The 57,671-nt window shown below is 28.6% G+C and carries 57 protein-coding genes and 1 riboswitch (1 of these 58 only partly in view); of the genes, 50 read left to right on the top strand and 7 right to left on the bottom strand.

Annotated elements, in window-relative coordinates:
* Nucleotides 1-335 precede the first annotated feature (335 nt).
* The 13 genes from carA to OXH55_RS03240 all read left to right on the top strand — a co-directional run bounded on the left by carA (nt 336) and on the right by OXH55_RS03240 (nt 16,393).
* On the top strand, nt 336-1,421 hold the full coding sequence (gene carA, locus OXH55_RS03300) for a glutamine-hydrolyzing carbamoyl-phosphate synthase small subunit (protein ID WP_268048045.1): 1,086 nt from the start codon (nt 336-338) through the stop codon (nt 1,419-1,421).
* A 24-nt stretch (nt 1,422-1,445) separates the two neighbouring features.
* The gene (carB, locus tag OXH55_RS03295) at nt 1,446-4,640 is read left to right on the top strand and encodes a carbamoyl-phosphate synthase (glutamine-hydrolyzing) large subunit (RefSeq protein ID WP_268048044.1); all 3,195 of its coding nucleotides are present in this window, start codon (nt 1,446-1,448) and stop codon (nt 4,638-4,640) included.
* 190 nt (nt 4,641-4,830) lie between these two features.
* Nucleotides 4,831-5,673: a hypothetical protein gene (locus OXH55_RS03290; protein WP_268048043.1), complete on the top strand. Its 843-nt coding sequence runs from the start codon at nt 4,831-4,833 to the stop codon at nt 5,671-5,673.
* Between the two features lie 31 nt (nt 5,674-5,704).
* On the top strand, nt 5,705-6,487 hold the full coding sequence (locus tag OXH55_RS03285; protein ID WP_268049013.1) for a sugar phosphate isomerase/epimerase family protein: 783 nt from the start codon (nt 5,705-5,707) through the stop codon (nt 6,485-6,487).
* Between the two features lie 156 nt (nt 6,488-6,643).
* Nucleotides 6,644-7,936: a trigger factor gene (gene tig, locus OXH55_RS03280; protein WP_268048042.1), complete on the top strand. Its 1,293-nt coding sequence runs from the start codon at nt 6,644-6,646 to the stop codon at nt 7,934-7,936.
* A 141-nt stretch (nt 7,937-8,077) separates the two neighbouring features.
* Nucleotides 8,078-8,662: an ATP-dependent Clp endopeptidase proteolytic subunit ClpP gene (gene clpP, locus OXH55_RS03275; protein WP_268048041.1), complete on the top strand. Its 585-nt coding sequence runs from the start codon at nt 8,078-8,080 to the stop codon at nt 8,660-8,662.
* Nucleotides 8,663-8,681: 19 nt separating this feature from the next.
* Nucleotides 8,682-9,974: an ATP-dependent Clp protease ATP-binding subunit ClpX gene (gene clpX / locus OXH55_RS03270; RefSeq protein ID WP_268048040.1), complete on the top strand. Its 1,293-nt coding sequence runs from the start codon at nt 8,682-8,684 to the stop codon at nt 9,972-9,974.
* Between the two features lie 184 nt (nt 9,975-10,158).
* Nucleotides 10,159-11,838: an ATP-dependent protease LonB gene (lonB, locus tag OXH55_RS03265; RefSeq protein ID WP_268048039.1), complete on the top strand. Its 1,680-nt coding sequence runs from the start codon at nt 10,159-10,161 to the stop codon at nt 11,836-11,838.
* 155 nt (nt 11,839-11,993) lie between these two features.
* Nucleotides 11,994-14,327 carry an endopeptidase La gene (gene lon / locus OXH55_RS03260; protein ID WP_268048038.1) on the top strand — a complete coding sequence of 778 codons (2,334 nt, stop codon included), beginning with the start codon at nt 11,994-11,996 and terminating at the stop codon, nt 14,325-14,327.
* Nucleotides 14,317-14,910 (top strand): ribosome biogenesis GTP-binding protein YihA/YsxC, encoded by a 594-nt coding sequence (gene yihA, locus OXH55_RS03255; RefSeq protein ID WP_268048037.1) that lies wholly within the window; start codon nt 14,317-14,319, stop codon nt 14,908-14,910. Before lon ends, yihA begins: the two co-directional genes overlap by 11 nt.
* 284 nt (nt 14,911-15,194) lie before the next feature.
* Nucleotides 15,195-15,551: a hypothetical protein gene (locus OXH55_RS03250; protein ID WP_268048036.1), complete on the top strand. Its 357-nt coding sequence runs from the start codon at nt 15,195-15,197 to the stop codon at nt 15,549-15,551.
* Between the two features lie 40 nt (nt 15,552-15,591).
* Nucleotides 15,592-15,849 carry a hypothetical protein gene (locus OXH55_RS03245; protein WP_268048035.1) on the top strand — a complete coding sequence of 86 codons (258 nt, stop codon included), beginning with the start codon at nt 15,592-15,594 and terminating at the stop codon, nt 15,847-15,849.
* A gap of 49 nt (nt 15,850-15,898) precedes the next feature.
* Complete coding sequence (locus OXH55_RS03240; protein ID WP_268048034.1) at nt 15,899-16,393, top strand: hypothetical protein; 495 nt, start codon at nt 15,899-15,901, stop codon at nt 16,391-16,393.
* A 35-nt stretch (nt 16,394-16,428) separates the two neighbouring features.
* Here OXH55_RS03240 and OXH55_RS03235 read toward each other — a convergent pair whose 3' ends face one another.
* Nucleotides 16,429-16,785, bottom strand: coding sequence for a bactofilin family protein (locus OXH55_RS03235; protein WP_268048033.1), 357 nt, complete (start codon nt 16,783-16,785; stop codon nt 16,429-16,431).
* Nucleotides 16,786-17,161: 376 nt separating this feature from the next.
* On the opposite strand from OXH55_RS03235, the gene OXH55_RS03230 reads away from it, so the two are divergent.
* Complete coding sequence (locus tag OXH55_RS03230; protein WP_268048032.1) at nt 17,162-18,157, top strand: helix-turn-helix transcriptional regulator; 996 nt, start codon at nt 17,162-17,164, stop codon at nt 18,155-18,157.
* Between the two features lie 253 nt (nt 18,158-18,410).
* Here the strand turns inward: OXH55_RS03230 and OXH55_RS03225 are convergent, their stop codons facing one another.
* A complete protein-coding gene (locus tag OXH55_RS03225; RefSeq protein ID WP_268048031.1) occupies nt 18,411-19,358 on the bottom strand; it encodes an FG-GAP repeat domain-containing protein in 948 nt (315 codons plus the stop codon).
* Nucleotides 19,359-19,434: 76 nt separating this feature from the next.
* Entirely contained in the window at nt 19,435-19,854 is a 420-nt protein-coding gene (gene perR, locus OXH55_RS03220) for a transcriptional regulator PerR (RefSeq protein WP_268048030.1), read from the bottom strand.
* A 157-nt stretch (nt 19,855-20,011) separates the two neighbouring features.
* On the opposite strand from perR, the gene OXH55_RS03215 reads away from it, so the two are divergent.
* The 29 genes from OXH55_RS03215 to OXH55_RS03075 all read left to right on the top strand — a co-directional run bounded on the left by OXH55_RS03215 (nt 20,012) and on the right by OXH55_RS03075 (nt 50,444).
* Complete coding sequence (locus OXH55_RS03215; RefSeq protein WP_268048029.1) at nt 20,012-21,388, top strand: PhoH family protein; 1,377 nt, start codon at nt 20,012-20,014, stop codon at nt 21,386-21,388.
* Between the two features lie 170 nt (nt 21,389-21,558).
* On the top strand, nt 21,559-22,560 hold the full coding sequence (locus tag OXH55_RS03210) for a phosphodiester glycosidase family protein (RefSeq protein WP_268048028.1): 1,002 nt from the start codon (nt 21,559-21,561) through the stop codon (nt 22,558-22,560).
* Between the two features lie 14 nt (nt 22,561-22,574).
* Nucleotides 22,575-23,645, top strand: coding sequence for a hypothetical protein (locus OXH55_RS03205; RefSeq protein ID WP_268048027.1), 1,071 nt, complete (start codon nt 22,575-22,577; stop codon nt 23,643-23,645).
* A 156-nt stretch (nt 23,646-23,801) separates the two neighbouring features.
* On the top strand, nt 23,802-24,440 hold the full coding sequence (locus OXH55_RS03200) for a site-2 protease family protein (protein ID WP_268048026.1): 639 nt from the start codon (nt 23,802-23,804) through the stop codon (nt 24,438-24,440).
* A 21-nt stretch (nt 24,441-24,461) separates the two neighbouring features.
* Nucleotides 24,462-25,565, top strand: a complete 1,104-nt coding sequence (locus tag OXH55_RS03195) for a sensor histidine kinase (RefSeq protein WP_268048025.1) — start codon at nt 24,462-24,464, stop codon at nt 25,563-25,565.
* A 15-nt stretch (nt 25,566-25,580) separates the two neighbouring features.
* Entirely contained in the window at nt 25,581-26,210 is a 630-nt protein-coding gene (locus tag OXH55_RS03190) for a response regulator transcription factor (RefSeq protein ID WP_268048024.1), read from the top strand.
* A 156-nt stretch (nt 26,211-26,366) separates the two neighbouring features.
* A complete protein-coding gene (locus tag OXH55_RS03185; protein ID WP_268048023.1) occupies nt 26,367-27,302 on the top strand; it encodes an ABC transporter ATP-binding protein in 936 nt (311 codons plus the stop codon).
* Nucleotides 27,303-27,312: 10 nt separating this feature from the next.
* Nucleotides 27,313-28,437: an ABC transporter permease gene (locus OXH55_RS03180; RefSeq protein ID WP_268048022.1), complete on the top strand. Its 1,125-nt coding sequence runs from the start codon at nt 27,313-27,315 to the stop codon at nt 28,435-28,437.
* Between the two features lies 1 nt (nt 28,438).
* Nucleotides 28,439-29,584 (top strand): ABC transporter permease, encoded by a 1,146-nt coding sequence (locus OXH55_RS03175; RefSeq protein ID WP_268048021.1) that lies wholly within the window; start codon nt 28,439-28,441, stop codon nt 29,582-29,584.
* 94 nt (nt 29,585-29,678) lie between these two features.
* The gene (locus tag OXH55_RS03170; protein ID WP_268048020.1) at nt 29,679-29,969 is read left to right on the top strand and encodes a 2TM domain-containing protein; all 291 of its coding nucleotides are present in this window, start codon (nt 29,679-29,681) and stop codon (nt 29,967-29,969) included.
* A 281-nt stretch (nt 29,970-30,250) separates the two neighbouring features.
* Nucleotides 30,251-30,432, top strand: a riboswitch (cobalamin riboswitch).
* Between the two features lie 99 nt (nt 30,433-30,531).
* Nucleotides 30,532-31,488 carry an ABC transporter substrate-binding protein gene (locus tag OXH55_RS03165; RefSeq protein WP_268048019.1) on the top strand — a complete coding sequence of 319 codons (957 nt, stop codon included), beginning with the start codon at nt 30,532-30,534 and terminating at the stop codon, nt 31,486-31,488.
* Nucleotides 31,489-31,517: 29 nt separating this feature from the next.
* A complete protein-coding gene (locus OXH55_RS03160) occupies nt 31,518-32,570 on the top strand; it encodes a FecCD family ABC transporter permease (RefSeq protein WP_268048018.1) in 1,053 nt (350 codons plus the stop codon).
* Between the two features lie 5 nt (nt 32,571-32,575).
* Entirely contained in the window at nt 32,576-33,376 is an 801-nt protein-coding gene (locus OXH55_RS03155) for an ABC transporter ATP-binding protein (protein WP_268048017.1), read from the top strand.
* Nucleotides 33,377-33,451: 75 nt separating this feature from the next.
* Nucleotides 33,452-34,000, top strand: a complete 549-nt coding sequence (gene cobU, locus OXH55_RS03150) for a bifunctional adenosylcobinamide kinase/adenosylcobinamide-phosphate guanylyltransferase (RefSeq protein WP_268048016.1) — start codon at nt 33,452-33,454, stop codon at nt 33,998-34,000.
* Between the two features lie 60 nt (nt 34,001-34,060).
* Nucleotides 34,061-34,576 (top strand): cob(I)yrinic acid a,c-diamide adenosyltransferase, encoded by a 516-nt coding sequence (gene cobO, locus OXH55_RS03145; protein ID WP_268048015.1) that lies wholly within the window; start codon nt 34,061-34,063, stop codon nt 34,574-34,576.
* A 102-nt stretch (nt 34,577-34,678) separates the two neighbouring features.
* The gene (trmB, locus tag OXH55_RS03140; protein ID WP_268048014.1) at nt 34,679-35,323 is read left to right on the top strand and encodes a tRNA (guanosine(46)-N7)-methyltransferase TrmB; all 645 of its coding nucleotides are present in this window, start codon (nt 34,679-34,681) and stop codon (nt 35,321-35,323) included.
* 464 nt (nt 35,324-35,787) lie between these two features.
* Entirely contained in the window at nt 35,788-36,042 is a 255-nt protein-coding gene (locus OXH55_RS03135) for a DUF3892 domain-containing protein (protein ID WP_268048013.1), read from the top strand.
* A 306-nt stretch (nt 36,043-36,348) separates the two neighbouring features.
* Complete coding sequence (locus tag OXH55_RS03130) at nt 36,349-37,047, top strand: ABC transporter ATP-binding protein (protein WP_336296754.1); 699 nt, start codon at nt 36,349-36,351, stop codon at nt 37,045-37,047.
* Nucleotides 37,048-37,068: 21 nt separating this feature from the next.
* Complete coding sequence (locus tag OXH55_RS03125; RefSeq protein WP_268048012.1) at nt 37,069-39,408, top strand: CARDB domain-containing protein; 2,340 nt, start codon at nt 37,069-37,071, stop codon at nt 39,406-39,408.
* On the top strand, nt 39,401-40,771 hold the full coding sequence (locus tag OXH55_RS03120; RefSeq protein ID WP_268048011.1) for an ABC transporter permease: 1,371 nt from the start codon (nt 39,401-39,403) through the stop codon (nt 40,769-40,771). The genes OXH55_RS03125 and OXH55_RS03120 overlap by 8 nt, the downstream gene beginning before the upstream one ends.
* A gap of 327 nt (nt 40,772-41,098) precedes the next feature.
* Nucleotides 41,099-42,166, top strand: coding sequence for an HD-GYP domain-containing protein (locus tag OXH55_RS03115; RefSeq protein ID WP_268048010.1), 1,068 nt, complete (start codon nt 41,099-41,101; stop codon nt 42,164-42,166).
* Between the two features lie 41 nt (nt 42,167-42,207).
* Complete coding sequence (locus OXH55_RS03110) at nt 42,208-42,780, top strand: DJ-1 family glyoxalase III (RefSeq protein WP_268048009.1); 573 nt, start codon at nt 42,208-42,210, stop codon at nt 42,778-42,780.
* Nucleotides 42,781-42,930: 150 nt separating this feature from the next.
* Nucleotides 42,931-43,302, top strand: coding sequence for an ArsR/SmtB family transcription factor (locus tag OXH55_RS03105; RefSeq protein WP_268048008.1), 372 nt, complete (start codon nt 42,931-42,933; stop codon nt 43,300-43,302).
* Between the two features lie 37 nt (nt 43,303-43,339).
* A complete protein-coding gene (locus OXH55_RS03100) occupies nt 43,340-45,799 on the top strand; it encodes a heavy metal translocating P-type ATPase (RefSeq protein WP_268048007.1) in 2,460 nt (819 codons plus the stop codon).
* A 257-nt stretch (nt 45,800-46,056) separates the two neighbouring features.
* Nucleotides 46,057-46,764 carry a response regulator transcription factor gene (locus OXH55_RS03095; protein WP_268048006.1) on the top strand — a complete coding sequence of 236 codons (708 nt, stop codon included), beginning with the start codon at nt 46,057-46,059 and terminating at the stop codon, nt 46,762-46,764.
* A complete protein-coding gene (locus OXH55_RS03090; RefSeq protein ID WP_268048005.1) occupies nt 46,757-47,701 on the top strand; it encodes a sensor histidine kinase in 945 nt (314 codons plus the stop codon). Before OXH55_RS03095 ends, OXH55_RS03090 begins: the two co-directional genes overlap by 8 nt.
* 302 nt (nt 47,702-48,003) lie before the next feature.
* Complete coding sequence (locus OXH55_RS03085; protein ID WP_268048004.1) at nt 48,004-48,741, top strand: ABC transporter permease; 738 nt, start codon at nt 48,004-48,006, stop codon at nt 48,739-48,741.
* Nucleotides 48,742-48,781: 40 nt separating this feature from the next.
* Nucleotides 48,782-49,705 carry an ABC transporter ATP-binding protein gene (locus OXH55_RS03080; protein ID WP_268048003.1) on the top strand — a complete coding sequence of 308 codons (924 nt, stop codon included), beginning with the start codon at nt 48,782-48,784 and terminating at the stop codon, nt 49,703-49,705.
* Nucleotides 49,698-50,444 (top strand): ABC transporter permease, encoded by a 747-nt coding sequence (locus tag OXH55_RS03075; RefSeq protein WP_268048002.1) that lies wholly within the window; start codon nt 49,698-49,700, stop codon nt 50,442-50,444. The genes OXH55_RS03080 and OXH55_RS03075 overlap by 8 nt, the downstream gene beginning before the upstream one ends.
* Before the next feature lie 64 nt (nt 50,445-50,508).
* On the opposite strand, the gene OXH55_RS03070 is transcribed toward OXH55_RS03075, so the two are convergent.
* Genes OXH55_RS03070 through trxB form a run of 3 tightly spaced genes read right to left on the bottom strand, consistent with a single transcriptional unit; the run spans nt 50,509 to nt 52,257 of the window.
* Nucleotides 50,509-51,045 (bottom strand): peroxiredoxin, encoded by a 537-nt coding sequence (locus OXH55_RS03070; RefSeq protein WP_268048001.1) that lies wholly within the window; start codon nt 51,043-51,045, stop codon nt 50,509-50,511.
* 30 nt (nt 51,046-51,075) lie between these two features.
* Nucleotides 51,076-51,318 carry a glutaredoxin domain-containing protein gene (locus OXH55_RS03065; RefSeq protein WP_268048000.1) on the bottom strand — a complete coding sequence of 81 codons (243 nt, stop codon included), beginning with the start codon at nt 51,316-51,318 and terminating at the stop codon, nt 51,076-51,078.
* A 3-nt stretch (nt 51,319-51,321) separates the two neighbouring features.
* Nucleotides 51,322-52,257, bottom strand: coding sequence for a thioredoxin-disulfide reductase (gene trxB / locus OXH55_RS03060; RefSeq protein ID WP_268047999.1), 936 nt, complete (start codon nt 52,255-52,257; stop codon nt 51,322-51,324).
* 182 nt (nt 52,258-52,439) lie between these two features.
* On the opposite strand from trxB, the gene OXH55_RS03055 reads away from it, so the two are divergent.
* From OXH55_RS03055 to OXH55_RS03035, 5 genes are all read left to right on the top strand, one after another.
* Nucleotides 52,440-52,877, top strand: coding sequence for a Fur family transcriptional regulator (locus OXH55_RS03055; RefSeq protein ID WP_268047998.1), 438 nt, complete (start codon nt 52,440-52,442; stop codon nt 52,875-52,877).
* A gap of 188 nt (nt 52,878-53,065) precedes the next feature.
* Nucleotides 53,066-53,236, top strand: a complete 171-nt coding sequence (locus OXH55_RS03050; protein WP_268047997.1) for a DUF362 domain-containing protein — start codon at nt 53,066-53,068, stop codon at nt 53,234-53,236.
* Nucleotides 53,237-53,422: 186 nt separating this feature from the next.
* Complete coding sequence (locus tag OXH55_RS03045) at nt 53,423-54,712, top strand: methyl-accepting chemotaxis protein (RefSeq protein WP_268047996.1); 1,290 nt, start codon at nt 53,423-53,425, stop codon at nt 54,710-54,712.
* Between the two features lie 45 nt (nt 54,713-54,757).
* Nucleotides 54,758-55,954 (top strand): HD-GYP domain-containing protein, encoded by a 1,197-nt coding sequence (locus tag OXH55_RS03040; protein ID WP_268047995.1) that lies wholly within the window; start codon nt 54,758-54,760, stop codon nt 55,952-55,954.
* 93 nt (nt 55,955-56,047) lie between these two features.
* Entirely contained in the window at nt 56,048-56,314 is a 267-nt protein-coding gene (locus OXH55_RS03035; RefSeq protein WP_268047994.1) for a hypothetical protein, read from the top strand.
* A gap of 69 nt (nt 56,315-56,383) precedes the next feature.
* Here the strand turns inward: OXH55_RS03035 and OXH55_RS03030 are convergent, their stop codons facing one another.
* Nucleotides 56,384-56,557 (bottom strand): 4Fe-4S binding protein, encoded by a 174-nt coding sequence (locus OXH55_RS03030; protein ID WP_268047993.1) that lies wholly within the window; start codon nt 56,555-56,557, stop codon nt 56,384-56,386.
* A gap of 183 nt (nt 56,558-56,740) precedes the next feature.
* On the opposite strand from OXH55_RS03030, the gene OXH55_RS03025 reads away from it, so the two are divergent.
* Nucleotides 56,741-57,352 carry a DUF3793 family protein gene (locus OXH55_RS03025; RefSeq protein ID WP_268047992.1) on the top strand — a complete coding sequence of 204 codons (612 nt, stop codon included), beginning with the start codon at nt 56,741-56,743 and terminating at the stop codon, nt 57,350-57,352.
* Nucleotides 57,353-57,452: 100 nt separating this feature from the next.
* A protein-coding gene (locus OXH55_RS03020; RefSeq protein WP_268047991.1) for a flavodoxin crosses the window boundary here: on the top strand, nt 57,453-57,671 show its 5' portion. The gene runs 213 nt beyond the window's last position; the window shows 219 of its 432 coding nt (coding positions 1-219); it begins with the start codon at nt 57,453-57,455; the stop codon falls past the right edge of the window.

Genomic DNA, 57,671 nt, shown 5'->3' with positions numbered 1-57,671 from the left:
AATATAATATATTTATACCTTTAATTTAGTCCAGAGAGATTGAAAAGGTGGTGAAACAGTGGTGTAAAACAAGTGAAACCTTCTGCTCTCTAGCAGAAGGTTTTTTTGTGTATATATGCTATTGACATTAAAATTTCAAAATGATAACCTATGTATAAATATTAATAAAAAATGTATAAAAATTAAAAAAGAATGAATACTATATGATGAAAGATATAATATGACAAGGATTATTGTCGGGTGAATGCATGAAAGTTAAGAAAAATATATATAGATGAATGCATAAAATTACAGGATAAAAGAATGTGTTTACAATTACGAGGAGGTAATAAAAGGTGAATGCAATATTATATTTAGAAGATGGAACGGTTTTTAGAGGAAAAGGGTTTGGAAAAAAAGGAACAACTGTAGGAGAACTTGTTTTTAACACTTCAATGACAGGATATCAAGAAATAGTTACAGATCCTTCATATGCTGGACAAATTATAAATATGACTTATCCTCTTATAGGTAATTATGGAGTGAATAAGAAAGAAAATGAATCAAAAAAAATATATGCAAGAGGTCTTATAGTTAAATCAATATGTGAAAATCCATCAAACTATATGAATGAAGAAACTTTAAGCAGTATGTTAGAGAGAATGAATATAGTTGGAATATCGGGTTTGGATACAAGAAGTATAACTAAGCTAATAAGAAATAGTGGGACTATGAAATGTGTAATAACTAATGAAGACAAGACAGTTGCAGAATTAGAAGAATACATAAAAAAATCTGACAGTAAAATAAATTTTGTTGAAGAAGTAAGTACAAAGGAAATATATCATATCGAAGGTAAGGGACATAAAGTAGTTTTAATGGATTTTGGAGCAAAGGCAAATATTATAGAAAATTTAAAGAATAGAGATTGTGATATAACAGTAGTGCCATACAATACGAGTTTTGAAAAAATAATGGAAATAAACCCTGAAGGTGTAATGTTAAGTAACGGACCAGGAGATCCAAAAGATGTTCCAGAAACGGTAGAGACTGTGAAAAAAATTGTTAAGGCTAAACCTACTTTTGGAATTTGTTTAGGACACCAAATACTTTGCCTTACTTTTGGAGGAGATACTTATAAAATGAAATTTGGTCATCGTGGTGGAAATCATGGAGTATACGATATAGAAAGAGATAAAGCATATATTACATCACAAAACCATGGATATGCAGTTAGAGAAGAAAGTATTAAAGATAAAGAATTGATAGTTACACATATAAATTTAAATGATAATACAGTAGAAGGAATTAGACATAAAGTTTTACCAGTATTTTCGGTGCAATTTCATCCAGAAGGATCACCAGGACCTATAGATTCAGCCTATTTATTTGATAAATTTATTGACAGTATGAACAACGTCGTAGAAAAAAAAGCAATATAACACATCTGAAGGAGGCAAAAAAATATGGCATTAGATAAAAATTTAAAAAAAGTTATAATTTTAGGTTCAGGTCCTATAATAATTGGACAGGCGGCAGAATTTGATTATTCAGGTACACAAGCTTGTAAAGCTATAAAAGAAGAAGGTATAAAAACAATTTTAGTAAATAGTAATCCGGCTACAATAATGACGGATATGAATATGGCAGATAAAGTTTATATTGAACCTTTAAAAGTAGAAGTTATTGAAAAAATAATCGAAAAAGAAAGACCAGATGGTATACTTGCAGGGTTTGGGGGACAAACGGCTTTAAATATAGCTATGGAACTGCAAGAAAAAGGTGTGTTAAATAAATATAATGTTAAACTTTTAGGAATAAATAGTGAGGCTATAAAAAAGGCTGAAGACAGAGAAGAATTTAAAAAGTTAATGCTTGAAATAGATGAGCCTATTCCAGTGAGCACAATAGCAGTTAACATTGACCAGTGCAAAGAATTTGTAGAGAAAAATGGACTTCCTATTATAATAAGACCTGCATATACTCTTGGAGGAACTGGTGGCGGAATAGCTGAAAATATGGAAGAATATTTAGAAATATGTGATAGAGGGATAAAAATGAGTCCTATAAATCAAATTTTATTAGAACAAAGTGTAGCTGGATGGAAAGAACTTGAGTATGAGGTTATTAGAGATAAGAAGGATAACTGCATAATAGTATGTAATATGGAAAACATAGACCCAGTTGGGGTTCACACAGGTGATAGTGTTGTAGTAGCACCTTCTCAAACATTAAGAGATAGTGAATATCATATGTTGAGACGTTCAGCACTTAAAATAATAAGAAATCTAAAAATAGAAGGTGGATGCAATATACAATTTGCATTAGACCCTAAAAGCAGCAACTATATAGTTATAGAAGTAAATCCAAGAGTTAGTCGTTCAAGTGCTTTAGCATCTAAAGCAGCGGGATATCCAATTGCTAAAATTGGATCAAAGATAGCTATAGGTTACAGCTTAGATGAATTAAAGAATTATGTAACTAAAAATTCTAGTGCTTGTTTTGAACCAGCCTTAGATTATGTGGTAGTAAAAATGCCTAAATGGCCTTTTGATAAGTTTAATACAGCGGAAAGAAATTTGGGAACTCAAATGAAAGCTACTGGAGAAATTATGGCTATTGACAGAAACTTTGAAAGTGCGTTTTTAAAAGCTGTAACTTGTTTAGAAAGCAAATTAGTAGGAATTAAATTAGAAAACGGAGAAAATTTATCTAATGAGCAATTAGAAGATAAAATAAAGAAACAGGATGATGAGAGAATTTTTGCTATAGCAGAAGCACTAAGACGTGGATATTCAATGGAATGTATTCATAATATGACTAAAATTGATATGTGGTTTTTAAATGGAATAAACAATATAGTTAATGTAGAAAAAAAATTAGAAAGTAAGGTTGTAGATGATGAGTTAATCTGTAAAGCAAGCACAATGGGCTTTACAGATGAACAAATAAGTAAACTTTCTAATATTGATGTAGAACGTATAGATAGAGTTAAAAAAATAAAAAATATTTATCCAGTTTATAAAATGGTTGATACTTGTAGTGGAGAATTTGAGGCACAAACACCTTATTATTATTCATGCTATGAAAGAGAGGAAGAAAATGTAGTATCTCCACAAGAAAAGATTATGGTTATAGGTTCAGGTCCAATTAGAATAGGTCAAGGAATTGAATTTGATTATTGCTGTGTACATGGGGCGTGGGCTATTAAAAATGCAGGATATGAATCGATTATGATAAACAATAATCCTGAAACAGTAAGTACAGATTTTGATACTTCAGATAAATTATATTTTGAATCATTGTATATAGATGATGTAATGAATGTAATAAGAAAAGAAAAACCAAAAGGAGTTATACTTCAATTCGGAGGACAAACTTCTATTAATCTAGCAGAAAAACTTAATAAAAAAGGAGTTAACATATTAGGTACAAGTTTTAAATCTATAGATTTAGCAGAGGATAGAGATAAGTTTAGAAACTTGTTAGAAGATATTAATATAAAAACTCCAACAGGTCATGCAGTTACAAACATGGAGGAAGCTTATAGAGTTGTTGAAAAATTAGGATATCCTGTTATAGTAAGACCGTCCTATGTAATAGGGGGAAGAGCTATGCAGGTAGTATACGACAAGGAAGCTTTAGAAAAGTATATGAATGAAGCAGTAAACTTATCTAATGAACATACTATACTTATAGATAAATATGTTAAAGGAACTGAAATAGAAGTAGATGCTATATGTGACGGAGAGGATATACTGATACCAGGAATAATGGAACATGTTGAGAGAACAGGAGTGCATTCAGGTGATAGTATAACTGTTTATCCAACTATGACTCTTTCTAAAGAAACGATAAATAAGTTAGTGGAAAATACTAAAAAAATAGCTAAAGAATTAAATGTAATAGGACTTGTAAATATTCAATATGTATTTGATGGAAAAGATATTTATGTAATAGAAGTAAATCCAAGAGCTTCAAGAACTGTACCTATATTAAGTAAGGTTACAGGAGTGCCTATGGTTAATATTGCGGTACAGACTATGTTAGGTGTGAAATTAAAGGATTCACAATATGGAACAGGTATTTTAAAAGAAAGTGGAATGCAAGCAGTAAAAATACCAGTATTCTCAAATGAAAAGCTTGCAGATGTAGATATATATTTAGGACCTGAAATGAAATCAACAGGAGAAGTTTTAGGAATAGACTATGACTTAGATAAAGCTATATACAAAGGATTTATTGCTTCAGGAATAAAGGTTCAAACTAGTGGAGCATTATACGTATCACTTAAAGATGTAGATAAAGAAGAAGGAATAAATACAATAAAAGAATACTATGATTTAGGATTTAAAATATATAGTTCAAAGGGAACTAATGATATTTTAGAGAAAAATGATATTAATTGTGAGGAGATAGAAAAGGATGAACTATTTAAATTAATATCGAATGGTGAAATAAATTTAATAATAAATACTCCTACAAAAGGAAATAATGTTAATACTGAAGGATTTAAAATTAGAAGAAAAGCTGCTGAGTATAAAATACCTGCATTTACATGTATAGATACAGCTAAAATTTTCTTAAGAGCAATAAAGGTTCTTAATAATAATGAAAGTTTAGAGTATAGAGATTTGAATCAATATTTTTTATCTAAATAAATACACAAAAATAAATGTATATAAAAAGACCTGAAGATTTTGAATCCTTAGGTCTTTTTTTGTATAATAATATTTATAGAAAAGCAGAAAATAATAGTATATTGTTAAATGAGCAGATATGATTATTAAATATATCTACATTATATGATATGTTTTAATTTTTGTTCAATTTATAGTAGGAGGTGATAAAATGGGAAAACCAAGTATATTTAGTAAAGATTATGACGAAAAAATGAAAAAAAGAAAAAGGATAATAAAAATACTTACAATATTTGCAATATTGACTGTTATAGGCGGAGTAGTTTTGGCGAGAGGAAATGTTGCAAAGGAAATCAAGACAGGAATTGTTAAAGTTGTGAGTAAAATAAGGAATATAAATATTAATAGTGTATTTGATAATTCCAAAGACAAAGATAAGACAAAGAGTAAAACCGTGCCTCAAGAAAGCGCAACTAAGCAGCAAAAGGCTAAAATTCAAAAGAAAAAACAAGAAATAAAGAAAAATGAAATAAAGAAGGAAACACAAGTAATAAAGCTTTCAAATGGAGAAGAAATTAAACTTGTATATACTTTAAGTAATAACCAAAAACAATATATAGATTTCTTTCCCAAAACAATACAATGTAGTATAAGTCCTTCTAAAAAAAGTGTAGTTTTAATAGAAAACAATACTCAAAATATGATATTCATAGATGAAAAAGGCAACAAAAAAGATATTACAAAGGGAGAATACGTTTCAAGCAAAGGAACGGTATTTAGTAAGGCAAGCATTTTAAAAAGCAATCCAGCATACATATGGAATAGTTTACCCAAGCTTTTAGATGATGATAATATAATATATGTATCTCAGTTACCTTGGTTTAATAGAGGTAATGACAAGTTTGTTTGGAAATATACTATAAGTACTAATACTCATAAATATATAGTAGGAACAACAGGTGATGAAGTTGGAGGCAAAGAAATTCAATATGGAAAACTTTCAAAAGAGGGATTAGAAGTAATAATAGATGGAAATGTGAATATAGTTAAATAATATATAGTTTGGTAAGGGTGTGTTTAGTAAAGTGGAAATAGGTATTTCTTCGGCATGTTTTTATCCTCATGTATGCTTAGAAGATTCTATAAAGTTAATGAAAGGTTTAGGGTTTGAAAGAGGAGAGGTTTTTTTTAATTGCCCTAGTGAATTTGAAGAGGAATTTGTAAATAAGCTTATATATGAGAAGGAAAAATATGATTTTACAATAAATTCTGTTCATGCATTTTCTTCATTTTTTGAACCATATTTATTTGATAGTTATAAAAGAAGAAGGAATGATATGTTAAAATATTTTAAACAAGTGTGTATAGCAGGAAAAAGATTAGGGGCTAAATCTTATACTTTTCATGGTATGAGAAAGATTGATACTAGATTTTTTCATCCTAGTCATGTTGTAGATATATATAATGAACTTTTATATATATCTTCAGAAATAGGTATTAAGCTTGCTCAGGAAAATGTGTCTTGGTGTATGTCTTCGGATATAGATTACTTGAAGATGCTTAAAGAACAATGTAAATATCCCTTGAATTTTACATTGGATATAAAACAGGCGTATAAAGCTCTATTTTCTATCGAAGAATATATAAAGGTTATGAATGAGGATATAGTAAATCTTCATATAAATGATAGAGATTCAGAGAATCCTTGTCTTTTACCAGGAAAAGGAGAGGTGGATTATAGAAAGCTTCATTCAAGTTTAAAGGATGTGAATTATAAAGGGGCGGCTATAATAGAAGTATATAGTGATAATTATGTTAATTATGAGGAAGTTGTTAAAAGTAGAAATTTTTTGAAAAAAATTCTATAAATTCTTTTTTTTATAAAATTATATTGTAATATTAATTTTTTAGTATATAATTATAATTATGAAAAAATACTCATATATGTTTGTAAAATTTTAATAATGTATGTTATAATATATGAAGTCAAAATAAGTATTTACGGTGATTGGGAGGAAAAGTTAATGAACACTAAATTTGAAAAAATAGAAACTAATATTGTTAAACTAGAAATAACTGTAGAAAAAGAAAAGTTTAATGAAGCTTTACAAAAAGCATATAAGAAAAATGTAAAAAGATTTAATATTCCTGGATTTAGAAAAGGAAAAGCACCTATGAACGTAATTAAAAGATATTATGGAGAAGGTGTATTCTTTGAAGATGCTATAAACTATTGTTGTGAAGATACATATCCAAAAGCTGTTGAAGAACATAATTTAGCACCTGTAGATTATCCAAAAATAGACATAGTACAAATAGAATCAGGAAAAGAATTCATATACACTGCAGAAGTAACAGTTAGACCAGAAGTAACTCTTAATGAATATAAAGGATTAGAAGTTAAAAAGCCTTCATATTCTGTAAGTGATGAAGATGTTGAAAAACAATTAAAGGCTATGCAAGAAAAAAATGCAAGAATAATGAGCAAAGAAGATGGAACAGTAGAAAAAAGTGATATAGCTATAATTGATTTTGAAGGATTTATAGATGGAGCAGCTTTTGAAGGTGGAAAAGGAGAAGATTATTCACTAGAAATAGGTTCAGGTACATTTATAGATAACTTTGAAGAGCAATTAGTAGGATCAAAAGTAGGAGAAGAAAAAGAAATTAATGTAACTTTCCCAGAAAAGTATGGAAGAGATGAATTAAATGGAAAACCTGCTACTTTCAAAGTTGCTATTAAAGAAATAAAATCAAAAGAATTACCTGAATTAGATGATGAATTCACAAAAGAAGTATCAGAATTTGATACTTTAGAAGAATTAAAAGCAGATATAAGAAAGAAAGCAGAAGAAGCTAATGCAGCAAGAGAAAAAGCTGAATATCAAGAAGCTGTTATAGAAGCAGTTTGTGAAAAAGTAGAAGTGGAAATTCCACAAGTAATGATAAATAAAGAAATAGATGTTATGGTTAAAGATCTTGAAATGAGATTACAATATCAAGGATTGGATCTTGAAACATACTATCAATATACAAATAATACAGAAGCTAAAGTTAGAGAATATATGAAAGAAACTGCTGAAAAGAGAGTTAAGACTGAATTAGTTCTTGAAAAAGTAGTAAAAGTAGAAAATGTAGAAGCTACTGAGGATGAAATAAAAGCAAAAGCAACTGAAATGGCAAAACAATATGGAAGTCAAGAACCAGAAAAATTAGTTGATGCTGTAATTAAAACTCAAGGAGAATATTTGAAAACTCAAATATTAAATGAAAAAGCTGTAGAGCTTTTAGTTAGCAGTAGTAAAGAAATAGCATAATATAGACATAAAATTAATTGCCAGAAATGTTTCTGGCAATTAATTTTACAACAAATTCTTTATAAAGATGAATATCATATTAAATATAGGTGATAATCATAAAGAGAATGGAAAATATATTTTTGTTAAGGAGGAGACAAAATGAGTTTAGTACCAGTGGTAGTTGAGCAAACTAACAGAGGAGAAAGATCCTATGATATTTATTCTAGACTTTTAAAAGATAGAATAATATTTTTAGGGGAAGAAGTAAATGATGTTACAGCAAGTTTGGTAGTTGCACAATTATTATTTTTAGAAGGAGAAGATCCAGATAAAGATATATATTTATATATAAATAGTCCAGGTGGTTCAATTACAGCTGGAATGGCTATATATGATACTATGCAGTATATAAAACCAGATGTTTCTACTATATGCGTAGGTATGGCTGCTTCAATGGGAGCATTCCTTTTAACAGCAGGTGCAGAAGGAAAAAGATTTGCTCTTCCAAATAGTGAAATAATGATACACCAACCTCTTGGAGGATTCCAAGGTCAAGCAACAGATATTGATATCCATGCTAAAAGAATATTAAGAATAAAAGATAAATTAAATACAATACTAAGTGAAAGAACAGGAAAACCTTTAGAACAAATAAAAAGAGATGTTGAAAGAGATAATTTTATGGAAGCGCATGAAGCTAAAGAGTATGGATTAATCGATGATGTTGTAACGAGAAAGAAATAAACCTTAGTGAGGTGTGAAAATGTCTAAATACGATGATAAGAAACAATTGAAGTGTTCGTTTTGTGGAAAGAGCCAGGAACAGGTAAGAAGATTAATTGCTGGTCCTGGAGTATATATATGTGATGAATGTATTGACTTATGTTCTGAAATAATAACTGACGAATTTGAGGAAAATACTGAAGTAGATATAAGTTCACTTCCAAAACCATATGAGATAAAAAATTATTTAGAACAATATGTAATAGGTCAAGATGCTGCAAAAAAATCTTTAGCAGTTGCAGTATATAATCACTATAAAAGAATAAATTCTTCAATAGATGTTGATGATGTAGAGCTTCAAAAGAGTAATATACTTCTTTTAGGTCCAACTGGTTCAGGAAAAACTCTACTTGCACAAACATTAGCTAAACTTCTAAATGTACCTTTTGCGATTGCTGATGCAACTACATTAACAGAAGCAGGGTATGTTGGAGAAGATGTAGAAAATATACTTTTAAAATTAATCCAAAATGCAGATTATGACATAGAAAAGGCTGAAAGAGGAATAATATATATTGATGAAATAGATAAGATTGCTAGAAAATCTGAAAATCCATCTATAACAAGAGATGTTTCTGGTGAGGGAGTTCAACAAGCATTATTAAAAATACTTGAAGGTACTGTAGCCTCTGTTCCACCTCAAGGGGGAAGAAAACATCCTCATCAAGAATTTATACAAATAAATACTTCAAACATATTATTTATTTGTGGTGGTGCTTTTGATGGTGTAGATAAAATTATTGAAAAAAGAACTAGAAAAAGCACATTAGGATTTGGTTCTGAAATACAATCTAAAAAAGAAAAAGATATTGGTCAACTTTTGAAAAATATAGTTCCAGAAGATTTGTTGAAATTTGGATTAATACCTGAATTTGTAGGTAGATTACCTATAGTGGTAACACTTGAATCATTAGACAATGAAGCACTTGTAAAGATTTTAAAGGAACCTAAAAATGCACTTGTAAAACAATATCAAAAATTATTATTAATGGATAATGTAGAATTAGAATTTAAAGAAGAGGCATTAAAATCTATTGCAGATGAAGCCATTGAAAGAAAAACAGGTGCTAGAGGTCTTAGATCTATCATTGAAGATGTTATGAAAGAGATAATGTTTGATATACCTTCAAAAGAGGAGATTTTAAAAGTTATTATAAATGAAGAAACTATTAAAACAAAACAGCCAGAACTTGTTTTGACTGATGGTGAAGCAAGACCAGTGATAGCTGGACAAAAACGTAAAAGAACAAAAAGAGGAAGCGAAACAGCTTAAAAACACCCTGATGGGTGTTTTTTCAGTTTGAATATATAAAAAAGTACGAGTTTCCTGTAAGTAAAATATCTACTATGGTATATGGTTAAATTTTAAAATAGAGAATATATTATACTTAATTGCACAAAATATAAAAAGAGAATGTGTAACTTTCTACTTTGTTATAAAAGAGGAGGAGATTAAAATGACTACAAGCTCTGTATTAAGTTTAGTAAGTTTAATTGTTACTGTTATTATGGGTATGTATTTTTTTAATGCTCTTAAAGGTCAAACAGGAAATAAAACGGTGGTAAATAAAGAAAGTAAGAAAGAAATGGAAAAGTTAAGAAAAATGCAAAGCTTAAAGTTAACGGAGCCTCTAACAGAAAAAAGTAGACCTACTAACTTCAAGGAAGTGATAGGTCAGGAGAAAGGGATAAAGGCATTACAGGCAGCTATATGTGGACCAAATCCTCAGCATATAATAATATATGGCCCTCCTGGAGTAGGAAAAACAGCAGCAGCTAGACTTGTGTTGGAGGATGCAAAAAAAAGAAATACTTCTCCATTTAGTGAAAAGTCTAAGTTCGTAGAAATTGATGCAACTACAGTAAGATTCGATGATAGAGGAATAGCAGACCCATTAATTGGTTCTGTACACGATCCTATATATCAAGGAGCAGGACCACTTGGGACGGCTGGAATACCTCAGCCTAAACCAGGAGCAGTTACTAAAGCCCATGGAGGAATATTATTTATTGATGAGATTGGAGAATTACATCCAATAGAGATGAACAAACTTTTAAAGGTTATGGAAGATAGAAAAGTTTTTTTAGATAGTGCATATTACAATTCTGAAGACCCTAATATGCCAACCTACATAAAAGAAGTTTTTGATAAAGGTTTGCCAGCAGATTTTAGATTAATAGGAGCTACAACAAGAAACCCAGAAGAAATATGTCCTGCAATTAGATCAAGATGTGTAGAAATATTTTTCAGAGCATTGCTTCAAGAAGAAATAGAGGAAATAGCAGAAAATGCTGTTGACAAAGTTGGGTTTAAGATAGAAGAAAAGGCTAAAAAATTAGTAGGTAAATATGCAAGTAATGGAAGGGAAGCAGTTAGTTTAATTCAACTTTCATCAGGAATAGCTTTAAATGACGATAGAGATATAATAGAAGTAAATGATGTAGAATGGGTAATAGAAAATGGTCAGTACTCTCCAAGACCAGAAAAAAATATTCCCAAAGAGCCTCAAGTAGGTTATGTGAATGGGCTTGCTGTGTATGGAGCAAATATGGGTACAATTATGGAAATTGAAGCTACTGCTATAAAAGTAGATTCAAGAAAAGGAAAGTTAACAATTACAGGGATAGTTGAAGAAGAAGAAATAAATAGTTCAAATAAAAAACTTATACGCAAAAGTACAGCAAAAGGGTCTGTTGAAAATGTGTTAGCTGTATTACAAAAGGTATTTAATAAAGATTGTAATGAATATGATATACATATTAATTTTCCAGGAGGTATGCCTGTAGATGGGCCATCTGCTGGTATAAGTATGGTTACAGGAGTTTATAGTGCTATATTGGGAATACCAATAGATAATAAAGTTGCTATGACAGGAGAAATTTCACTGCATGGTAAAGTTAAACCTATTGGAGGTGTGAATGCTAAAATTTCAGCTGCAAAAAAAGCAGGAGCAAAAACTATAATTATTCCTAAAGAAAATTGGCAAGATGTTTTTGAAAATGAAAAAGATGTTAACATTATACCTGTAACTGATATAAAAGAAGTAATAAAAATAGCTTTGATAAATGATAATAAAGAAGAAACTATTTTAGATGTTAATTCAAGTGTAGATATACTTAGTGCTGAATCTGTCTAAAAATAAGCCCCTTTATCAACTAAATGATGAAGGGGTTTAAATGTGAAACTAATTGAAAAAAAATCAGTTTATAGGTATAATAGCATAGTATAAAATATTTTAAGACATAATATACCATAAGAATAATAAAGTTAATTGAGAAATGAGGGGAAAATATGGAAAAAGAATCGAGAGTTCTTCCTTTAATTCCATTAAGAGGTATAACAATATTTCCTCATATGGTATTACATTTTGATGTAGGTAGAGAAAAATCTCTTCTTGCAGTTGAAGAGGCGATGCTAAATGGGCAGGAAATCTTTTTAGCTTCACAAAAAGAAGCAAAAATTGAAGAACCTAAAGAGGATGAGATTTTTAACATAGGTACTATTTGTAATATAAAACAAATATTAAAATTACCTGGTGATACTGTTAGAGTATTAGTTGAAGGTGAGAGCAGAGCAAAACTAGTTAGTTATGTGCAAAAAGAACCATTTTTAAAGACGGAAGTTGAGATATTACAAGATGAAAAATGTGAAGATAAAGGCAAATGTGAAGCTTTAATCCGTACAGTAAAAAAAGAGTTTGAAGAGTATGCGAGATTATCTAATAGTGTTTCAGCAGAAGCGTTAATTAATTTAGATGATTTAGAAGAATCAGGAAGGTTTGCTGATATAATCAGTTCATATTTAACATTGAAGGAAGATAAAAAACAGGAATTATTGGAAGCGTATGATGTATATGAAAGATTAGAGAAGCTTTTATTAATAATTAAAAATGAAGTTGAGATTTTAAAAATAGAAAAGAAGATTGGGCTTAAAGTAAAAAGCAAAATAGATAAATCTCAAAAAGAATATTTTTTAAGAGAACAAATGAGAGCTATTCAAGAAGAACTTGGTGAAGATGATGAAAGTAAAAAAGAGATAGAGGAATATTCGAAAAAAATAAAAAAGGCTAAATTACCTAAAGTTGCGAAAGAAAAAGCCTTATATGAATTAACTAGGTTAAAGAATACTGGAAGTTATTCAGCAGAAGGTGGAGTTATAAGAACATATTTAGATTGTTTACTAGATATTCCATGGAATAAGAAAACAAAGGATAATTTAGATATAAAGAGAGCTAGAGAAATATTAGAAGATGAACATTATGGATTAGAAGATGTAAAGGATAGAATAATAGAGTATTTAGCAGTTAAGAGTATGAGTAAATCGTTAAAAGGACCTATTCTTTGTTTAGTTGGACCTCCAGGAGTAGGTAAGACTTCTATAGCAAGATCTATAGCCAATGCTCTAAATAGAAATTTTGTTAGAATGTCTTTAGGTGGAGTAAGAGATGAAGCCGAAATTAGAGGACATAGAAGAACTTATGTAGGAGCAATTCCAGGAAGAATAGTTAATGGAATGAGGAAAGCTCAATCTAAAAATCCATTATTTTTATTAGATGAAATAGACAAATTAAGTGGAGATTTTAGAGGAGATCCTGCAAGTGCACTTCTTGAGGTTTTAGACAGTGAACAAAATAACACTTTTAGAGATCATTATTTAGAGTTGGATTTAAATCTATCAGAAGTTATGTTTATAACTACTGCTAATACTTTAGATACGATACCAAGACCACTTCTAGATAGAATGGAAGTAATAGAAGTATCAGGATATACTTATGAAGAAAAATTCCATATAGCTAAAAAATATCTTATACCAAAACAGTTTAAAGAACATAATCTAGAAGAAGGAAAAATAACTTTTTCGGATTCATCAATATATTCTGTTATTGAACATTATACTAGAGAGTCTGGCGTAAGAAGTTTAGAGAGAAAAGTTGCTTCAGTTATTAGAAAAGCTATTGCTGATATGTTAGAAAGAGATAAAAACAAAATATCAATAACTGTAAATCATGTAAAGAAATATTTAGGGCCTGAAATATATACTTATGATAAAGCTGATAAAATAGACAAAATAGGTGTTGTCATGGGAATGGCATGGACAGGATATGGTGGGGATACTTTGCCTGTAGAAGTAAGTGTAATGTCTGGAAAAGGAAAACTTCAGCTTACAGGACAGTTAGGCGATGTAATGAAGGAATCAGCGGAAGCCGGTTATAGCTATATTAGATCAAATGCTGAGAAATATGGAATAAATCCTGATTTTTATAAGGAAAAAGATATTCATATACATGCACCAGAAGGAGCAGTACCTAAAGATGGACCATCAGCTGGGGTTACCATGATAACTGCTATGGTTTCTGCATTAGGAAACAAAAAGGTAAAACACAATTTAGCTATGACAGGTGAAATAACTCTTACAGGAATAGTTCTTCCTATAGGAGGACTTAAAGAAAAGACACTTGCAGCTTTTAGAGCTGGAATTGATACAATAATAATTCCAAAAGCTAATGAAAAAGATTTAAGAAAGATACCGAAATCAGTACTTAGCAAAATGAAAGTTATAATTGCGGAAAAGATTGAAGATGTTTTAGAAAATGCGTTTGTAGAGGAGAAGTCTAATGATAATTAAGAATTCAGAGTTTATAATATCAGCAGTTAGTCCATTACAATATCCTACAGATAATAGAGTTGAAATGGCTTTTGTTGGAAGATCCAATGCAGGTAAATCTTCATTGATCAATGTGGTAACAAATAGACGAAAGCTTGCTAAAACAAGTGGTACTCCAGGTAAAACTAGACTTATAAATTTTTTCCTAATAAACAATGAATTTTATTTTGTGGATTTACCAGGATATGGATTTGCTAAGGTTTCAAAAAAAGAACAGGAAAAATGGGGTAATATGATAGAAAAATATCTAATAGATAGACCTCAACTAAAGAAGATAGTTCTATTGGTAGATTCAAGACATAAACCTACAAAAGATGATATTAATATGTATGAATGGATTAAACACTATGGATATGAAACTATAATTGTAGCTACTAAAAGTGATAAATTGAAAAAAAGTGAGTTTCAAAAAAATAAAAAAATTATAAAAGATACTCTAAATATCAGAGATGAAGATAAATTTGTTTTCTTTTCAGCTCTTAATAAAAGTGGTAAAGAAGAGGTAATAGATCTTCTAACTGAAGGAATAATAGAAATGGAATAAAAGTATGCGAGATAAATAATCTCGCATACTTAATTTTTTGTGTCAAATTAAAAGCAAAATGAATAGTATGTATTAGAAAACAAAAGAAGAAACAGGAAGGGCAGAAAGGGGGAGGTAAAGTGGATTTTAACGATATGGAAGGTATAAGTTCATTAATAAACAATTTAACAGGCGGGAATGGTATTGGCAGCCTGGAAAATATTGATAAGCTCTCGGGTCTTTTAGGCAGCAAAGGTCTTGGGACAGGAAGCAGATTCCCACTGCTCTTGATTATCATTGTATTCTTGTTATTTAGTAACAGAGGAGGTTATAATAACAGGAATAATTGCCAGCAATATAGTTGTCGATGTTATAGAAAAGGTAGTAAAAAGCACAGAAGAAAACAGTGTTGTAAATGTTGTGGATATGGAAGCGGTTATGGCGGCTATGGCGGCCATGGCGGTTACGGCGGCGGTTACGGTGGTTACGGAGGTGGCTACGGTGGCTGCGGCGGCGGATATGGAAACAATATAATATTCATCATAATAATACTATTCTTTATTCGTTTAGGAAAAAGTAGTGGTTTAGGTTCCATTAGCAGCATTCTCAACTTTTTACCTACACAAGGAACAGATGATATAGATACAAATGAAGAGGAATAGAATACATTGAAACCATGGCCCAAGAAAGGGGGGTTTGATTATGTCAAAAAAATGTAAGTGCAAATACGAATATGACTGTGGATGTGGTTACGGCGGATATGGCAGATGCGGTGGATACGGCGGATGCGGTATATGCGGAGGCTACGGACACGGAGGCGGATTTGACCCATGTAAATTAGCATTATTTTTATTAGTATTGAAGAGAGCATGTATAATTGACAATGAAACTGGAACATTACTAGTATTCTTATTCTTACTTTGCTGCGGAGGATTTAAAAAACAAGGTATATGCTGTTAAGAAAAAGAGGGAGAGCTTTACGCTCTCCTATTTATAGAGAGGTGATTAAATGGCAAAACATAGAAAACATAAAAAAGAATATAGAGATTATGGAGAGTATGATGACATAAGCGGACCAAATAATAATTTCGATATAAGTAATTTAACTTCTATGTTAAATAATATAGATATAAATCAAGTAGCCTCTCTTTTAAGTTCTTTAGGAGGTTTAAATAATTTAATTCAAAATAATTCAAATGGTACCGAAAATTTAGAGAGTGAAAAAGAGGCTATTCAAAATGGACTTCAGGATATCAATATAGGTGAATTAATTAGTCAAGCTGCTAATATAAATAATAGTATAATGCAACAAGAGGATAAATTTGATAAAGATAAAGATAAAGATAAAAGAAAAGAAAAGAAAAGAAAAAAATATGATAGTAAGATAGACTCAAATGAAGACGAAATTATAAAACTTTTGAATGCTATAAAATCTATAGTGAATGAGGAAAGAGCTGAAATATTAGAAAGAATGGCACAAATGTATAAAGAAGGTAAAATATAAAAAATAAACTTCCTTAATCGGAAGTTTATTTTTTATTATATATCATTGGAATTTTTTAATAGCATATTACAATTACCGTTAAAGATACCACCTTTACTTATTATTAAGGAATCCATAGTAATATTACCAGTAATTTTACCTAGACTGTCTATAGTTAAGGTATTCTCACAAATTACATTTCCTTCTACTTTACCATTAATAATAGCATTCTTACAAGATATGTTACCGTTGCATGAAGAAGAAGGAGCTAAAATAACATCATCTTGCCAAATAATGTCTCCTTCGATTACTCCATCAAGTTTTAAAACTCCATTACCAGTTAAAGTGCCTATGATTTTACAATGTTCCCCTATAAGATTTTCAATTTTATTAGAAGTATTTTCATTAAACATATAATCCCCCCTAAACTTATTATAAAATATTATATTAAATAAAAGTACAATAAATTTATTTTTTATATATTAATAAAATATTTAAAATATAACATAATTTATTATTAAATTTTATCAGAAACCATACGATAAAGTAATTGAGTATAGGGTTGTGATTAAGTAACTATCAAAAAATTATACTAATATGAAGTATATACCAATCTTTAAAAGTATTATTGGATGGTTCAATAATACCAGTGCTAATATCATCAGAAAATTTTCAATATTTAAATTAGGTGTTTAACCAAATTAGTTAAGGTAGTTATATATAAGGACTAACCTGGTAGATGTTACAACTAAGTTAATACAACTGAGTATATTTTTAGGGGGAAATTTTATGTCTAAACTTTCACATTTATTAGAATTAATTATAATGCTTCAATATAAAGAATTTACAACAGCTTCAGAATTAGCGGATATATTAGAAGTAGATAAAAAAACTATCTATAGATATATAGATACTCTTCAAATGGCTAAAATACCTGTAGAATCTAAAAAAGGAAGATATGGAGGATTTTATATTGATAAAGATTTTTATATGAAATATCCAAAGTTAGAAAAAGAAGAATTAGAATCTTTATTAATGGCGTCTAAAATATTAACTAAAGACAATGGGTTTGCATATGCAGATAAGTTTCAAAGTGCTGTAATTAAAATTAAAGATTTATCTTTGAATGAAAATAGTGATTTTGAAGAATTAAAAGAACTTATTAATTTTAAGATTAATGATACGGGTAACTTAGAAACTTTTGATAATAAAATATCAAAAATTAATTATGCTATGACTAAGGGAAGAGTTTTAAAAATAAGCTATTATGCACTTAATAAAAACAGTATTACACAGATTATGGTAAATCCCTATACAATATTATTTAAACAAGGAGGATGGTATTTAGTAGGTTATTGTAATACTCAAGAAGAAGAAAGAATTTTAAAAATTTCAAGAATAAGAAATATAGAAGTTACTAAAGAGATATTCATAAAACCTAAGAATTTTAATTTAAGTGATTATTTAAAAAAATCTTGGAGTGTATTTAGGGGAGAGCAAAGTTTAATCAAGGTAAAATTTGATAAAAAAATTGCTGAGTTTGTAAAAGAGAATAAATGGCATACAAATCAGAAAATAGAGTGTTTAGAAGATGGAAGTATAATACTTCATATGTATTTAAATGATTTAGGAGAAGTAAAAAAATGGATTTTAGGCTTTGGTGCACAAGCAGAGGTTTTAGAGCCTATAAGTTTACGAGAAGAAGTAAAGAGTGAAATTTATGAACTTACAAAAAAATATGAAAGAAATTACGATAAAGTGAATAAAATTTCTAATAAAGGTTAATATATATAGTGTACATGGAGAGTTAGTCTTACATAAATAAGTGTGTTGATTACTCTCTCACTAGTGCTAAAACCCCCCATCCCCCTTTTGATTAGGACCGCAATTAGCGGTCCGTTTTTTATTTACTATGAAATCATAAAATTTTATAATTTCCAACCTTCATTAAGTACCCTAACAAAGTATATATTGCGTAAAATAAATTAGAATTTCTTAGTGAAGTGAAACGCCTTTATAGCAATATATACTTTGTTTTTTATTTTATTTGATTTATGGAGTTTATTTTAAAATAATAACATTCTCTAGAATTACTAACTGCTTTTAATTTAAGATTTAAAGAATAGTTTTTGATTATATCTTTTTGGGTGTTATTAATCCCTCTAAAATTAAGAATCCACTCAATTTGAGAAGGCTCACCATTTTTATTTGTTTTAGTATCTCTGAATTGAGCATCTTGAAATATATAAGTGTTATCGGCATTAATTAAAGCTGTGATTAAAGCTAATGAAGAGTCATTTATTTTAGAGGAAAAGATGTGTTGATCAGGTAGTTTAGAGTTTTTAGTTAATGTAGTCATAAAATTTATAAAAGATAAGATTGTATCTTTTTCAATAAATGTATCTTTTGCGTTATAAGTATATTTTTCAAATTTGTTTTGCACAAGAATATAGTTAGAAAAAATAAAATTACCCATAGAAATATTTCCAGAGATAAATTTGGGCGTTTTATTATTACTACAATCTATGAGGCCTAAAACATTATTCTGGCTAGAAAATATATTTTGGAATTTATTATTATTATATATAAAAATATGTTGAATAGATTTATTTTTTTCAGAGGATTGTATGAATATTTCTGGAATTTTATCACGAGATATATCTAATAATTTAACTCGCATAGGCCAGTAAGGAGAATAGCTTCCCATAGTTTTTGTATTTTTATTTGGTTCAAGGGAAAAACTATCTTCTTTTGTATTTACTTGAAGATAATATTTATTTTGCTTTGTTGTTATGTAAAGGATATCCTGGTGGCCATCCCCTGTAAGATCTGCTTTATATGATTTATTATTTAAATTTACGCAAAAGGTAGCAGAAGCTTCGTTAGTTTTTAAGGATTGAAAGATTATAAAAAATATAAAAACTATTAAAATTAAAACTGAATAGTAAATATGTTTTCTTTTTAGAAATAAAACTTTAAATTTCATTATAGCACCTCCACTTACTTATATTTATGAAGAGCACTGTAAAATTATTTATAAAAAAAGAAAAATAAGCTTGCGCCTATTTTTCTTTTCTTTTACAATTATGACATATGCCATAAAAATAGATTTTGTTTGAGAGTACATCATAATCAGTATAATCTTTTATAGTTTCATTTAAATGATTGAAAAAAATTCCCTCTATGTCATCAACTTTTCCACAAGATAGACATTGGATATGAGGATGAGGTATAGCGTTACCATCATATCTAAAATTACCTTCTCCAACATTTATCTCTTGAACTAAATTTACTTCTACTAAAGTTTTTAAGGCTTTATATATTGTAGCTAAACTCATCGTAGGATAATCAGGGTGCAGCGCTTTGTAAATAGTTTCAGCTGATGGATGTTCTTTAGTTGAACACAAATATTTATATACTGCTATACGTTGAGGAGTTAGTTTCAACTTTTTCTCCTTGAAAGTAGATGTTATATTATCCATTACGCACCACCTTTATTAAATGATTATACTTATTATATAATAAATGTTATTGCCAGTCAATCAATATTAAATGTAGTTTTTTTCATATTCCCTCTTTTTTAATACATATATAACTTAACTAGCATAATATAAATATATAGAGAGGGGGAATTATATTTTGAAGAAAACTTATGTTTTAGATACTAATGTAATTTTGTATTCTCCGCGTTCAATACTTTGTTTTGATGACGGAAATGTCGTTATACCAGAAGTTGTATTGGAGGAATTAGACTCGTTTAAGAAGAATACAGGAGAACTTGGAGCAAATGCTCGTATAGCTGCACGTTTAATCGATGGACTTAGAAAAAAAGGCAATCTAAGTAAGGGTGTTGAACTATCTAATGGTGGAAAGCTTAGAGTAGAAATGAATCATTATGATACAATAATGCCACCAGCATGGGACAAGGCAAAACCAGATAATAGAATAATACAAGTATGTAAAGCATTAAAAGAGAATGGAGAAGATGTATTTTTAATTACAAAAGATATATTTGAAAGAATTAAAGCTGATACTGTAGGAATAAATGTTGATGATTACTATGAAAAGGTAGTTCCAGAATATGACGATCAATATACAGGAAGAGCTGAAGTATATGCATCTTCTGATAAAATAGATAATTTTTATAAAAACAGAATTTTAAATTTAGAAGACTTAAGCGTTTATTCTGAAGAAACTCAAGAATATTCAACTCCGTACTTATATGCAAATCAATTTCTTATAATTCATTCCTTACAAAATCAAAAAAAAACAGCTTTAGGAAAATATGATGGAGATAAAGTGATTCCACTTTTATATAAAGATATGATTCCTCTTGGAATAAGTCCAAGAAATGTGGGACAAAAATTTATGCTTGAGGCGTTATTTTCAAACGCAGATAAAGCACCGTTAGTAATAGTTAAAGGACCAGCAGGTACTGCAAAAACATTATTTTCTCTTGCGGTTGGACTTCATAAAATTTTAGAAGAAGATAGTGGGCAATATAGAAGAATTTTAGTGTGCAGACCTAATGTTACTATGGATGAGGAGATAGGATATCTACCAGGTACAGAAGAAGAAAAAATAGCTCCTTTTATGAGACCTGTTTTTGATAATTTAGAGATTTTAATTGATTCTGATGAAAAAGAAAGGTATAAAAATGAGAAAGAACTTAATGATAAAATAAGAGAATTATTTGATAGAAGGATAATTACTACAGAAGCAGTAGCTTTTTTAAGAGGAAGATCCATAGTTAAAAACTGGGTTATAATTGATGAAGCTCAAAATTTATCACCAAAGCAGGTGAAAGCTATAGTTACAAGAGTAGGTGAGGGTACAAAATTAATACTTATAGGAGATCCAGAACAGATAGATCAGCCTTTCTTGGATTACAGATCTAATGGATTATGTTATGCTTCAGAAAAAATGAAGGGAAGTAAATTATGCTATCAAGTAACACTTAAGTATGATGAATGTGAAAGATCTCCACTTGCTCATGAAGCATCTAAGAGACTATAAGAAAAGTGCGATATAAGTTGATTATAACTTATGTCGCACTTTTATGATGCATGAGATTTTTAATTTTACTTTAAAAAATAAAGTATTTATTATATAATAAAGTTTGAGTTGAAATTTAATAGTATAAAAATACATAAGGAAAAGAAAAATGTAAAAAGGATGATTAATAAATGAGCAATAAAAAAAGAAAAAAGAAAAAAAAGTTTTCTTTAAAATTGTTAATAGCTTTTATAGTGTTTGAAATAGCTTTTACAGGAATAACAGGACCTTTTGTGCTTTATTATGGACCTTTTGAAAATGCAAGAAGCACAATAGTAGGAGCTGCAATGACTACAATGACTCATCAATGGATTGCTACAGCATTTTTATCAAAGGAACGTATAGCTGAGATTCAAGGCAAGAATAAAGTAGAGACTATAATTCAAGAAGATACAGATGAAATAGAAATAAAACCTAAGCACGATAGTAATATAGAAAGATATGAAATAGAAGGATCAAAATTTAAAGGCACAATGTTAATTGTTCATGATCCAACAAGAGTTAAGGTTGGATATAGTAGTAAACTTGGAAAAGCTGGAGAAACTACAAGTCAAATTGCTAAAAAACATGATGCTGTGGCTGCTATAAATGGAGGAGCTTTTACTGATAAGTCACCAAGTGGTAAAAAGTGGGCTGGTAATGGTGGACAAGCAGCAGGTATAATAATATCAAATGGTGAAATTATCCATAATGATTACAAAAGAGAAAATGAAAGACATGAAGTAATAGCCATTACTAAAAAAGGAGTTTTATTAGTTGGGTATCACAGCTTAAAAGAAATGAAGCAAAAAGACGTTGTGGAAGCTGTTTCTTTTGATAAGACTATGATTGTAAATGGGAAAAAAACTATTAAAAATGGAGACGGTGGCGGTGGAATAGCCCCACGAACAGCTATAGGACAAAAAAAAGATGGAAGTATACTGCTTTTGGTTATAGATGGTAGACAACCAAGTAGTATAGGTGCAACTTATAGAGAAGTACAAGATATAATGTACGAATATGGAGCATACACTGCAGCTAATTTAGATGGTGGTTCATCATCCACTATGTATTATGAGGGAGAAGTAATCAATAATCCTTGTGATGCGTTAGGAGAAAGATCAATACCAACAATTATGTATGTTGAACCTTAAAAGGAGAGAAATAAATGAAAGCTTTAAAAAGAATAATGATATGGGTATTTATATCATTAACTGCACAAATGGCTGTCTTATACTATGTTGATAATTATTTATTTGCAACTGAAAATGTAAATGCCGTAGTTTCAAAAAAGGTTGTAAAAGAGAAAAAACAAAAGAAAAAAGATGTAGCTATAATTGTTCCTGAAGATGCCCAGCATGTAGCAGTATCTTATGATGGAGGATATCTATCATATTATAAAGATGATGTTTTAAAAGTTGTTGATGCTTATACTGGTGAGGAACATGATGTTGAATTTGAGGACAACCTTAAGGTATCATTTTATAAATGGGCTCCAGATAGAGATAGAATACTTTTAGCTATAAAGAAAAAAAGCGGTAGTAGTGCAAAATATGTTTTTTATTCTTACGATGCAGAGAAAAATAAAAAAGATATACTACAGACTAAAGAAGGACAAGAAACCTCAATACGTACTTCTAACAATTCTTATATTGAGGATATACAATTAACACCTTTAACAAACATGATATATGTTAAAACTGCTTTAAAAGGTGGAAGAAGCAGTATATATAATATAAATGTTATGAAGAGAATTGAAAAAGTTAGAACAGAGGCTTATTTTATAGGTAATACAAGGATAATACCTAATGATGATAGATTAGTTTATGAGTCAGCTGATAAAGGTAAAGTTTATATAACAGGCACTAGATCTTCAATTTCTATTGAAGGAGTTAAGAAATTATGTCTTCTATCTGTAGATGGAGATGATAGAATATATGTTGGAGAACTTGAAGAAGATAAAGTTAGTAAAATTGCTAAAGTAAAACATATTTATTATGGTACAGCAGAACAAGATACTAATGAGTGGAAAAAAATATCTCTTAGTGAAGCTGTAAATAAAAAGGATATTTTTGTGTCAAGTTCAGGAAAAATATACATTAATAACAATTTAAGAGGAACTGTTACTGAGTTAAACTCTAATAAAGATACAGTATATAAAGGTATATTTATGCAGATGTATGATGAAGGTATAGCATCTATTAGCGATGGAAAGTTAGCAGAAACACCATTGAAGTAAAAAAGTTAAGCTTTATTTCTATACAAAATATAGGAATGAAGCTTTCTTATTATATTTTAAAAAAATATGTCTATATACAGTGTGTAGTATAATTAGTTTGTTTTTTATAATCACTTTGATATAATATAAATATTAATTAACTAGAGGAGGAAAAGGATGTTTAGCATTAACAATATATTAAATACAATTTTTCTTATACCAGGAATTTTATTAGGATTTACATTTCATGAATATGCACATGCGTGGGTAGCAGATAGACTTGGAGATAAAACACCGAAATTTCAAGGAAGACTTACTTTAAACCCAATAGCTCATATAGACCCCATTGGATTTTTGATGATTTTAATTGTGGGAATTGGATGGGCAAAACCTGTTCAAACTAATCCTAGTGCGTTTAAACATTATTATAAGGATGATTTAAAGGTATCTGCTGCAGGGGTAGTAGGTAACTTATTTGTTTCTTTAATATTTTCAGTGATTCTTGCTTTATTAATGAAATTTCCTTTTGGAAATGCTAAGGTTTTGTATATTTTGATAGGTATTTGTCAACAAGCAATAAAAATAAATTGTTTATTGGTTATATTTAATTTATTACCTCTTCCTGGTTTGGATGGATTTCATATTTTAAGAGATTTATTCCCAAAATTCTTTTACAAAATAGCTGACAATATTTATAGATATCAAATGCTGATTTTGATTATATTTATATGGAGTCCGCTTTCGAATTTGATTATATATCCACCAACATCATTACTTGTAAGCTTTTTTAATTCAATAATTAAACTTATAGTATAAAAGTTTATATAGAGGTGTATTATGAAAGGATGGCTCATACTGAGTAAGTTTTTTATAGTTATATATGTAGCTGTAATTTCTACTGAAATGAACATTTTAAATGTTGCAACTATAGTTTTATTCCTATTATGTTATTTAGCACTCAATATTTTAATATACATTATTAAAGATAAAAAAATGATAAAAATAATTGCTGCTATATCATTAGCAGCTTTATTAATAGGAGTTCAGTGGGTAAATTCAGTATTTATTTTATTATTACCAATAAATTTATTTGAAGTTATATATTTAAATAAAATGAAACAGTGGATAGGAGCATCACTAGCAGCATTTCCGTTGTTTTTATTGCAAAATATTATTCTGAAAGAATATTTAGTTGTGGCTATGCTTAGTTATGTTATATGTAACATTTGCTATATGTATAAAATAAAAATTAAAAAACTTACATATGAAAATGATTCTTTAAAGGAAAAAAACTATTTGTTAAATAAGAACTTAATAAAAGATATAGAGTATGAAAGTCAAATAAAGTATATGTCGCAATTAGAAGAAAGAAATAAAATTGCCCAGGAAATACACGATAATATTGGACACACTATATCGGGAAGCTTAATGCAGCTTGAAGCTGCAAAAATTATCATGCAAAAGGATAAAGAAAAATCGCGAAAAATGCTTCAAAATACAATAGATGTTTTAAGAGAAGGTATGGAGAATATTAGGGCTACACTAAGAAATGTTAAACCACCTTCTGAGCAGCTTGGAATAAATAAGTTAAAGCTCATATTAAAGCAGTATGAAATCAATAGTGAAATAAAAGCTAATTTGTATTATGATGGAGAGTTAAAAGAAATATCCCATACTCAATGGAAGGTAATTAATGAAAGTGTTAAAGAAGCTTTAACTAATACTATGAAATATGCAAAAGCTTCGGAAATAAAGGTAAAAATACAAACTCTAAATAAACTTATAAAGGTTGAAATTAAGGATAATGGTATTGGAAGTTTAAAGATAAATAAGGGACTTGGAATGCGAGGAATAGAGGAAAGATGTGAAAATATAAATGGCAAAGTTATTGTGGATGGCAGCAATGGCTTTTCAGTTATATTATTATTACCTATAGAATAAAAGGGGTGCTGTAATTTGAGTATTAAAATTTTAATTGCAGATGATGATTCACTAATAAGGGAGAGCCTTAAAATAATTTTAGGTATGGATGAAGAAATTGAAATTATAGAGTGCGTTGATAATGGATTAAAGGCTGTTGAAGCTTGCTTAAAAAACAAAATAGATGTGGCTTTATTAGATATTAGAATGCCTGTTATGAATGGGGTAGAGGCTATTAAGGAGATAGTTGAAAATACCCATACTAGAACTTTAATATTGACTACTTTCGATGAAGATGATTATATTTATGATGCTATAAAATATGGAGCTAAAGGGTATATTTTAAAGAATAATGCTCCTGATAAGATTATTAATGCAATTAAAACTGTTTATAATGGAAATACCGTAATGCAGGATGTAGTGTTGGATAAAATAAAAGAAGGATTAAATGAAACTAATAAATCTTTAATTGATGAGACTTTATTCACAGAAAGAGAACTTCAAATTATAAAGGCAATTTCAGAAGGAGTGTCGAACAAAGAAATTTCTGCAAAGTTATATATATCAGAAGGAACGGTTAAAAATTATATAACTAATATTTTATCTAAGACAGAACTTAAACATAGAACACAGATAGCTATTTATTACTTAAAAGGGAAAAATTAAAACATATTCAAACAATTATATTATATAAAATATGACTTTTGTCATGTGCAATAAATGACTTTCTCTACTAAAAGAGAAAGTCTTATTTTTATATAATAAAAATATAAGAAAAAATATTCTAGAATAATGGATAAAATAATAAAAGGAGTGAAAAAAATGAAGTTAGTTCAAATTGAAAATCTAACTAAAAAATTTGGAGATTTAACTGCTGTAGATAATATAAATTTAAATATAGAAGACAAAGAAATATATGGATTACTTGGACCTAATGGAGCTGGCAAGAGTACTACTATCAATATAATGTGTGGACTTTTATCAATGGATAAAGGCGCAGTTAAAATTTTAGACAGAGATATTAAAAAGGAAGCTTATTTTACTAAAAAGAATATAGGAGTAGTACCTCAAGATATTGCTATATATGAGGATTTAACTTCTTTTGAAAATGTAAACTTTTTTGCAAGTCTTTACGGATTAAGGGGAGAAAAATTGAAACAAAGGACTATGGAAGCATTAGAATTTGTTGGACTTTCTGATAAAGCAAAGGAATTTCCAAAGGGTTTTTCAGGTGGAATGAAAAGAAGGCTTAATATAGCTTGTGCTATAGCGCATAGACCAAAGCTTATAATTATGGATGAACCTACAGTTGGAATAGACCCTCAGTCTAGAAATCATATCCTTCAATCAGTTAGAAAGTTAAATTCTATGGGATGTACAATAATTTATACAACGCACTATATGGAAGAGGCTGAATCTATTTGTACAAAAATAGGCATAATTGACCATGGTAAGGTTATTGCAGAAGGAACTAAGGAAGAACTGAAAGCTATAGTAACAGATAAAAATAGTGTAGAAATAACTGTAGATGCAAGTGCAGAGATAAAAGAAGAAGATATAAAGAATATAAATGGTGTTATAGAGGTTAAAGTAAGTGGTAATAAAATAAAGATCAATAGCTACAGAGAAGTTAGTAATTTAGATAAGATAATACTTTATTTTACAAGTAATAATATTGAAATAAGAAATATAGAAACACAAAGACCAGATTTAGAAACTGTATTTTTAACTTTAACAGGAAGAAAATTAAGAGATTAGAGGTGATAATGTGAACATACTAAATATAATCACTAAAGAAGTGAAGCAGAATTTTAGAAATAAAAGAACATTAGCCATAATGATATTATTTCCTGTAATTCTAATTGTTATTTTAGGGACAGCTTTTTCTAAGAGTATGAGTAATGATATTAAATTAGGGGAAATTAAAGTTTTATATACTGTACAGGGAGAAGGAAATATAGGAGAAACTTTTAAAGAATTACAGAAAGAGTTAAAGGATTATAATGTTGGCTTTAAAGAAACAGAAAATATTGAAAGAGCCAAAAGCAGTGTTCAAGACTCTAATTATTCATGTTATCTGTTGATTGATGAAAATAATAAAGATATAAAAATATATAAAAATAATAGATACTATTTGGGGGCTAGTTTTGTTGAAGGTATATTAAATACTTTTGTACAGAGATACAATGTAATAAACGAGATAAAGGAAAAAAATCCAGGAGTTCTTGAAGAAGTGGCAAAAGGTAGTGAAAAAAAATATACAAGAGTACAATCTTTGAATGAGAAAAAAGAACCTAGAGCTATAGATTATTATGGAGTTACTATGACTACCTTAATTATATTGTATTCAGCATTTACTGGTGCTTATGGAATGATTGGTGAAAAAAACAGAAAAACAGAAGCAAGGATAATAGCAGCACCTATTACGAAGAAAGAGATTTTTATGGGTAAAACTTTAGGTACATTAGTTGTTACAATATTTCAAATTTCGATAGTTATTATTTTTAGTAAATATGTAATTGGGGTAAATTGGGGCAATAATATTGGAATGTTGCTGTTAGTAATAGGTTCTGAGATTATAATGGCAGTATCAATGGGAATAGGAGTAGCTTTTTTAACAAAAACAGAAGCAGCTATGAGCGGAATATTAAATTTCTTAATTCCTATAACAGTTTTTTTAGGTGGTGGATATGTACCACTAGAAGAATTTAATAGTGAAATACTTAATACTATATCTAATTTTTCACCAGTAAGATGGGTTAACAGTTCTATATTAAATATTGTTTTCAGAAATAATTATGAAAAGGTAATTCCTGCAATAACAATTAATCTTGTTATAGCAGTTATATTTTTAATCACAGCATCAACATTATTCAGAAGGGAGGAGGCTTAGGATGAAAAACGTAATAATACTTGTACTAAATACTTTGAAGGTTACCTTTAGAAAAAAATCAAATATATTCTCTTATTTAATAGTCCCTCTAGTTTCAATGTTAATTATTATGTCAATAATGAATGGTGGAGGAAGTGCTAAAATTAAAATAGGTGTAGTAGATAAAGATAATAGCATTATTTCAACAGATATGGTGAAGTATTTAGAGAGTACTGGTAAATTTGAAAGTGTTTATATAAATGAGGCGAATATAGATGGGAAAGTAGTAAATAGAGAAGTTAATCTTGCTATTATTATTCCTGAGAGTTTTAGTGAAGAGATATATAATAATAAATTAGAAAATATAAAAATTGTTTCAATTGAAGGTAAGGAAATTACTGCTTGGATTGAAAATTATACAAATTTGTATATACAAAATCTTTTGGACATATCTAAAGCATCTGAAGGGAATAGAGATGAATTTAATGATATGTATAAAGGATATAAAAATCAAGCTTTAAAATTAAACAGTGAAAAGGTTGTAGATAAGAGGTTAAATAAACAGCTAACTCAATCAGGTGTGGGATTTTTAATAATGTTCATACTTATCGGAGCAACTTCTACTTCTAATATTATATTAAAGGAAAAAAGAGAAAGAACTTATCAGAGAATATGTTCTACACCAGTAAATTCGAAAATATATATAATGGGGAATGTGTTTGTAAATTTCATAATTATAACAGTTCAAATTTTACTTGCTATATTTGCAATTAATACAATATTAAAAGTAAATATGTATATGCCAGATTATCAACTATTTTTGATGTTATTATTAATGGGAGCTGTATCAATAGGAATAGGTATGATTGTTGTGGCATTTTCTAAATCCACATCAGAAGCAGGGTATTTGTCAACCTTGATAATTACTCCAACATGTATGATGGGAGGATGTTTTTGGCCTATAGAGTTAATGCCAGAAAAAGTTCAAAAGATATCAAATTTTATTCCACAAAAATGGGCTATAGAAGCTATTAAAAAACTTCAAAGTGGTGCGGGAATAAGTGAAATATATATAAATATGTTGATATTAATAGGATTCACAGTAGTTTTATTCTTAGTAGCAGCTTTTAAAATGAATAATACTGATAAAACAGGAAGTTTTGTTTAAAAGGAAATAGATTCAATGAAGAATAAAAAATAGGAAATAAGTTAAAAAAGAATATTAAGGAAAATATTGGTGTGGAAGAAAGGGAGGTATTTTTGTGGAAAAGAATCATGGTAATATGAAAGATGAGGAATTGTATGAACTGGCCAGAAAAAGAGTAAATAGGAAAAGATCTTTTTTCTCTAATTTAACTTCATATATAGTTGTTTGTACGGGACTTGGGATTTTAAACTATTTTACTAGTCCAGAATACTGGTGGTTTTTATGGGTAGTATTTGGATGGGGAATAGGTATTATAAACCACGGAATTGGTCTTTATAGATTTCTAAATTATGATGATACTGCAGTAGAAAGAGAAGTAGAAAAACTGAAAAAAAGAGGGAAATAAGAAAAGTGCGATACACTTTTCAGTAAGCAGTAACTAGCTAGGAGTAGCCAGAAATAAGAATAAAAAGATAATTATAGAAGTTAAATTAAGTAAAAAGAAGTATAAAAAGAGCAAGAATATAGAAAATTTCTATGTTCTTACTCTTTTTTATTTGAATTTAGGTTTTGTGTTAGCAAAACTTACTTCACTGGTTATTAGAATAATGTTTATAAAAAAGAGTTACAATATATAACGTTGATAATTATAAATTAAGATGATATACTTTAAGCTAATGTTAAAAATAAAACAAATAAATTATAGGTATCTAATTGTATGATTGGATTGAAAAGGGAAATAAGTGTGAAGCTTATGCGGTCCCGCCACTGTGATGAGGAGAATATTAGCTATAGCCACTTGATAACAGGGAAGGCGCTAATATGTGATGATTCTAAGCCAGGAGACCTGCCTATAAATTTTGCAAGTTATAGCTTACGAGGATAGGCAGTTAACTAGTTTGTAAAACCATTGCTAGGACTATGTCTTTGTAATGGTTTTTTATTTTTTGTAAAAGAGGAGGAGAAATATGTTAAAAAGAAAGAACTTTATGTTAATATTGTTAATATTGATGATGATATTTACCATAACAGCTTGTACAAATAAAAGTAATAAATCTGAGCGTAAAAATGATGTACAACAATCAAAAGAGGTAAAAGGAGAAACAAAATATCCATTAACTATTAAAGATTCATATGAAAGAGAAGTAATAATAGAGAAGGAGCCGCAAAAAATAATATCTATTGCACCGAATATTACAGAAACTATATTTGATTTAGGAAAAAAAGATAAATTAATAGGAAGAACTGAATATTGTGATTATCCAAAGGAAGTTGAAAAGATAGAAGTTATAGGAAGTCTTAAAACTCCTAATATTGAAAAGATTACTGAATTAAAACCTGATTTGATAATTGCATCAACTCACTTTAATAAGAAAACATTAAAGAAACTTGAGGATTTAGGTATGAAAGTTGTTGTTCTTTACGGAGAAGAAACCTTTGATGGAGCATATGAAACAATAGAAAAAGTAGGAACAGTTTTAAATGCACAAGACAAAGCGGCAGAAATTGTATCAAGTATGAAGAAAAAAGTTGAAGATATTAAAAAGAAGGTAGAAGTTGAGAACAAGCCAAGTGTTTATTATGTAGTAACCTATGGAAAAGGTGGAGATTATACTGCTGGAAAAGGAACTTTTATAGGTCAGATGATAGAAATGGCTGGAGGCAAAAATGCAGCAGATGATGTTGAAGGCTGGAAATATAGTATTGAAAGATTAATAGAGAAAAACCCCAATATGCTTGTATGTTCAAGTCGTTTTGATACAAAAAAAGGTATAGAAAATACTAATGGATACAAAGATTTAGACGCTGTAAAGAATGATAAATTATATGAAATAGATGAAAATTTAATCACTAGACAAGGACCTAGACTTACAGATGGTCTTGAAGAGTTAGCTAAAATAATTCATCCAGAAGCCTTTAAATAAGCTGTAGTAGAAAGAGAGGAACCCTTTTCATGGCATTTATACAAAAGAGAAAAAATTATGAACTGAAATTTTTATTAACTATTGTACTTTTATTTGTTTTAATAATAGTTTCCAGTGCAATTGGGATAGCTAATATAACTTTTTCTCAAACAATGAATATAATTTTATCTAGGGTTCCTTTTGTGAATAAATTAATTTCACAAGATTATATTTCAAGTACTCATAGATTGATTATATTAAATATTAGACTGCCGCGTATTGTACTTTCAGCTTTTATTGGTGCGGGCCTTGCTTTAGTTGGAACAGCGTTTCAAGCTATTTTCAAGAATCCTATGGCTGATCCTTATGTTTTAGGCATATCATCTGGTGCATCTTTAGGTGCAACTATTGCAATAATTACTGGAATTGAGTTTGCTTTTAAGAATATAGGAATGGTAACTATATTTGCATTTATAGGCGCTATTTCTACTACTTTTATTGTATATAATATAGCAAGAGTAGGGGGAAAGATACCTATAAATATATTACTTTTAGCAGGAGTTGCAATAAGCTTTTTATTTTCATCTTTAGTATATCTTATGATGATCTTTAATAGGGAACAGATAGAGAAAATAATATTTTGGACTATGGGAAGTGTTTCAGAAGCAAGCTTTACACATGTTTTATTAGTACTTCCGTTTGTACTTATAGGAGGAATCATTATTTATGTATTTGCTAGAGATTTAAACTTAATGCTTACTGGAGATGAAACAGCTTTAACTCTAGGAATAGAAGTAGAAACTGTTAAAAAACTTATTTTGGTAGTTTCATCTTTAATTATAGCAGCTTGTGTATCAGTAAGTGGTATAATTGGTTTTGTGGGACTTATTATTCCACATATACTAAGAATTATTGTGGGACCAGATCATAAAATTTTATTGCCCTTTTCAGCAGTAGGCGGAGCAATATTTATGATAATATGTGATACTTTGGCAAGAAGTCTAGTTCCACCTATAGAAATACCCGTAGGAGCTATAACATCATTGTTTGGTGCCCCTTATTTTATATATCTTCTTGTAAAAAAGAAAAAGCAGGTGAATTAAAACATATGAAAAAAAAATATTCCGTTCCAATAATAATAAAGGATTTAAAGTGGAACTACGGAGATAGAAATGTTCTTAAGAATATAAATTTGGAATTTGAAAGAAATAAGTTTTATACTATTATAGGACCTAATGGTTCAGGTAAAACAACTCTTTTAAAAAACATTTCAAAAATACTTTTTCCGAAAAAAGAATGTGTATATATTAATGAAATAGATTTAATAACCATGAAGAATAAAACACTTGCTCAAAATATATCTTATGTACCTCAAAATACAATGATAGATTTTGAGTTTTCTGTTATGGATGTTGTTTTAATGGGAAGGAATCCTTATATGGGAAGGTTTCAGTCTGAAAGAGAAGAGGATATTGAAATTGCTAAAAAGGCTATGCAGATGACAAATACGTGGAAACTAAGAGAAAAAAATATAAATGAATTAAGTGGAGGGGAACGTCAGAGAGTTATAGTGGCAAGAGCTCTTACACAAGATACAGATATAATTATTTTAGATGAGCCTATATCAAATTTAGATATTCATCATCAAATTGAATTACTAGATACAGTAAAGTTTTTAAAAAAAGACATTACTGTTATAGCTGTTCTTCATGATTTGAATTTAGCTGCTAAATATAGTGATTATTTAATATTAACGAATAATGGAGAAATTGTACAGAAGGGTTCTCCAAGAGAAGTTTTAACTAAAGAAAATATTGAAAAAGTTTATAGTATAAAGGTTAATATGATAGAAGATCCAGTTACAGGTAGTCCGCATATAATTCCCATGAGTACTTATTTTAACAGATAGGTTATGTTTTAAGAAAGATTTAAAACATAGCCAATAAATAAAATCATGGTTTTGATAAAAGGGAGAAATGAAGTGATGAGTAAAGTTATTTTAATTACAGGAGCTTGTAGAAGTGGTAAAAGTAGTTATGCAGAAAAGCTTTTAAAGGAAGAAGATGATGTTTTATATATAGCTACAGCAAAGGCCTTAGATAAAGAGATGGAAGACAGGATAGAAAAACATAAAAGTAGAAGGAATGGTAAGTGGTCTACATATGAAGGATTTAAAAAATTAGATAAAGTAGTGGAAAAATCAGATAAAAAATATATACTTTTAGATTGTGTAACAATATTGGTTACTAATTTAATGTTTGATAGATATGAGGATTTTGATAGCATTACTATGGAAGAAGTGGATGAGCTTTCAAAAAATATAAAGAGAGAAGTAGAAAAGATGATATTAGAGATAAGAAAAAAGGATAAAAATATCATTATAGTTACTAATGAAGTTGGATGGGGATTAGTTCCAGAATATAAAGTAAGTAGAATTTTTAGAGATATTGCAGGGTGGATAAATCAATATATTGCTTCGATGAGTGATGAAGTTTATTTAATGGCATGTGGACTTCCATTAAAACTTAAATAGATATTACTTTAATGATATTTAAGTTTATTAGTAAATTAGAGGAAATGGAGTGATTTTTAAGTGGATAAAGGATATGTTCAAATATATACAGGAAATGGAAAAGGTAAAACTACTTGTGCCTTAGGACTTGCTATAAGAGCAGTATGTGCAGGAAAAAAAGTTTTTTTTGGACAGTTTATAAAGGGAATGAAATATAGTGAGCTTGAAGCTGTAAAATACTTACCCAATTTTGAAATGAAGCAATTTGGAAGAGATTGTTTTATTTATAATAATCCTAGTGAAGATGATATAAGGAGTGCAAAAGAAGGCTTGAAAGAAATGGAAACTATATTGGTAGATGGACATTATGATATAGTGGTTATGGATGAACTTAATATAGCTCTTTATTATAAATTATTTTCAGTGAAAGAAGTTATAGACATACTAGATAAAAGAAAAGGACATGTAGAGGTTATAATTACAGGGAGATATGCTCCACAAGAACTTATAGATAAGGCAGATTTAGTTACTGAAATGAAAGAAGTAAAACATTATTATGCTAAAGGGGTTCAAGCAAGAGTGGGAATAGAAAAGTAAATATCTTCACTATAAAAAATAACTGATTTTATTGTATGCAATTCTTAATTAAAGTATAATATAAACTTGGAAGATAAGAAAATACTCTAAGGAGGAAAGTTGATGAGACTTAGGAAAAAATGGTGGGCAAGACCAGAGCTTGAAGCTAGTCCTACATTTAAATCATTGGATGAAGCAAAAGAGTTGCAAGGAAGATGGAATGAAGAATTTAAGAATAATAATGACATATATTTGGAATTAGGGTGCGGTAGAGGAGGATTTACAGCTAAAACTGCTCTGAAATATCCTAATAAAAATATAGTAGCTATAGATCTTAAAGATGAAATTTTAGTTATGACCCTTAGAAATATAAATGAGGCTGAAGCTACGAATGTTAGAATTGCAGCTATGAATATAGCAGGTATTGCAGAGATTTTTGATGAAAATGAAATAAGCAGAATATATATAAATTTCTGTAATCCTTGGCCAAAGGATAGACATAAAAAAAGAAGACTTACACACACAAGATTTTTAACAGAATATAAAAAGTTTATAAAGAAAGGTACAGAAATTCACTTCAAGAGTGATGATTTAGAACTATTTGAAGAATCCTTTGAATATTTTGAAGAAAGTGGATTTGAAATTCTTTACAAAACATATGATTTGCATAACAGCGAATATGCAGAAGAAAATATTATGACAGAGTATGAAAGTAAATTTAAAGAAAAAGGAATAAAGAGCAAATTCTTAATTGCTAAGCTTAAATAGTAAAAGGTATAGATTTTATCTGTGCCTTTTTTACTTATTAGGAAATTATAAAATTTTATAATTTCCAACATTTTTAATATAAAAATATAAATATAAAATGACGTAAAAACTATGTTAATACTCTGTAAAATTACCGATATTTCGTTAAAAAATTGATAAACTTGCAGCCTCATCAAATATTGGAGAAAGTATAACATAAATAAGTGAAAAGAATGAACAAATCATTATAGAATCTGATGATAATGCTAAAAATGCACACAAACTTTTAAAATAAGTAAATAAATTCAAAACAAATACTATAGCGTTATGGAATACTAAAATTGTTAATAATGTAACAAAGTAAACAAAAATTGAAAAAATTGTATAACACAATTCTGGTAATATCACTATAATAAATAAAATATTAGATATTTATTAGTCATATATATCATATAAATTTCATATTATATGGTGGGGGTGTTAATATGATGTATGGAAACTTGGAATTTGAACATGTTATAACCAATATTGAGAAGGATGAAAATGGTGAAATAATGGGGTACAAATTAGAGGATGGAAGATCAATATCAAAATACGAAGCTATTGAACTTTCAAGGGAAGGTGCTATAGCTGGAATTAGCTTGGAAATATTAGAGAAGAGAGAAGAATTTTTGGAGAGTTTACCTAAAGAAGAAGTTAATATGAACTTATGGAATTTGCAAGTAATAGATGAGGGTTAAAGGAGACATATATTTTAATAAAATATATGCCTACTATATTATAAATATAATAGTCTAATAATAGAGTAGTAAAAGAAGTTTGATATAATTTTTGTAGACTTCTTTTACTACTTTTTTTATAATAAGATATTAGCTGCTAAGTAGTGATTTCTAAACTTATTAGAATTTAATATAAATTTAAGAATTCATTAAGAAAGAATTAAGTATAAAAATATATAATGGTATGGAAATAGAATTAATGAAAATGGCAACACCATACATTCATTGATATAGAATATGTACTAATAAAAGTAAAGGGGGAGAACTTTGGAGCCTATAATTCAGATTGAAAATCTTAGAAAAATATACAAAATGGGAAATGAAAAGGTAGTTGCTTTAGATGAAATAAGTTTAGAAATACAAAAAGGGGAAGTTTGTTGTATTCTAGGAACATCTGGTTCAGGAAAATCTACATTGTTAAATATGATAGCTGGTCTTGAAAAGCCAACTAAAGGCAGTATTGTAATTAAAAATAAACATATTGAAAAAATGAATGAGAAACAGGTTACAAACTTTAGACAAAAAAATGTAGGCTTTGTTTTTCAGTCCTATAATCTACTTCCAAATTTAACTGCATTGGAAAACGTTTCTATGCCTCTTGTATTTGCAGGAATGCATAGGGAAAAAAGGGACAAGCAAGCTGCAGAAATGTTAAAGGCAGTTGGACTGGGAGATAGACTTCATCATAGACCTTCACAAATGAGTGGTGGTCAGCAACAAAGAGTAAGTATTGCTAGGGCTTTTGTAGCTAAACCCGAAATAGTTTTTGCAGATGAACCAACAGGAAACTTAGATACTAAAACTACTTTTGAAATTATGGAATTAATGGTTAATATGTCTAGAGAATATAATCAAACCTTAATTATAGTAACGCATGACCAAGAAACAGCAGTTTATGCAGATAGAGTTATTTATGTAAGAGATGGAAACGTAGAAAAAATCGAAATGAATAAAGCAAAAATTTAAAAGAAGAAGGGATAAATACATATGAAAAGGATAATGAGCTTATTTTTAGGAATTACAATGATGGTATTTATAGTCGGTGGTACGGCTAAAGCTGCCGCTACTACAGATATAACAGTTGAAGATTATGAAGTATCTAAAAATCATATATACGATGGAGATGAATTTGATTTAACCCTTACATTGAAAAACAATACTTCAAGTGAGGTGGAAAATCTAACAGTAGCTATTGATTCAAGTTCTTTTGGAGAACCTAGTAAAGAGTTGAATGAGAAGATAACAGCTAATGGTGGTACAAAGAAAATAACAATATCTAATGTAAGATATAATGGCGGAAACGATGAAACAATTCATATAGAAATAAAAAAAGGAAGTACTATAGTAGGAAGCGGAACTATAAGTATTAATGAAGCTTATCCAGACAATGACGGCAGTAAAACATCCTCAACGGATACGAGTGGTTATAAGCCTAGATTAAATGTAGAAAAAGCAACTATGCCTTCAGGAATAGCAGGACAGAATTTGACTTTAAAATTAAAAATAAGAAATAATGGTTCTTATCAGGCAAAAAAGATAGAAGTAACTCCAGTAATAGATAGTGATGTATTTGAATCAAGGGATATAACTTTATTAAAAGCAATAAAAGAACTTCCGGTTGGTAAAACAGCAGAATTAAGTTATACTTTTAAAATAAAATCTTCAGCTGCTCCTAAAAATTATCCTATCACTTTAAAATATAGCTATGAAAATCTTTATGATAATGCTTTTAATACAGAAGAAGTTATTTATGTAAGAGTGGGCAGTGGCTTATCTAAACCTAATTTGGTACTTAGCAATGTTAAGACAAGTCCTCAAGTTATACAAGCAGGAAAAACAGGAGTCTTATCTTTTGACGTAACTAATAAAGGTGCTCAATATGCTAAGAATATTAATGCTTCACTAGTAGGACTTGATAAATCAGGATTAACCCTAAAAGGTAATATTAATAACATAAAGCTAAATACTATATATGCAAATGGACAGCAAAAAGATGTTAAGTTTAATATATATGCAGATCCCAAAATGGAAGATGGAAACTATCCAATAAGTATAAAACTTCAATATACTAGTGAAGAAAATGAAGTAAGGACAGAGGAACAGCAATTCTTTGTTAGAGTAAACAAAGAAAAAAATGTAAGCTTGTCAGTGGACAATGTTAAGCTTTCAAGTGAAGTTGTAGTTCCAAATGAAGCTTTTTCAGTATTATTAGATGTTGAAAATATAAGTGATGCCGAAGGAGAAGATATTACAGTTTCTATTGATGGAAAAGAAAAAATTATAAATAAATCTCAAAGTTTACAATTAATTAAAAGTTTAAAAGCAGGAGAAAAACGCAGTTTAACTTTTCAACTTGCAGCTGTAAAGGGAGATAAAAGTGAAAATTATTTAATTCCTATTGAAGTTAAATATGGAGATAAAATAATTAAACAATATACTAGTGTTTATGTACAATGTGATGCAGCAACGAAGAGTGAGCCTAAGATTATAATAAATAGATATGAAACAGATCCACAAATTGTAACAGCAGGAACTAACTTTAACATAAATATAAGCTTTTTAAATACACATATTTCAAAATCAGTTAAGAATGTTAAAGTATATCTTACTGTAGATGAAAAAGATAGTGCATCAGGTAATGTGTTTACACCAGTAAATAGCAGTAATACTTTTTATATAGATGAAATTGCATCTAAAGCAGATGAAGTTAAACAATTAACTATGAATGTACTTCCAGATGCAAAGGCGAAAACTTATAGTCTTATAGCAAATATAGAATATGAAGATGCAGAAGGAAATAAGCTTACGGCTAAAGAAATTATAGGTATTCCTGTAACTCAACCTTCAAATCTTGGTACAAGTGAAATACAACTTCCACCAGAATTATATGTTGGAGAGCCAGCTACTATTTCTGTACAATTCTACAATACTGGAAAAACTACAATGAACAATTTTATGGTTAAAGCAGAAGGAAATTTTGATATTAAAAATGGAGAATATTTTGTAGGAAATTTTGAAAAGGGAAAAAGTGATACATATGAAGTAGATATAACTCCAAAGGCAGCAGGAGAAGTTAAAGGTACAATAATTTTTTCTTATGATGAGGCTGATGGAGAGCACAGAGAAATAAGAAAAGAGATATTATTAAATGCTTCAGATGCACCTATGCTTCCAGAAAATCCAGAACAAATGCCACCAGAAAATGCAAAGAAACCTTTAGGTGCTAAGAAAACTGGTATTATAATTGGGGTAATAGTTGTAGCTGTAATTGCAGGAATAGTAATAAGAAAGAGAAAAATAAAGAAAGGTTTGACTATAGATGAATAGTATAGACCTATTACGAATGGGGTTAAAAAACCTATTTAGAAGAAAACTTAGAACTTTTCTTACTACATTAGGTATAATAATTGGTACTGTATCTATTGTTGTAACAGTATCTTTGGGAGTAGGTTTAAAGGAGTTTTCTAGAAAACAGGTAATGCAATGGGGAAATATAAATGTAATAGATGTAAGACCACAATATAGAAGAGGTATGATGTCTGGAGGAAATAGGGGAGAAGACAGAAACTTATTAAAGAAAGCAGACTTTGATAAAATAAAAAAAATAAGAGATGTAGAGTTAATTTGTCCTATTATGAATGTTAATGCTAAATTAATATCTGGAAGATATTCTGCTCAAGTTAATATTTGTGGAGTTAAACCGGAATATATGGACAAACTTGGTTATAAAATAGAAGAAGGTAGGCTTTTAAGGGGCGGAGATAAGCTAAATTTAGTTTTTGGAAATAAAGCAGCTCTTCGATTTGTAAAAGAGGGTGCTTCTGAAAATTATGATTATTATCCTCGAGATGGCAAAGAAATGAAACCTAAAGTGAAAGTATTAAAAGATAAAATGCTTTTATCTTTTGATCCTGATTATGGAAGAAAAAAAACATTTGCTGAACAGATGGAAGAACAAGCTGATGAACAAACAAGACAAAAGAAAGTTATACCTCCACATAAAATTAAAGGTGTAGGGGTATTAAAAGAAGATTTTTCATATGATTATTCTGTTTTTATGTCCATAGATGAACTTAAAAAGTTAAAAGAAGATTATGATAAAAAAGTGGACTCTAGGAGTAAGAAAATTAAAGGATATGAAAGTGCTAAGGTTAAAATTAAGGATGTAAATAAAGTTAAAGAAGCTCAACAAAAAATAAAAGATATGGGATATGAAGCATATAGTTTAGTAGATCAGTTAAGCTATATAGAAAAGACAACGAATATTATACAAATGGTACTTGGTGGTATTGGAGCTATATCATTGCTTGTTGCAGCTATAGGAATTACTAATACAATGGTTATGGCAATTTATGAGAGAAGAAAAGAGATTGGTGTTATGAAAGTTATAGGAGCTTCTCTTAAAGATATAAAAAAATTATTTTTATTTGAAGCAACTATGATAGGTTTATTAGGGGGAACGTTTGGGTTAATCGTTAGTTTCCTTTTATCACAGGGAATAAATGTAGTAGGAAAGAGTTTTATGCAATCACAAGGTCAATTACCAGAAGGTACAGCATTGTCAGTAATTCCATTATGGTTAGCACTTGGAGCACTTGGATTTACTACAATTATAGGGTTAATATCAGGATATTTACCAGCCAGAAAGGCAATGAAATTAAGTGCTCTTGAGGCTATTAAGACAGAGTAATAATTAAAAAAATATAAACAGAAGATAAAAATAATCAGAGCATTAAATTTATGCTCTGATTATTTTTATGTATTAAATTCATAAAAAGCATTTAAAATCTTTAAAATATATTGATAATAATATAGATATTTAAACAAATAATACCAGATTAAGAAAGGTATTAATAATAAATAAAAATAAGAAAAATTATTACTTATAGGGAAAAGATTAAAATTATATAGAAGGAATACGTTAAAAAGAATATAATTATAATATAGAGATTATTATATAAATTTTTAAAAAAATATTTATTTGTGAATATATGGATTGAACAGCGGGGGGCACGTTATGGATAAAAATGTGAAAGAATTGAATGTAAATGAATTATTACCAGGGATGATTTTAGCAAGAGAGATAAGAAAAAATGGAGTGAAATTATTAGATAAAGATGTAATTTTAAATAGTAAATTTATTGAAAAAATAAAAAAAGTAGATTATTTATTACAAGTATTGGTATATGATAATGAAGATGAGGACAAACAAATTCATGATTTTATTGTTAAATCTATAAAGAAGCTGAATGAAAAAGAAAAAGTTTTTGGAGAAATTTCTAATAAATTGGATAATATTTGTAAAGAAATAGAGGTTAACTCTAAAATTAGTATGACAGAATTGAGAAATGTGCAGAAAAATTTATTAGAAGAATCTAAGGATTACAGTAGTACTATGAGAAGTATTATAAACGGAAGAGATGTTGATGAATATATATATAGACATTCAATTAATGTAGGAATATTAAGTAATATGTTAGGCAAATGGATAGGACTTTCTGTCAAGGACTTAAATCTTTTAACTTATGCAGGAATATTACATGATATAGGAAAAATAAGAATAGATAGTAAAATATTAAATAAAAAATCAAAATTAACATCAGAAGAATTTAGAATTATAAAAACACATAGTGTCATAGGATATGAAATTGTAAAACATATACCTTATATGGATGAAAATGTATCTATGGGAGTTCTTATGCATCATGAGAGATGTGATGGTTCAGGATATCCTTTAAAATTAAAAGATGAGAAGATACATACTTTTGGAAAAATAATAGCTATTGCAGATGAATTTGATGCTATGACTTCAAATAGAGTATATAAGAAAAAACAATCACCTTTTAAAGTTCTTGAAATTATGCAAGAAGAGGCTTTATCAAAATTAGACTTTAAATTTTGGTCAATTTTTTTAAATGGTATGGTTAATTGTTATATAGGTGAGATGGTAAAATTAAACACAGGTGATGTAGCAAAAGTAGTGAGAATGGATATTAACGATATATCTAGACCATTGCTATTAGTAAAAGATGATTTTATAGATTTAAAAGAAAGAAAAGATATATTTATAGAAGATTTAATTTAATCTATATTAATTTGATAAGACAATTTTAAGGAGTGATTTTTATGAAAAAAGTAGTGATTTTTTTAGCAGAAGGTTTTGAAGAGATTGAAGCTCTTACAGTTGTGGATGTTTTGAGAAGAGCTAATATTAGCTGTGACACATGTTCTTTAAGTGAAAAACAAGTTAAAGGTGCACACAATGTATTAGTTGAAGCAGACAAACTAATTAGTGAATTAAATATAAATGAATACGATGTCATAGTATTACCAGGTGGAATGCCAGGTTCAACAAATTTAAAGGAATCTGCTCAAGTTGTTAAATGGGTTAAAGAGTTTAATAAAGAGGGGAAAATTGTTTCAGCAATTTGTGCAGCACCTATAGTTTTAGGAAAAGCTAAAATTGTTAAAGATAAAAAGATTACTTCATATCCTGGATTTGAAGAAGAACTTAAAGAAGGAATCTACTGTGAAGAATTAGTTGTAGAAGATGGTAATATTATCACAAGTAGAGGACCAGCAACTGCTGCATATTTTGCTTTAAAACTTGTAGAAAGACTTGTAGATAAAAATACAGCAGATACGCTTAAAGAAGGAATGTTACTTAAATTTGTAGAAGAAAAGACAAAGTCTAATTAATATTAAAAAAGTAAGTAGTTTATAAAAAGAACAGATTTTTTATATCTGTTCTTTTTTGTCGTTTTTATCTTGAAAAAAGTTTATAAGAATGTTATATTATAAGTGAACATATGAGTACATATTCATACAATAAAAAGAGAGGATGATTACATGGTAAAAAATAAGAGAGAAACAGAAATAGAAATTTGTTCATGCAGTGAAATACATGATGATTTAGTTGATGAAGTAGGAAAAAATATGATACCAGAAGAGACAAGCATTGCTTTAGCTGAATTTTTTAAAGTTTTAGGAGATCCTACAAGAATAAAGATTCTATATGCATTATCTGTAAATGAAATGTGTGTATGTGATATAAGTAATCTTCTTGATATGAATCAATCAGCAGTATCTCATCAATTAAGAGTATTAAGAACTGCAAGACTTGTTAAATATAGAAAAGAAGGAAAAGTGGTTTATTATTCTCTAGATGATGAACATGTGGAGAATGTCTTTGGACAAGGATTAGATCATATAGGTCACTAATTAGACTCTCAAGAGTATATGACTAGGGGGGAGAAAAATGGAAATAAAAAAAGAACTTTTGCTTGAAGGGTTACACTGTGCAGGATGTGCAGCTAAAATTGAGAATAGAGTAGGAAAATTAAAAGGTGTAAATAGTTCCATTATGAATTTTGCAACATCTACTTTGATTATAGAAGTTGAGGATAATCTAATGGATAGAGTAATAGAAAAAGCTAAGAAAATAATTATAGACTTAGAACCTGATACCAATGTAATAGATAAAGATGAACTAAGAGAAAAAGATAATCATGCTCATGAACACAATCATGGTGAGTGTGCTTGTTGCGAACATAATGAAGAAGAGTATGTAATTAAGGAACTAATACTAGAAGGAATGCATTGTGCAGGATGTGCAGCTAAAATTGAAGATAGAGTAAAAAAATTAGAAGAAGTAAAAGAGGCTGTTTTAAATTTCGCAACATCTACTTTAACTATAACTACTGGTAGTAAAGATATATCAATAGTTGTGGAAAAAGCTGAAAAAATAGTTGTAGATTTAGAACCACATACTAAGGTTATAGATAAAGAAAAATTAAGTGATACAGGTATTCATAACCATGAAGATTGTGCATGTGGATGCAGTAGTACTAAAGAACTAGGACATACTCATGCTAATGTTAATACTAATAGAAAAAGGTTATTAAAAATTGGAGCAGGCATAGGACTTTTTGTTATAGCTACACTGTTCCAAGGAAAAAATTTCAGTCCTTTTATGTATTTAGCGAGTTATCTGATAATTGGAGGAGAAATTTTAACATTATCTTTTAAAAACATTTTAAGAGGTGAAGTTTTTGATGAAAACTTCTTAATGAGTATAGCTACAATAGCTGCTCTTTCAGTAGGGGAGTATCCAGAAGCAGTAATGGTAATGTTCTTATATCAAATAGGAGAGTATTTCCAAGAGCGTGCAGTTAATTCATCAAGAAAATCTATAGCTAGTTTAATGGATATAAGACCTGACTATGCTAACTTGAAAATTGGAAATGATATTAAAAAAGTATCTCCAAACAAAGTTAATGTAGGAGACATTATTATTGTAAAACCTGGAGAAAAAATACCTATAGATGGAGAAATAATAGAAGGAAAGTCAGCAGTAGATACTTCAGCTCTTACTGGAGAATCACTTCCAAGAGATGTTGCAGAAGGAGAAAATATTTTAAGTGGATTTATTAATATAAATGGAGTATTAACTATAAAAGTAGCTAAAAGTTATAATGAATCAGCTGTTTCTAAAATTCTAGACTTAGTACAAAATGCTACTGCTAAAAAAGCAAAAACAGAAAAATTTATAACTAAATTTGCTAGATATTATACTCCAACAGTTGTAATTGCAGCCTTAGCAATAGCAATACTTCCTCCAATTATAAAAGGAGAAGTTTTTGCAATCTGGATATATAGAGCAGCTACATTTTTAGTTGTTTCTTGTCCATGTGCTCTTGTTATATCAGTACCTTTAGGCTATTTTGCTGGAATAGGAGCAGCATCGAAATCAGGAATTTTAGTTAAGGGTGGCAACTATTTAGAAGCGTTAACTGATGTAACTACTATAGTTTTTGATAAAACAGGAACTCTTACAAAAGGTAATTTTAAGGTTTCAGAAATAAATTCTAAAGGTAATATGGACAAAGAAGAATTACTAAAATACACAGCTTATGTAGAGAGCTTCTCAAATCATCCTATAGCTAAATCTATAATAAAGGAATATAAAGGTGAAATAGATAAAGCAAATATAGAAAATTATAAAGAAATTACGGGAAAAGGTGTTCAAGCTTTTGTTAATGATGTTAAGGTAGCTAGTGGAAATAAAAAATTTATGGAAGTTTTAGGTGTAAAATACGATGATGTTTATAGTAGTGGAACAGTAGTACACACTGCTATAAATAATGAATATGCAGGATATATAGTAATAAATGATGAAATAAAGAAGGATTCTGCTAGTGCTATTAAGAAGCTTAAAGAGAGTGGAGCTAAGAAAATAGTTATGTTAACAGGAGATAGAAAAGAAAATGCAGAAGCTACTGGTAAGGAACTTCAAATAGATTATGTATATTCTGAGCTTCTTCCAAATGAAAAGGTAGAGAAAATAGAAGAACTATATAAGCATAAGAAGAATAAAGAAAAATTAGTTTTTGTTGGAGATGGAATTAATGATGCTCCAGTATTAGCTAGAGCAGATGTAGGTGTAGCTATGGGAGGAGTAGGTTCAGATGCAGCTATAGAAGCAGCAGATGTAGTAATAATGAATGATGAGCCTTCAAAGCTAGCTAATGTCATAAAAATAGCAAAAAGTACTAAGAAAATAGTTACACAAAATATAGCTTTTACATTAAGTGTAAAGATGCTTGTACTAATTTTATCAGTTTTTGGACTTGCTTCAATGTGGCTTGCTGTGTTTGCAGATGTAGGAGTTGCTTTAATTGCAGTATTTAATTCTATGAGAATATTAAAGCACAGTTGATAATGAAAGTGGAAAGTTGAGAGATAGTAAAAGTTTTTAATATAGAAAGATTTAAAAACTATATAATTATAAGAGGTAAAGAACATAAGTGTAAAGTTTTAAGTAAGCTTTATACTTATGTTTTTTTGTGTGCTGTTTTAAATGAATGAAACTAAAAAAATATAACAGATACATATAATGGAATAAAAAAGTTGATAATTAAGCTATATAATTTATAATTAAAGGGATAAATAAAAAATATTAAGGGAGCAATAGTGATGAATAATATGAATATTCTTTTAGCAGAAGATGATAAAGATATAAGTAATCTTATAGTAAAATATTTAAAAAAAGAAGGATACAGCGTTGATACTGCTTATGATGGAGAAGAAGCTTTACTTAAGTATTATGAAAGAGAGTATAATCTTATTATTTTAGATATTATGATGCCTAAGTTTGATGGTATGGTAGTAATGAGAAAAATAAGAGAAAAGAGCAATATACCAATTATTATTCTATCAGCAAAATCTGAAGAGGTGGATAAGGTATTAGGATTAGACTTAGGAGCTGATGATTATGTAACAAAACCTTTTTCTATAGTAGAGTTTATTGCTAGAGTTAGAGCACAGCTAAGAAGAAGTACACAGTTTAATAATAAAGAAGATAAAAATGACGGGTTTCTAGTTCATGGAGAGTTAAAATTAGACTTAAATAATTATACTGTAATAAAAAATGAACAAGTCATACAACTTACTTTAAAAGAATTTGAACTGCTTAAATTCTTTTTTACTGAGAAAAATAAGGTTTTTACAAAAGCACAACTATTTAATAAAGTTTGGCATGAAGATTATATGTCTGATGAGAATACAGTAATGGTTCATATTAGAAGATTAAGAACAAAAATAGAAAATAATCCATCTAATCCTAAGTATATTCAAACCGTATGGGGAATTGGATATAAACTTGGAGATGACATTAATGAATAAGATAATAATTATGATTTTAGGTGTTTTATGCTTAGGGCTGGTAGTAAATCAGTTTATGTACAAAAGGCAGATTAAAAAAATTATTTCTGTAATAGAAGAAATACAATTTGGAAACATGAACCAAAGAGTTAGGATAAGGACTGGTAATAAATTAATCAAATTATTATGTGAAAAGACCAATTCTATTTTAGATAAATTTCAGGACACCTTTCATAAAAATCAAGATATGCTGGAATCACGTAAAAAAATGGTTTCTAATATATCTCATGATTTAAGAACCCCATTGACGTCTTTGCTGGGATATATTGAGGCAATCCAAAATACAGACCATTTAAATGAAGAAGAAAGAGAAGAATATTTAAATATTGTACATTCCAAAGCACAAAGCTTAAGTATACTGCTAGAGGAGTTTTTTCAATTATCTAAGATAGAAGCTGATGATATAAATTTAGAAATTAGCGAAATTGATATTTGTGAAACTTTAAGAGAGGGCATTTTAAACTATTATAATGATTTTACTGATAAGAGACTTAAGGTAAATATAAATATTCCAGAAAGTAAAATATATGTTTTAGGACATAAAGGCAGCATAGTTAGGATTGTAGATAATATCATCAGTAATGCTATGAAGTATGGCATTGATGGAGGAGAAGTAGGAGTAGATATTAGAGAAGAAGAAAAATATATTTGGGTAGATATATGGGACAATGGTAAAGGTATAGCTAAAGAAAATCTTCCTTATATATTTGATAGATTATATAAGGAAGATACAGCAAGAAGCAGTAAAATTAAGGGGAATGGATTAGGATTAACAATAGTTAAGAAATTAGCAGAAATGCAGAATGGAAGTATAAAGGTTGAAAGTATACCTTATGAGAAAACTACATTTTCTTTTAGTATACCGAAATATAAGAATGTTACCACGCAACATTCTTAAGTTGAGAATTGAAAGTGGAGCAGTGAGAGTATAAAATAACAAAATGACAGAGGACAATTGACAGTGGACAGTATCTGTCAATTGTCCTCTTATTTATTTTCACTTTTCACTTTCACCTCTCAATTCTACGCTGAATAAGATTGCGTCACAATTTTATCCTAGTGTGAAGTATTTAAGAAATATGTAAGATTTATGTAAATGGAATTTAAAGTTTAAACAGTATAATGGATTTGAAGCAAAGATAATATTAAATTTTAGAATTCTAAAGAAGGTTAGATTTAAACTTATAGGAGGGAAAAAGAATGTTTAATATTTTATACACTGAGCTTTTAAAACTTAAAAGATCAAAGATGTTAGGGCTTATACTAATAGGAGCGATTTTACCAGTACTTATGAATGTTTTGATTTGCAAAACAAATAAAAATATGTCTTTTCAATGGGATGGTTATTTAAAAAATACAATAATAATTACGTTACTTGTTATGGCAGTAGCACTTTTTGCATTAGTTACAGGTTTCATATTTTCTAGGGAATATAGTGAAAAAACAATTAATAATATGTTTACTTATCCTGTAGAGAGAGCAAAATTGTTAGGCGCTAAATTGGTAATAATGTTTATCGTTATATTAAGTACATTTTTACTTACTTATGTACTTTCCATTGCATCAGGATTTTTATTTAAGCATGGTCCGTTAACAAAAGAATGTGCATTGAAATACTTAACCCTTTATTTAAAAGAAAGTATAATGCAGTTTGCTCTAGTTCCAATTGCTGCTTTTTTATCATTGATAAGTAAGAATGTAATTTCGTCAATAGGCTTAGGATTAAGTGCTGCTTTTATAAATTTATTTGTAGCAAATTCAGATAAATATATTGTTGTTTTTCCATGGAGTGTTCCAGCTGCGTTTGGAGTGAGTAATCTTGGTTTTAATATGGAACAACTTTCTTATAACAAAGGAGTTATTTCATTAACAACAATTTTTATAGTTTCGTTAATTGCAATGTTTGTATACGCATATAGAAGTGATGTTAATTGTTAATTTATTAATTTAATTATTTAAAATGAGAGGAGAAATAAAAATGAATGAATATATATTAAGAACTCATAATTTGTGTAAAAAATATAAAGAGCATATGGCAGTAAATAATTTAAATCTTAATCTTAAAAAAGGAGAAATCTACGGATTTTTAGGAGAAAATGGTGCAGGAAAGACTACTACTATAAGAATGATAATGGGGCTTATTAAACCAACATCAGGTTCTATAGAATTTATGGGTAAAGATATAAGTTCAAATAAGAAGAATTTTTATGAAAGAGTAGGAAGTATTATAGAATTTCCAGGTTTTTATTCTAATTTAACAGCAAAAGAAAATTTAGAAATTCACAGAAGACTTATGGGTATTCAGGGCAAACAATGTATTGAAGATGCACTAAAAACAGCAGGAATTTTAGAAGCTAAGAATAAAAAAGTAAAAGAATTTTCATTAGGTATGAAACAAAGGTTAGGTATTGCAAGAGCACTGCTTCATCATCCAGAAATATTAATTTTAGATGAGCCAACTAATGGTCTTGATCCTGCTGGAATAAAAGATGTTAGAAATTTAATATTAGATTTAGCAAAAAAGAGAAATATAACAGTGCTTATATCAAGTCATATTTTAAGTGAGGTACAGCAATTGGCTGATAAGATAGGAATTATTCACAAAGGGGAGCTTTTAGAGGAAATAGATTTTAAAACATTAGACAAGAGAAATAGAAACTGTATTAAAATAAAAGTTTCTGATGATAGAAAGGCAAGTTTAATTTTAGAACAAAAATTAAATATCAAGGATTATGTTATTTCTGAAAAAGGTGTAATAAGAGTTTATGAAAGATTGGAAGAAACGGGAAATATTAATACGGCTTTAGTTAAAAGTAATATAACAGTAGATGAAATAACCTTAGTAAGAGACAGTTTGGAGGATTATTTTATGAAGCTTGTAGGAGGGGAAATGAGTGCTTAATATTTTGTATACGGAACTTTTAAAACTGAAAAGGTCAAAGATGTTAGGGCTTATATTAATAGGAGCATTTTTACCACCATTTATGACTACCTTACTTATTAAAACGACTATGTCAAAGTCAAAGAACCATTCAACTATGGAATGGGATAGCTATCTACAAATGCCCATAGCAATTATGTTTCTCGTTATGGCAGTAGTACTTTTTGCATTAGTTACAGGTTACATATTTTCTAGGGAATATAGTGAAAAGACAATTAATAATATGTTTACTTATCCTATAGAAAGAATAAAGTTGTTAGGAGCTAAACTGGTAATAATGTTTATTATTATATTAATTACATTTTTACTTACTTATATATTATCTATTGCATCAGGATTTCTATTTAAACATGACCCATTAACCAGCGAATGTGCATTAAAATATTTAAAAATTTATCTAAAAGCTAGTGTGATGAATTTTGCTTTAGTTCCAATTGTGGCGTTTTTATCATTGATAAGTAAGAATGTAATTGCGTCAATAGGCTTAGGCTTAAGTGTTGCTTTTGTAAATTTGTTTGTAATAAATTCACCAAAATATGTTGTCATTTTTCCATGGAGTGTTCCTACGGCATTAGGTGTTAAGGAGATGTATGACGGGAAGGAAGCAATTTCTTATGCCAATGGAATTATTTCATTAACAACAATTTTTGTAGTTGCTTTAATTGCAATGTTTGTATACGCATATAGAAGTGATGTGTGAAAAATGTATAAATTAAGAGCTAAAAGAATTTATTGTAAATACTTTTAGCTCTTTGAATTTTTTATTATAAAGTAGGTTCTCCTTCTTGCCAATCTATAGAGCATAAACCTCCTGTTTGTAATGCTTTAAGCACGCGAAGAGTTTCATCTACACTTCTTCCTATATTTAAATCGTGTATTACTGAGTATTTAATTACACCTTCAGGATCAATTATAAATAATCCTCTAAGTGAAATACCTTCTTCTTCTATTAATACACCATATTGTTGAGAACAAGCTTTAGTCAAGTCTGACGCAATAGGAAAATTGATAGTACCTAGGCCTCCATCTTCTTTTTTTTGATTTATCCAAGCTTGATGAGAATAATGACTGTCACAGCTTACAGCTAAAACTTCAGCATCAAGATTTCTAAAATCTTCATATTTTTTACTGAATCCTGTTATTTCGGTTGGACAAACAAAAGTAAAATTAAGAGGATAAAAGAATAGAACAAGCCATTTGTCTTTATAATCTTCTAACTTTACTTCTATGAAATCTTGACCATCTCCAGTAACTGCATTCATTTTAAATCCTGGAGCAGGTTTACCTACTAATCTTTCCATAAAGATTCCTCCTGAAGCAACTATAAATTATTAAACTCCAATTTTACGTTTATCAAGGGCATTAATTATACGAGGTTTATCAAAACCTAGAACTATTTCACCATCAATATCTATAACAGGAACTCCTTGTTGACCAGAAATTTCTATCATTTTTTCTCGTGCTTCTCTATCTTCCACCACGTTAATATCTTTATAACGAGCATTTATAGATTCTAAATATGCTTTTACCTTTTTACACCAAGGACAGGTTGGAGTTGAATATACTTTTATCATATTTTAGTCCTCCTTTTCTAAGATATATTTTTCAGCCATCAAGGCTGCAATAGTACCATCTGCTGTGGCTGTAGTAAGTTGTCTAAACATTTTTGAACGTACATCTCCAGCAGCAAATATACCATTAATATTAGTTTGTATATTTTCATCAGTTTCTATGTAGCCCCATTCATTTAGTTTTATGAAATTTTTAAAAAGTTCAGTTTTAGGTTCTAATCCTATATATACAAAAATACCTTCAGTTTTTAATTCAGAGTAAACTTTGGTTTTTACATTCTCTATAGATACAGCTTCTATCTTATTTTTACCTATAGCTTTACGTATTTCACTATCCCAAATTATATTTATTTTTTTATTTTTAAGTAACTCTTCTTCATTAGATTTATTAGCTTGTAGATTATCAAATTGATGTATTAAGGTTATACTTTTAGTATATTTGGATAAATATACAGCCCCTTGTACTGCGGAATTTCCACCTCCAACTACTATTATATCTTTACCTTCATACATTTCTCCGTCACATAATTCACAGTAGTGGATTCCTTTTCCGTGAAACTTTTCTTCTTCAGCAATAGGAAGAGGTCTATGTTTTGAACCAGTAGCTATTATTATAGCTTTAGGATTGTATACTGCATTTTCTGTTTCTATAAATTTTTTATCCTTAGAAAAATTTATAGATTTTATTTTATCAAATTCATCTATTTTGCTTCCAAATTTTACAGCATGTTCGTACAGTTTGTCTGCTAAATCAGAACCACTTATACTTATAAACCCTGGATAGTTTTCAACTTTATAGCTACCTCTAATTTGACCACCTACAATCTCGTCTTCTAGTACAAGAGTATTTAGTTTTGATCGACCTGCATAAATAGCTGCTGTTAAACCCGCAGGACCAGAACCTATTATTAACAAATCAATTTGTTTTATTTCTTTATCCATAGTGACACCAACTTTTTATTAAACTTTTATACAATAATAGAATAAGCCAAAATATATATATTATACTGTATATCGATTAGAAGAAAATAATGATATTGATATTCATTATCATAAATGATAATATTATTGTATGGCTATTTATGTAAGATATAAACAAAGAATAGAAGAAGGTGAAAGAAAATATGGAACAAAATTTATCTTTAGTTCATGAAATGCTTAATAAAAAAGGCTATAAACTTACCAAACAAAGGAAGCATATATTAAGAGCTATTTATGAAAATAATGCTCATATAACTATAGATGAAATATTTAACAAGGTTAGAGAAAAAGAGGTTGGATTATCTACTGTATATAGAAACATAGATAAATTAAAAAGGGTAGGGGTAATCACAGAAATAAAAATAGCTGATAAAGTTCTTTATGAACCTAGAATATATAGAAAAAAGGAATTTCACATACACTTTAAGTGTAATCATTGTGGAGAAATTAAAGATATTAATGATGATGCTATATTAGAAAATATTTTTAAACTTAATTTAATACTTCAAAAAAATCAGAATATAGAAATAAAAGATGTAAATATTATTCTTTCGGGTAAATGTGGAGAATGTGGAAAATAGTATTAAAAATACAAAGCTAAAATACGTTTAAATGATAGTGGGAATCATTGTATCGTAAACGTTATAAATTATTTCAAAAAAATATTAAATAAGTCTTTGTTTATAATTCTAAATATGGTAATATATATTTGTGAGTTTGCTTTAAGGCAAAATACATAAAAATTATTATACAAATGGAGGGTTTTATTATGGCATTTAAAATTACAGATGCATGTGTAAGCTGTGGAGCTTGTACTTCAGAATGTCCAGTAGGAGCTATAGAACAAGGAGATTCTCAATTCGAAATAAACGAAGGAGCTTGCATTGACTGCGGAAGCTGTGCTAACGCTTGTCCAACAGGAGCTATCGTTCAAGAATAATAAAAAATCAAAATGTAAGTTGCTTTAAGCAACTTACATTTTTTTTATGTCTATAAATATATTGATTATTTAACTATTGAATTAATTAATGTTAAGGTATATAATGATAATGAAAATAATTCTCAATATCAATGAACGCTATTTATATATTTATTTTAGAAATGTAATTTTAACAAGGGGGACAAAATGAAAAAGATAAAAGAAAAATTATTAATACTAATTATGATTGTAGGAGTTGTTAATTCTATATTTACTGGAATGATCATGGTAAATATAGGAAATGCACCGATAAAAGGAAATTTACAAAATACATATTATTCTAATCTTAGAATTAAAATTTTATGTACAATAGCAGTTTGTATAGTTATATCAATTATTTTATCTGTAATTTTAACAAAAATTATTGTAAAAAAATTCAGAGTTGAGGAATCTATGATAAATAAAATAATAGATTTAGACTTTCAAGATGAGGAAATAGAAAATGAGGACTCTGATAAAAAAGGAGGAATATTTGATACTATAATACGACTAAAAAATCAAATTAAAAAAATGATAATAAGTGTAAGAGAGAATTCATTCAGAATAAATAATATATCAGAAGAAATTTCTTCTAATACTAATCAGGTATCTAAGTCTTTTGAAAATATTAGAAAAGCTATTGAAGAAATAACAGAAGCAATACAAAAACAAGCAACAAATACTCAATTTGGTGAAGAAAAAATGGTAGATCTTTCAGATGAAGTTGAAAGAGTTACTCAAAATGTTGGAGAGATAAAAAGTAAATCTATAAAGGCACAGGAGCTTAATTACAAAGGAGTAGATGCAATAGAAGTTCTTAAAGAAAAGTTCACAGTAAATGAAGAAGCAGTATCAAAATTAGAAAACAACATTGGGTATCTTAAAGATAAGTCAGAATCTGTAGGAAATATAATACATACAATAAAATCAATTTCAAAACAGACAAATTTACTTGCTCTGAATGCTGCAATAGAAGCATCAAGAGCAGGAGAGGCAGGAAAAGGTTTTGCTGTTGTAGCAGATGAAATAAGAAAACTTGCTGAACAAACAGTACAAGCTACTGATGATATAGAGAGTATAATTATGGAAATTAAAGAAGAAATTAATGGTGTTAAAATTAATATGGATGATGAAGTTAATGCGTTAAAAGGAGCAAATAATTCCTTGAATATAGTAAATAAGGCTTTTCAAGATATAGAAGAGGCTATTTTAGATATGAATTTTGGAATAAATATTTTACATAGACAAATTGGAGGTGTAGAAGAAAATAATAAAAATGTTTTAAGAAGCTTTCAAGAAACAGCAGGTGTATCTCAGGAATTAGCTGCTTCTAGTGAAGAAATTTTTTCATCTATAGAAAGTCAAAGTGTTGGAATGATGAATATAATACAAAAGGTAGACCATTTATATGAAGTAGAAAGTGACTTGAAAGTAGCTATTTCTAATTTTAAGGCATAATAAAAGTAAGAAATAACTATAAGTAATTTGTAAAGGAGAATAATGGTGAAGAAATTATCTAAATATTATTTTGCAGAAATTCCATCCTTTCATATATTCAATGCATTTTCTATGGCTTTAGATATTGCAGAGGGTAAAAATATTAATCATGCTAAGAAAGTAGCTTATACATCTATAAGAGTGGCAAGAACTTTAGGATTAGATGATAAAGAAGTTAAAAAAATATATTATGCTGCAATAATGCATGACATAGGTGCTAGTGATAATAGAATAAGTATATATAATGGTAAACTAAAGAGAAGAGTACATTGTAAAGAAGGAGAAGATATAGTAAAAAAATTAAAGTTACCACAAGAGGTACATACAACTATAAGATATCATCATGAAAATTGGGATGGTACAGGACCTTTTGAGCTTTCGAGAGATGAAATACCTCTTTCATCTCAAATAGTTTATTTAGCAGATCAATTTGATTCTATATTTAATAATAAAATAAATTATGCAAAGGCCAGAGAAGAATTAACTAATGTAATTATACAAAAGAAAAAGAAGCAATTAAGTCCTGAAGTTGTTGATGGATTCATAAAAATGTCTGAAGAAGAAAGATTTTGGTTAGATTATAAATTTGATAATTTTGATGAGATTTTAAATCGAGTTTTACCTAAAGAAACAGTAAAAATTAATTTAGAGACACTAGAGAATGTTTCAGAAGTTTTTGCTCAAATTATAGATAATAAAAGTGAATTTACACATAATCATTCGAGAGGCATAGCAAATAAAATAAAAGAAACTATTTCTTTTTTAAATTATGATGAGATTACTCAAAGAAAGGCTTATATTGCAGGGCTTTTACATGATCTTGGAAAAATAGCAGTACCCAATAGTATTTTAAATAAACCGGGAAAATTAAATGAAAAAGAAAGATACATAATTAATATACACCCTTATTATACAAAATTAATATTAGATCAAATACCAGGAATTGAAGATATAACTTCTTGGGCTGCAAATCATCATGAAAGAATTGATGGAAAAGGATATCCAGAAAGATTAAGTGGACAACATCTTGGAAAGATTGAAAGGTTGATGTGTGTATGTGATGTATATCAGGCACTAACTGAAGATAGGCCATACAGAAGTGGAATGAAAGATTCTAAGGCATGGGAGATTATCGACAGTATGGTGAAAGATGGAGCGTTGTGTCATTTAGCTAGTAGAGGAGTTAGAGTAGCATTAAAATAGTATAGAAATTTTTTATTTAAAAGGCGAAATATAATTATTATATGAAAATAATACTCAATATCATATTAAGTTATCACAAAAGGAGGAATCATTATGCTTATGAATTTGCTTTATGAAATATCAAAAGGAGGCGCTTATTCAGATATTAAAGCTGCTGAAAAACTTGGAACAAGTGAAGAAATGGTAATTCAAATGAAAAATCAATTGAAGAATATGGGCTATATACAGGAATATAAACCAAGTTGTGATAGTGCATGTTCAGGAGGATGTGCTGGATGCAGTTGTTCTAGTGATTCTCTAATAAAAATGTGGTCTATAACTGAAAAAGGTAAAAGAGCAATTGAAAAAATTGCAAAATAAGAAGAACACAAATATTTTCATATTTGTGTTCTTCTTATTTCAGTTAATTGTATATTTAAAATCTTATTTCTATTCTTCAGGTACAGGAGCACCAACTGGACATACATTAGCACATGCACCACAGTCTATACATGTATTTGGATCTATAACATAATATTGGTCACCTTGGCTAATAGCATTAACAGGACATTCAGGTTCACATGCGCCGCAGCTTACGCAAGAATCTATGATTTTAAAAGCCATAAAAAACCCTCCTTAAACTTATTAAAACTTATCTTCACATATATATAATGTACTTTTAATAGCCATTATATACATAGTTAACTAAAACAAATATAATATATAATTCCATAATGCAAACAATATAGTAAGTACAATAAGTGCTTATAAAAAGATGATAAATAGAATATAAAGGAGAGTTAATAGGTGAATAGAAAACTAATGAGTAATTTTTTTCATGCAATAGATGAATTAGATGATAAAAGTTATTTGTTATCATTTATAGCATATAATGCAGCTCCTACTATAGCAAAACAAAAAGCAGCATATCTCATAATTTTTCATGAAAAAGGAAAAAGAAATTTATATAATTTGTGGGAAAAATATAAAAAAGATGTAAAAAATGAAGTTAGTATAAGGAGTTATGAATTAAAAAGGCTTTATAATAGCACTGCAGTACTATTTTATAACGAAGAACATATACGGAACATATTAAATCAAGATAAATATATGAAACTTTTAAAAAAATTTGGTTATACCTCATATATGTCTGTAGAGGAAAGTTTATTATTATTGAAAAAGAGGTATACAAGAGAGTGTCCTCATGAAATAGGAGTATTTTTAGGCTATCCAATGAAAGATGTTATAGAATTTATTGATAATCCTGATAAGCAATGTTTAATGTTTGGATATTGGAAGGTTTATCATAATATTGATTATGCTAAAAAAATTTTTGAGAAATATGATAAATGTAAAGAAGAGGTCGCAAGCCTTATATTACAAGGAGTTGAACCTAGCATAATAATAAATTATATATAATTTTATAAAAAAATTATAATGAGGATATTTACAAATAAAGAAATTTATCATATACTATAATTGAAATTGAAATTCATTATCAATTAAGGGGGATAAGTATATGAAAAAAGTAAGTATTATTTATTGGAGTGGAACAGGAAATACAGAAATAATGGCAAAGGCAATTGCGGATGGAGCAAAAATAGATGAGGTAGAAGTTTCATTATTAAGTGTTAGTGAGGCATCAGCTGATGACGTGAAAAATTCAGATGTAGTAGCATTAGGATGCCCATCAATGGGAGCAGAGGTATTAGAAGAAGCTGAAATGGAACCTTTTGTA

Origin of the sequence: Clostridium ganghwense (assembly GCF_026735165.1) — a bacterium.
Lineage (GTDB): Bacteria > Bacillota > Clostridia > Clostridiales > Clostridiaceae > Clostridium_H > Clostridium_H ganghwense.
The sequence above is the reverse complement of the archived record's forward strand: the minus strand, read 5'-3'. Positions and strand labels throughout refer to the sequence as shown.

Excerpts from the sequence above, each read along its gene's own strand:
- carB (WP_268048044.1), top strand. The coding sequence starts at position 1,446 with ATGGCATTAGATAAAAATTTAAAAAAAGTTATAATTTTAGGTTCAGGT.
- OXH55_RS03290 (WP_268048043.1), top strand. The coding sequence starts at position 4,831 with ATGGGAAAACCAAGTATATTTAGTAAAGATTATGACGAAAAAATGAAA.
- tig (WP_268048042.1), top strand. The coding sequence starts at position 6,644 with ATGAACACTAAATTTGAAAAAATAGAAACTAATATTGTTAAACTAGAA.
- clpP (WP_268048041.1), top strand. The coding sequence starts at position 8,078 with ATGAGTTTAGTACCAGTGGTAGTTGAGCAAACTAACAGAGGAGAAAGA.
- clpX (WP_268048040.1), top strand. The coding sequence starts at position 8,682 with ATGTCTAAATACGATGATAAGAAACAATTGAAGTGTTCGTTTTGTGGA.
- lonB (WP_268048039.1), top strand. The coding sequence starts at position 10,159 with ATGACTACAAGCTCTGTATTAAGTTTAGTAAGTTTAATTGTTACTGTT.
- lon (WP_268048038.1), top strand. The coding sequence starts at position 11,994 with ATGGAAAAAGAATCGAGAGTTCTTCCTTTAATTCCATTAAGAGGTATA.
- yihA (WP_268048037.1), top strand. The coding sequence starts at position 14,317 with ATGATAATTAAGAATTCAGAGTTTATAATATCAGCAGTTAGTCCATTA.
- OXH55_RS03245 (WP_268048035.1), top strand. The coding sequence starts at position 15,592 with ATGTCAAAAAAATGTAAGTGCAAATACGAATATGACTGTGGATGTGGT.
- OXH55_RS03240 (WP_268048034.1), top strand. The coding sequence starts at position 15,899 with ATGGCAAAACATAGAAAACATAAAAAAGAATATAGAGATTATGGAGAG.
- OXH55_RS03235 (WP_268048033.1), bottom strand. The coding sequence starts at position 16,785 with ATGTTTAATGAAAATACTTCTAATAAAATTGAAAATCTTATAGGGGAA.
- OXH55_RS03230 (WP_268048032.1), top strand. The coding sequence starts at position 17,162 with ATGTCTAAACTTTCACATTTATTAGAATTAATTATAATGCTTCAATAT.
- OXH55_RS03225 (WP_268048031.1), bottom strand. The coding sequence starts at position 19,358 with ATGAAATTTAAAGTTTTATTTCTAAAAAGAAAACATATTTACTATTCA.
- perR (WP_268048030.1), bottom strand. The coding sequence starts at position 19,854 with ATGGATAATATAACATCTACTTTCAAGGAGAAAAAGTTGAAACTAACT.
- OXH55_RS03210 (WP_268048028.1), top strand. The coding sequence starts at position 21,559 with ATGAGCAATAAAAAAAGAAAAAAGAAAAAAAAGTTTTCTTTAAAATTG.
- OXH55_RS03205 (WP_268048027.1), top strand. The coding sequence starts at position 22,575 with ATGAAAGCTTTAAAAAGAATAATGATATGGGTATTTATATCATTAACT.
- OXH55_RS03200 (WP_268048026.1), top strand. The coding sequence starts at position 23,802 with ATGTTTAGCATTAACAATATATTAAATACAATTTTTCTTATACCAGGA.
- OXH55_RS03195 (WP_268048025.1), top strand. The coding sequence starts at position 24,462 with ATGAAAGGATGGCTCATACTGAGTAAGTTTTTTATAGTTATATATGTA.
- OXH55_RS03185 (WP_268048023.1), top strand. The coding sequence starts at position 26,367 with ATGAAGTTAGTTCAAATTGAAAATCTAACTAAAAAATTTGGAGATTTA.
- OXH55_RS03175 (WP_268048021.1), top strand. The coding sequence starts at position 28,439 with ATGAAAAACGTAATAATACTTGTACTAAATACTTTGAAGGTTACCTTT.
- OXH55_RS03165 (WP_268048019.1), top strand. The coding sequence starts at position 30,532 with ATGTTAAAAAGAAAGAACTTTATGTTAATATTGTTAATATTGATGATG.
- OXH55_RS03160 (WP_268048018.1), top strand. The coding sequence starts at position 31,518 with ATGGCATTTATACAAAAGAGAAAAAATTATGAACTGAAATTTTTATTA.
- OXH55_RS03155 (WP_268048017.1), top strand. The coding sequence starts at position 32,576 with ATGAAAAAAAAATATTCCGTTCCAATAATAATAAAGGATTTAAAGTGG.
- cobU (WP_268048016.1), top strand. The coding sequence starts at position 33,452 with ATGAGTAAAGTTATTTTAATTACAGGAGCTTGTAGAAGTGGTAAAAGT.
- trmB (WP_268048014.1), top strand. The coding sequence starts at position 34,679 with ATGAGACTTAGGAAAAAATGGTGGGCAAGACCAGAGCTTGAAGCTAGT.
- OXH55_RS03135 (WP_268048013.1), top strand. The coding sequence starts at position 35,788 with ATGATGTATGGAAACTTGGAATTTGAACATGTTATAACCAATATTGAG.
- OXH55_RS03125 (WP_268048012.1), top strand. The coding sequence starts at position 37,069 with ATGAAAAGGATAATGAGCTTATTTTTAGGAATTACAATGATGGTATTT.
- OXH55_RS03120 (WP_268048011.1), top strand. The coding sequence starts at position 39,401 with ATGAATAGTATAGACCTATTACGAATGGGGTTAAAAAACCTATTTAGA.
- OXH55_RS03115 (WP_268048010.1), top strand. The coding sequence starts at position 41,099 with ATGGATAAAAATGTGAAAGAATTGAATGTAAATGAATTATTACCAGGG.
- OXH55_RS03110 (WP_268048009.1), top strand. The coding sequence starts at position 42,208 with ATGAAAAAAGTAGTGATTTTTTTAGCAGAAGGTTTTGAAGAGATTGAA.
- OXH55_RS03105 (WP_268048008.1), top strand. The coding sequence starts at position 42,931 with ATGGTAAAAAATAAGAGAGAAACAGAAATAGAAATTTGTTCATGCAGT.
- OXH55_RS03100 (WP_268048007.1), top strand. The coding sequence starts at position 43,340 with ATGGAAATAAAAAAAGAACTTTTGCTTGAAGGGTTACACTGTGCAGGA.
- OXH55_RS03095 (WP_268048006.1), top strand. The coding sequence starts at position 46,057 with ATGAATAATATGAATATTCTTTTAGCAGAAGATGATAAAGATATAAGT.
- OXH55_RS03090 (WP_268048005.1), top strand. The coding sequence starts at position 46,757 with ATGAATAAGATAATAATTATGATTTTAGGTGTTTTATGCTTAGGGCTG.
- OXH55_RS03085 (WP_268048004.1), top strand. The coding sequence starts at position 48,004 with ATGTTTAATATTTTATACACTGAGCTTTTAAAACTTAAAAGATCAAAG.
- OXH55_RS03080 (WP_268048003.1), top strand. The coding sequence starts at position 48,782 with ATGAATGAATATATATTAAGAACTCATAATTTGTGTAAAAAATATAAA.
- OXH55_RS03070 (WP_268048001.1), bottom strand. The coding sequence starts at position 51,045 with ATGGAAAGATTAGTAGGTAAACCTGCTCCAGGATTTAAAATGAATGCA.
- OXH55_RS03065 (WP_268048000.1), bottom strand. The coding sequence starts at position 51,318 with ATGATAAAAGTATATTCAACTCCAACCTGTCCTTGGTGTAAAAAGGTA.
- trxB (WP_268047999.1), bottom strand. The coding sequence starts at position 52,257 with ATGGATAAAGAAATAAAACAAATTGATTTGTTAATAATAGGTTCTGGT.
- OXH55_RS03055 (WP_268047998.1), top strand. The coding sequence starts at position 52,440 with ATGGAACAAAATTTATCTTTAGTTCATGAAATGCTTAATAAAAAAGGC.
- OXH55_RS03050 (WP_268047997.1), top strand. The coding sequence starts at position 53,066 with ATGGCATTTAAAATTACAGATGCATGTGTAAGCTGTGGAGCTTGTACT.
- OXH55_RS03045 (WP_268047996.1), top strand. The coding sequence starts at position 53,423 with ATGAAAAAGATAAAAGAAAAATTATTAATACTAATTATGATTGTAGGA.
- OXH55_RS03035 (WP_268047994.1), top strand. The coding sequence starts at position 56,048 with ATGCTTATGAATTTGCTTTATGAAATATCAAAAGGAGGCGCTTATTCA.
- OXH55_RS03030 (WP_268047993.1), bottom strand. The coding sequence starts at position 56,557 with ATGGCTTTTAAAATCATAGATTCTTGCGTAAGCTGCGGCGCATGTGAA.